Annotated in this window: 63 protein-coding genes and 1 tRNA gene; 38 read left to right on the forward strand and 26 right to left on the reverse strand. The window is 68.7% G+C overall.

Features of this window, described 5'->3' with window-relative positions:
* The 7 genes from ACIRON_RS24960 to ACIRON_RS24990 all read left to right on the forward strand — a co-directional run.
* Positions 1 to 1,560, forward strand: a 1,560-nt coding sequence (locus ACIRON_RS24960; RefSeq protein WP_402996529.1) for a hypothetical protein, incomplete at its 5' end; no start/stop codon positions are given.
* Positions 1,561 to 1,622: 62 nt separating this feature from the next.
* Entirely contained in the window at positions 1,623 to 2,090 is a 468-nt protein-coding gene (locus tag ACIRON_RS24965) for a hypothetical protein (protein ID WP_402996530.1), read from the forward strand.
* 5 nt (positions 2,091 to 2,095) lie between these two features.
* The gene (locus ACIRON_RS24970; protein ID WP_091043060.1) at positions 2,096 to 4,039 is read left to right on the forward strand and encodes a peptidoglycan DD-metalloendopeptidase family protein; all 1,944 of its coding nucleotides are present in this window, start codon (positions 2,096 to 2,098) and stop codon (positions 4,037 to 4,039) included.
* A gap of 184 nt (positions 4,040 to 4,223) precedes the next feature.
* Positions 4,224 to 5,264, forward strand: a complete 1,041-nt coding sequence (locus ACIRON_RS24975) for an AMP-binding protein (RefSeq protein ID WP_402996532.1) — start codon at positions 4,224 to 4,226, stop codon at positions 5,262 to 5,264.
* Complete coding sequence (locus tag ACIRON_RS24980; protein ID WP_402996533.1) at positions 5,261 to 6,226, forward strand: o-succinylbenzoate synthase; 966 nt, start codon at positions 5,261 to 5,263, stop codon at positions 6,224 to 6,226. The genes ACIRON_RS24975 and ACIRON_RS24980 overlap by 4 nt, the downstream gene beginning before the upstream one ends.
* Before the next feature lie 9 nt (positions 6,227 to 6,235).
* Positions 6,236 to 7,840 carry a 2-succinyl-5-enolpyruvyl-6-hydroxy-3-cyclohexene-1-carboxylic-acid synthase gene (gene menD / locus ACIRON_RS24985; RefSeq protein ID WP_402996535.1) on the forward strand — a complete coding sequence of 535 codons (1,605 nt, stop codon included), beginning with the start codon at positions 6,236 to 6,238 and terminating at the stop codon, positions 7,838 to 7,840.
* A gap of 23 nt (positions 7,841 to 7,863) precedes the next feature.
* Positions 7,864 to 8,229 carry a hypothetical protein gene (locus ACIRON_RS24990; protein ID WP_402996537.1) on the forward strand — a complete coding sequence of 122 codons (366 nt, stop codon included), beginning with the start codon at positions 7,864 to 7,866 and terminating at the stop codon, positions 8,227 to 8,229.
* A gap of 151 nt (positions 8,230 to 8,380) precedes the next feature.
* On the opposite strand, the gene ACIRON_RS24995 is transcribed toward ACIRON_RS24990, so the two are convergent.
* The 3 genes from ACIRON_RS24995 to ACIRON_RS25005 are packed head-to-tail and all read right to left on the reverse strand — an operon-like array spanning position 8,381 to position 9,788.
* Positions 8,381 to 8,950: a TIGR03086 family metal-binding protein gene (locus ACIRON_RS24995; RefSeq protein ID WP_402996539.1), complete on the reverse strand. Its 570-nt coding sequence runs from the start codon at positions 8,948 to 8,950 to the stop codon at positions 8,381 to 8,383.
* Entirely contained in the window at positions 8,947 to 9,432 is a 486-nt protein-coding gene (locus tag ACIRON_RS25000; protein ID WP_402996541.1) for an SRPBCC family protein, read from the reverse strand. The genes ACIRON_RS24995 and ACIRON_RS25000 overlap by 4 nt, the downstream gene beginning before the upstream one ends.
* Positions 9,429 to 9,788, reverse strand: coding sequence for a helix-turn-helix transcriptional regulator (locus ACIRON_RS25005; protein WP_091043045.1), 360 nt, complete (start codon positions 9,786 to 9,788; stop codon positions 9,429 to 9,431). Before ACIRON_RS25005 ends, ACIRON_RS25000 begins: the two co-directional genes overlap by 4 nt.
* 207 nt (positions 9,789 to 9,995) lie before the next feature.
* Between ACIRON_RS25005 and ACIRON_RS25010 the strand changes: the two genes are divergently transcribed.
* Entirely contained in the window at positions 9,996 to 10,832 is an 837-nt protein-coding gene (locus ACIRON_RS25010) for a GH25 family lysozyme (RefSeq protein WP_402996543.1), read from the forward strand.
* Positions 10,833 to 10,850: 18 nt separating this feature from the next.
* Here the strand turns inward: ACIRON_RS25010 and ACIRON_RS25015 are convergent, their stop codons facing one another.
* From ACIRON_RS25015 to ACIRON_RS25030, 4 genes are read right to left on the reverse strand one after another with little or no spacing between them, the layout of a single operon-like run.
* On the reverse strand, positions 10,851 to 11,129 hold the full coding sequence (locus ACIRON_RS25015; protein ID WP_402996545.1) for a YciI family protein: 279 nt from the start codon (positions 11,127 to 11,129) through the stop codon (positions 10,851 to 10,853).
* Positions 11,129 to 11,761 (reverse strand): MBL fold metallo-hydrolase, encoded by a 633-nt coding sequence (locus ACIRON_RS25020; RefSeq protein ID WP_402996547.1) that lies wholly within the window; start codon positions 11,759 to 11,761, stop codon positions 11,129 to 11,131. The genes ACIRON_RS25015 and ACIRON_RS25020 overlap by 1 nt, the downstream gene beginning before the upstream one ends.
* Before the next feature lie 24 nt (positions 11,762 to 11,785).
* Positions 11,786 to 12,277 (reverse strand): hypothetical protein, encoded by a 492-nt coding sequence (locus ACIRON_RS25025; protein ID WP_402996549.1) that lies wholly within the window; start codon positions 12,275 to 12,277, stop codon positions 11,786 to 11,788.
* A 9-nt stretch (positions 12,278 to 12,286) separates the two neighbouring features.
* Positions 12,287 to 13,537, reverse strand: coding sequence for an isochorismate synthase MenF (locus ACIRON_RS25030; protein WP_402996551.1), 1,251 nt, complete (start codon positions 13,535 to 13,537; stop codon positions 12,287 to 12,289).
* 103 nt (positions 13,538 to 13,640) lie between these two features.
* On the opposite strand from ACIRON_RS25030, the gene ACIRON_RS25035 reads away from it, so the two are divergent.
* From ACIRON_RS25035 to ACIRON_RS25165, 27 genes are all read left to right on the forward strand, one after another.
* Complete coding sequence (locus ACIRON_RS25035; RefSeq protein WP_402996553.1) at positions 13,641 to 14,222, forward strand: hypothetical protein; 582 nt, start codon at positions 13,641 to 13,643, stop codon at positions 14,220 to 14,222.
* Positions 14,223 to 14,260: 38 nt separating this feature from the next.
* Positions 14,261 to 14,950 (forward strand): demethylmenaquinone methyltransferase, encoded by a 690-nt coding sequence (locus tag ACIRON_RS25040; protein WP_402996555.1) that lies wholly within the window; start codon positions 14,261 to 14,263, stop codon positions 14,948 to 14,950.
* Positions 14,951 to 14,969: 19 nt separating this feature from the next.
* Positions 14,970 to 15,650: a hypothetical protein gene (locus ACIRON_RS25045; RefSeq protein WP_402996557.1), complete on the forward strand. Its 681-nt coding sequence runs from the start codon at positions 14,970 to 14,972 to the stop codon at positions 15,648 to 15,650.
* 44 nt (positions 15,651 to 15,694) lie between these two features.
* Positions 15,695 to 16,654, forward strand: a complete 960-nt coding sequence (locus ACIRON_RS25050) for a hypothetical protein (protein WP_402996559.1) — start codon at positions 15,695 to 15,697, stop codon at positions 16,652 to 16,654.
* Positions 16,647 to 17,297, forward strand: coding sequence for an HD family hydrolase (locus tag ACIRON_RS25055; RefSeq protein ID WP_402996561.1), 651 nt, complete (start codon positions 16,647 to 16,649; stop codon positions 17,295 to 17,297). The genes ACIRON_RS25050 and ACIRON_RS25055 overlap by 8 nt, the downstream gene beginning before the upstream one ends.
* Before the next feature lie 178 nt (positions 17,298 to 17,475).
* Entirely contained in the window at positions 17,476 to 18,543 is a 1,068-nt protein-coding gene (locus ACIRON_RS25060) for a hypothetical protein (RefSeq protein ID WP_402996563.1), read from the forward strand.
* A gap of 161 nt (positions 18,544 to 18,704) precedes the next feature.
* Positions 18,705 to 19,769, forward strand: a complete 1,065-nt coding sequence (locus ACIRON_RS25065) for a hypothetical protein (protein ID WP_402996565.1) — start codon at positions 18,705 to 18,707, stop codon at positions 19,767 to 19,769.
* Between the two features lie 209 nt (positions 19,770 to 19,978).
* Positions 19,979 to 20,335, forward strand: a complete 357-nt coding sequence (locus tag ACIRON_RS25070) for an NADH-quinone oxidoreductase subunit A (protein ID WP_091043014.1) — start codon at positions 19,979 to 19,981, stop codon at positions 20,333 to 20,335.
* A 1-nt stretch (position 20,336) separates the two neighbouring features.
* Entirely contained in the window at positions 20,337 to 20,891 is a 555-nt protein-coding gene (locus tag ACIRON_RS25075) for an NADH-quinone oxidoreductase subunit B family protein (protein ID WP_091043013.1), read from the forward strand.
* Complete coding sequence (locus tag ACIRON_RS25080) at positions 20,888 to 21,526, forward strand: NADH-quinone oxidoreductase subunit C (RefSeq protein WP_402996568.1); 639 nt, start codon at positions 20,888 to 20,890, stop codon at positions 21,524 to 21,526. Before ACIRON_RS25075 ends, ACIRON_RS25080 begins: the two co-directional genes overlap by 4 nt.
* On the forward strand, positions 21,523 to 22,836 hold the full coding sequence (locus ACIRON_RS25085) for an NADH-quinone oxidoreductase subunit D (RefSeq protein ID WP_402996570.1): 1,314 nt from the start codon (positions 21,523 to 21,525) through the stop codon (positions 22,834 to 22,836). Before ACIRON_RS25080 ends, ACIRON_RS25085 begins: the two co-directional genes overlap by 4 nt.
* Positions 22,833 to 23,579, forward strand: coding sequence for an NADH-quinone oxidoreductase subunit NuoE (gene nuoE / locus ACIRON_RS25090; RefSeq protein WP_402996572.1), 747 nt, complete (start codon positions 22,833 to 22,835; stop codon positions 23,577 to 23,579). The genes ACIRON_RS25085 and nuoE overlap by 4 nt, the downstream gene beginning before the upstream one ends.
* On the forward strand, positions 23,572 to 24,885 hold the full coding sequence (nuoF, locus tag ACIRON_RS25095; RefSeq protein WP_402996574.1) for an NADH-quinone oxidoreductase subunit NuoF: 1,314 nt from the start codon (positions 23,572 to 23,574) through the stop codon (positions 24,883 to 24,885). Before nuoE ends, nuoF begins: the two co-directional genes overlap by 8 nt.
* A 76-nt stretch (positions 24,886 to 24,961) precedes the next feature.
* Positions 24,962 to 27,157 (forward strand): NADH-quinone oxidoreductase subunit G, encoded by a 2,196-nt coding sequence (locus tag ACIRON_RS25100; RefSeq protein ID WP_402996576.1) that lies wholly within the window; start codon positions 24,962 to 24,964, stop codon positions 27,155 to 27,157.
* Positions 27,154 to 28,449: an NADH-quinone oxidoreductase subunit NuoH gene (gene nuoH / locus ACIRON_RS25105; protein WP_402996578.1), complete on the forward strand. Its 1,296-nt coding sequence runs from the start codon at positions 27,154 to 27,156 to the stop codon at positions 28,447 to 28,449. The genes ACIRON_RS25100 and nuoH overlap by 4 nt, the downstream gene beginning before the upstream one ends.
* Positions 28,446 to 28,985, forward strand: a complete 540-nt coding sequence (gene nuoI / locus ACIRON_RS25110) for an NADH-quinone oxidoreductase subunit NuoI (protein ID WP_402996580.1) — start codon at positions 28,446 to 28,448, stop codon at positions 28,983 to 28,985. The genes nuoH and nuoI overlap by 4 nt, the downstream gene beginning before the upstream one ends.
* Positions 28,982 to 29,698, forward strand: a complete 717-nt coding sequence (locus ACIRON_RS25115; protein ID WP_402996582.1) for an NADH-quinone oxidoreductase subunit J — start codon at positions 28,982 to 28,984, stop codon at positions 29,696 to 29,698. Before nuoI ends, ACIRON_RS25115 begins: the two co-directional genes overlap by 4 nt.
* Positions 29,695 to 30,000: an NADH-quinone oxidoreductase subunit NuoK gene (nuoK, locus tag ACIRON_RS25120; protein WP_008356449.1), complete on the forward strand. Its 306-nt coding sequence runs from the start codon at positions 29,695 to 29,697 to the stop codon at positions 29,998 to 30,000. Before ACIRON_RS25115 ends, nuoK begins: the two co-directional genes overlap by 4 nt.
* Complete coding sequence (nuoL, locus tag ACIRON_RS25125; RefSeq protein WP_402996585.1) at positions 29,994 to 31,859, forward strand: NADH-quinone oxidoreductase subunit L; 1,866 nt, start codon at positions 29,994 to 29,996, stop codon at positions 31,857 to 31,859. Before nuoK ends, nuoL begins: the two co-directional genes overlap by 7 nt.
* Position 31,860: 1 nt before the next feature.
* Complete coding sequence (locus tag ACIRON_RS25130; RefSeq protein ID WP_402996587.1) at positions 31,861 to 33,282, forward strand: NuoM family protein; 1,422 nt, start codon at positions 31,861 to 31,863, stop codon at positions 33,280 to 33,282.
* 4 nt (positions 33,283 to 33,286) lie between these two features.
* Positions 33,287 to 34,831: an NADH-quinone oxidoreductase subunit NuoN gene (gene nuoN, locus ACIRON_RS25135; RefSeq protein WP_402996766.1), complete on the forward strand. Its 1,545-nt coding sequence runs from the start codon at positions 33,287 to 33,289 to the stop codon at positions 34,829 to 34,831.
* Positions 34,828 to 35,841: a polyprenyl synthetase family protein gene (locus ACIRON_RS25140; protein WP_402996589.1), complete on the forward strand. Its 1,014-nt coding sequence runs from the start codon at positions 34,828 to 34,830 to the stop codon at positions 35,839 to 35,841. The genes nuoN and ACIRON_RS25140 overlap by 4 nt, the downstream gene beginning before the upstream one ends.
* A gap of 181 nt (positions 35,842 to 36,022) precedes the next feature.
* Positions 36,023 to 36,940, forward strand: a complete 918-nt coding sequence (rarD, locus tag ACIRON_RS25145) for an EamA family transporter RarD (protein ID WP_402996591.1) — start codon at positions 36,023 to 36,025, stop codon at positions 36,938 to 36,940.
* 155 nt (positions 36,941 to 37,095) lie between these two features.
* Positions 37,096 to 38,172: a sulfate ABC transporter substrate-binding protein gene (locus ACIRON_RS25150; RefSeq protein ID WP_402996593.1), complete on the forward strand. Its 1,077-nt coding sequence runs from the start codon at positions 37,096 to 37,098 to the stop codon at positions 38,170 to 38,172.
* 7 nt (positions 38,173 to 38,179) lie between these two features.
* Positions 38,180 to 39,031: a sulfate ABC transporter permease subunit CysT gene (cysT, locus tag ACIRON_RS25155; RefSeq protein WP_402996595.1), complete on the forward strand. Its 852-nt coding sequence runs from the start codon at positions 38,180 to 38,182 to the stop codon at positions 39,029 to 39,031.
* A complete protein-coding gene (locus tag ACIRON_RS25160; protein ID WP_402996597.1) occupies positions 39,024 to 39,866 on the forward strand; it encodes a sulfate ABC transporter permease in 843 nt (280 codons plus the stop codon). Before cysT ends, ACIRON_RS25160 begins: the two co-directional genes overlap by 8 nt.
* Positions 39,867 to 39,879: 13 nt before the next feature.
* Positions 39,880 to 40,857, forward strand: a complete 978-nt coding sequence (locus tag ACIRON_RS25165) for a sulfate/molybdate ABC transporter ATP-binding protein (protein ID WP_402996599.1) — start codon at positions 39,880 to 39,882, stop codon at positions 40,855 to 40,857.
* Between the two features lie 106 nt (positions 40,858 to 40,963).
* Here ACIRON_RS25165 and ACIRON_RS25170 read toward each other — a convergent pair whose 3' ends face one another.
* The 3 genes from ACIRON_RS25170 to ACIRON_RS25180 are packed head-to-tail and all read right to left on the reverse strand — an operon-like array spanning position 40,964 to position 42,452.
* Entirely contained in the window at positions 40,964 to 41,422 is a 459-nt protein-coding gene (locus tag ACIRON_RS25170; RefSeq protein ID WP_091044275.1) for an Rrf2 family transcriptional regulator, read from the reverse strand.
* Positions 41,423 to 41,461: 39 nt separating this feature from the next.
* A complete protein-coding gene (locus ACIRON_RS25175; protein WP_402996602.1) occupies positions 41,462 to 41,956 on the reverse strand; it encodes an SRPBCC domain-containing protein in 495 nt (164 codons plus the stop codon).
* A 4-nt stretch (positions 41,957 to 41,960) separates the two neighbouring features.
* On the reverse strand, positions 41,961 to 42,452 hold the full coding sequence (locus ACIRON_RS25180; protein ID WP_091042969.1) for a YajQ family cyclic di-GMP-binding protein: 492 nt from the start codon (positions 42,450 to 42,452) through the stop codon (positions 41,961 to 41,963).
* A 136-nt stretch (positions 42,453 to 42,588) separates the two neighbouring features.
* Between ACIRON_RS25180 and ACIRON_RS25185 the strand changes: the two genes are divergently transcribed.
* Positions 42,589 to 42,670, forward strand: a tRNA-Tyr gene (locus ACIRON_RS25185).
* 128 nt (positions 42,671 to 42,798) lie between these two features.
* Here the strand turns inward: ACIRON_RS25185 and ACIRON_RS25190 are convergent.
* The 15 genes from ACIRON_RS25190 to ACIRON_RS25260 form a co-directional block, all read right to left on the reverse strand.
* Positions 42,799 to 44,217: a tyrosine-type recombinase/integrase gene (locus tag ACIRON_RS25190; RefSeq protein ID WP_402996604.1), complete on the reverse strand. Its 1,419-nt coding sequence runs from the start codon at positions 44,215 to 44,217 to the stop codon at positions 42,799 to 42,801.
* Positions 44,214 to 44,408 carry a helix-turn-helix transcriptional regulator gene (locus ACIRON_RS25195; protein WP_402996606.1) on the reverse strand — a complete coding sequence of 65 codons (195 nt, stop codon included), beginning with the start codon at positions 44,406 to 44,408 and terminating at the stop codon, positions 44,214 to 44,216. The genes ACIRON_RS25190 and ACIRON_RS25195 overlap by 4 nt, the downstream gene beginning before the upstream one ends.
* Before the next feature lie 295 nt (positions 44,409 to 44,703).
* Positions 44,704 to 45,909, reverse strand: a complete 1,206-nt coding sequence (locus tag ACIRON_RS25200; RefSeq protein WP_402996607.1) for a DUF3631 domain-containing protein — start codon at positions 45,907 to 45,909, stop codon at positions 44,704 to 44,706.
* A gap of 56 nt (positions 45,910 to 45,965) precedes the next feature.
* Positions 45,966 to 46,979: a bifunctional DNA primase/polymerase gene (locus tag ACIRON_RS25205; RefSeq protein ID WP_402996609.1), complete on the reverse strand. Its 1,014-nt coding sequence runs from the start codon at positions 46,977 to 46,979 to the stop codon at positions 45,966 to 45,968.
* Positions 46,963 to 47,250 carry a hypothetical protein gene (locus ACIRON_RS25210; RefSeq protein WP_402996611.1) on the reverse strand — a complete coding sequence of 96 codons (288 nt, stop codon included), beginning with the start codon at positions 47,248 to 47,250 and terminating at the stop codon, positions 46,963 to 46,965. Before ACIRON_RS25210 ends, ACIRON_RS25205 begins: the two co-directional genes overlap by 17 nt.
* A complete protein-coding gene (locus ACIRON_RS25215; RefSeq protein WP_402996613.1) occupies positions 47,250 to 48,251 on the reverse strand; it encodes a hypothetical protein in 1,002 nt (333 codons plus the stop codon). Before ACIRON_RS25215 ends, ACIRON_RS25210 begins: the two co-directional genes overlap by 1 nt.
* An 87-nt stretch (positions 48,252 to 48,338) precedes the next feature.
* Entirely contained in the window at positions 48,339 to 48,647 is a 309-nt protein-coding gene (locus tag ACIRON_RS25220) for a hypothetical protein (RefSeq protein ID WP_402996615.1), read from the reverse strand.
* Between the two features lie 149 nt (positions 48,648 to 48,796).
* The gene (locus tag ACIRON_RS25225; protein WP_402996617.1) at positions 48,797 to 50,986 is read right to left on the reverse strand and encodes a hypothetical protein; all 2,190 of its coding nucleotides are present in this window, start codon (positions 50,984 to 50,986) and stop codon (positions 48,797 to 48,799) included.
* A complete protein-coding gene (locus ACIRON_RS25230) occupies positions 50,983 to 51,201 on the reverse strand; it encodes a hypothetical protein (RefSeq protein WP_402996619.1) in 219 nt (72 codons plus the stop codon). The genes ACIRON_RS25225 and ACIRON_RS25230 overlap by 4 nt, the downstream gene beginning before the upstream one ends.
* Positions 51,202 to 51,252: 51 nt before the next feature.
* A complete protein-coding gene (locus tag ACIRON_RS25235) occupies positions 51,253 to 51,459 on the reverse strand; it encodes a hypothetical protein (RefSeq protein WP_402996621.1) in 207 nt (68 codons plus the stop codon).
* Positions 51,459 to 51,644 carry a hypothetical protein gene (locus tag ACIRON_RS25240; protein WP_402996623.1) on the reverse strand — a complete coding sequence of 62 codons (186 nt, stop codon included), beginning with the start codon at positions 51,642 to 51,644 and terminating at the stop codon, positions 51,459 to 51,461. The genes ACIRON_RS25235 and ACIRON_RS25240 overlap by 1 nt, the downstream gene beginning before the upstream one ends.
* A gap of 32 nt (positions 51,645 to 51,676) precedes the next feature.
* The gene (locus ACIRON_RS25245; RefSeq protein ID WP_402996625.1) at positions 51,677 to 51,892 is read right to left on the reverse strand and encodes a hypothetical protein; all 216 of its coding nucleotides are present in this window, start codon (positions 51,890 to 51,892) and stop codon (positions 51,677 to 51,679) included.
* A gap of 109 nt (positions 51,893 to 52,001) precedes the next feature.
* Positions 52,002 to 52,262, reverse strand: coding sequence for a hypothetical protein (locus tag ACIRON_RS25250; protein WP_402996627.1), 261 nt, complete (start codon positions 52,260 to 52,262; stop codon positions 52,002 to 52,004).
* A gap of 106 nt (positions 52,263 to 52,368) precedes the next feature.
* Entirely contained in the window at positions 52,369 to 52,581 is a 213-nt protein-coding gene (locus ACIRON_RS25255; RefSeq protein WP_402996629.1) for a hypothetical protein, read from the reverse strand.
* 18 nt (positions 52,582 to 52,599) lie between these two features.
* Positions 52,600 to 52,869 (reverse strand): DUF6284 family protein, encoded by a 270-nt coding sequence (locus ACIRON_RS25260; protein WP_402996631.1) that lies wholly within the window; start codon positions 52,867 to 52,869, stop codon positions 52,600 to 52,602.
* A gap of 178 nt (positions 52,870 to 53,047) precedes the next feature.
* On the opposite strand from ACIRON_RS25260, the gene ACIRON_RS25265 reads away from it, so the two are divergent.
* Positions 53,048 to 53,824, forward strand: a complete 777-nt coding sequence (locus tag ACIRON_RS25265; RefSeq protein ID WP_402996633.1) for a GntR family transcriptional regulator — start codon at positions 53,048 to 53,050, stop codon at positions 53,822 to 53,824.
* Positions 53,821 to 54,339: a GNAT family N-acetyltransferase gene (locus ACIRON_RS25270; protein WP_402996635.1), complete on the forward strand. Its 519-nt coding sequence runs from the start codon at positions 53,821 to 53,823 to the stop codon at positions 54,337 to 54,339. Before ACIRON_RS25265 ends, ACIRON_RS25270 begins: the two co-directional genes overlap by 4 nt.
* A 77-nt stretch (positions 54,340 to 54,416) precedes the next feature.
* Here the strand turns inward: ACIRON_RS25270 and ACIRON_RS25275 are convergent, their stop codons facing one another.
* Positions 54,417 to 54,605, reverse strand: a complete 189-nt coding sequence (locus ACIRON_RS25275) for a hypothetical protein (protein WP_402996637.1) — start codon at positions 54,603 to 54,605, stop codon at positions 54,417 to 54,419.
* Positions 54,606 to 54,759 lie beyond the last annotated feature (154 nt).

Below are 54,759 nucleotides of genomic sequence, written 5' to 3' on the forward strand. Positions count from 1 at the left end.
GTGTGGGCGCCGTGGGTGAGCGTGGTGTTGTTGCTGGTGGCGGCGACGGTGATGATCCGGGCGCGGGACGGCCGGTTCGCGCGGGCGGTCACGGCGGCGGGTTGGGCGCTGGGTGTGCTGGTGGTGACCTCGTGGCTGATCCAGTATCCGGTGGAGTCGACCAAGCTGGTCGATGACGGGGTGCGGTCGGCGACCGGGATGATCGCGACCGGGTTCAACGACGGCAAGACGGTCCCGGGTGTCGGTGATGACGAGTTCGGTGAGACCGATGCGGTCAAGGCCGTGGATGCTCAGATGGACGAGGTGGTGCGTTCGACGCAGTACCGCACCTGGCTGGCAGGCGCGTTCGGTGATCCGGACTCGGCCACCGCGAAGAAGTACGGGCCGCGGGTGTTCCGGTCCACGCACTTCTCCTGGCAGGAGTACGACACCTACCGCAAGGACCCCAACGGCGAGGGCAAGAAGGTCCTGGAGGCCAAGCAGGACGCGTTCAAGGAGCATGCCGAGGCGGTCAAGAAGTCCGACCCGGTGGCGTATGAGTACTTCAAGGGTGAGCACTGGTCCCAGCGGGCGACCACGGCGTTGGTGAACCTTGTGGTGGTCGTGGTGGTGTGCGGGTTCTTGCTGGTCGCGGGGTTGGCGATCCTGCTGTCGTTCGCGCTGATCCGGTTGATCGTGCCGTTCGCGCCGGCGGCCGGGGTGTTGTTCATGCTGGACCACACCCGAGACGCTGCGGTGGCGATGCTGAAGCGGGTGGTGGGGCCGTTGGTGATGGGCCCGATCTACTTCCTGGTCGCGTTGTTGCTGCTGCGGTTGGACTCGGCGATCTTGACCTCGAAGATGTGGTTCGTGCTCCAGCTGGGGCTGATCGGGGTGCTGACCGTGCTGGCCTGGCGCCTCACCCGCCCCGCCGCCTACGGGATCCCGCTGCCGGGCATGGGCCGGCTGACCTCGATGCTCTCCTCGTACGTCGGCACCCGGACGGGCGCCGAGGCCGGGGTCCGCGACGCGAACGCCGACCGGCCGCCCGTCCCGGGCGGTGGCCAGGCGGGCAGCGGATCGGTCTCGAGCCCCGGCGGCGTCTACATGCCCGGACACGAGCTGACTGGAAGCCGGCCGACGATGGTCGCCGAGCAGGTGCCCAACCAGGCTCCGGCGGCGGCCGCCGGAGCGCTGGGTGCCGGGGCGAGCGCGAGCAGCACACCGACGTACGCCCTGGGGTCCTCGATGAGCGGCGAGGAGGGCGAGCGGGTGGCCGGCCAGTGGTTCGACTCGCGCTCCGTCGAGCGCGACGAGCCGTCGTTCCGTGACGAGGCGCGTCCGGGGTTCGCCGCCGGGCAGGTGTACAACAACGACCGCCCGGAGACTCCGAGCCCGGTCGACTACACCGCGGGCGCCTACGCCGACCGCGAGCCGGAGCCGCCGCGCCAGTCCCCGGTGGCCGAAGCCAACGTCGACTACGACGCCGACGGCAACGCGGTCTTCGTCATCTACTCACCGAACGGGAACCGCTCGGTGCCCGTCGACAACAGTCCGAGGTCTGAAGGAGGAGCCCGGTAGTGCGGTCGACAACGACGCGTGGTGTGCTGTGGGAGGTCATCGCGCCGGTGCTGAGGTGGCCCATGAGGTCGCCGTTCCGGTTCTTCTCGGTGGTGGTCGGCATCATCTTCGTCATCTGGCTCATCGCCCAGGTGAGCGACGCCCCCGACGCCGAGCCGGCCGCGCAGCCCGATCGAGGATCCGCGTCGGCGCAGCAGAGCGCCTCGGCGAGCGGATCGCCGGCGCCCGTCCCGGACCCGACACCCCTGGCGACCAAGTTCGTCGTCGCCTGGGCTCGTCCCGACCTGACCACCGACGAGTGGTGGGCCGGGATCAACGCCGCCCGCCCGGACGAGTCGCTGGCCCAGGCCCTGGGCAGCACCGACCCGGCGACCGTACCGGCGACCAAGGTGGTCGGCGCCGCGAAGGTCCTCGAGCAGAACGACGGGGAGGCACGCGTCGAGGTCGCCACCGATGGTCCCAAGGTCATCGTCTACCTGACCCTGGTCGACAACGTCTGGTACGTCTCGAACATTCTTCCGGGGGGATGAGACCGATGTGGATCTTCAAGGCGCGTCTGATCTGGGGCATCGTGGCCGGAGCGGCCACTCTCGTCCTGGTGGTCACGGGTGCCCTGGTGATCCTCATCGGCGGTCTGGCGAGCACCGAGCAGAGCAACCAGGACCAGGCCGAGTCGGGCTGTGTCGGCGGGACCAACGCGATCCAGGCCGGCAACCTGGGGCCGGACGGTGAGATCCCCGAGGGCAGCATCGCCGGGTTCGACACCGAGCAGATCCAGAACGCCCGCACGATCGTGGCGGTCGGAAAGCAGTCCGGCGTGCCCGCCTACGGGTGGGTGATCGCGCTCGCGACCGCGATGCAGGAGAGCACCCTGCGCAACCTCAACTACGGCGACCGCGACTCGCAGGGTCTCTTCCAGCAGCGCCCGGTCTCCGGCTGGGGTTCGGTCGCCGACATCACGAACCCGGTCAAGTCGGCCCAGGCGTTCTACGGCGTGGCCACCCACACCGGCAACACCGGCCTCCTCGACATCCCGGGCTGGCGCAAGATGCAGGTCACCGCGGCGGCGCAGGCGGTGCAGCGCTCGGCGTTCCCGCTGGCGTACGCCCAGCACGAGGACGAGGCGCGGGCTCTCGTCGCAGCGCTCGCAGACGGGGTCTCGGCCGCCGACCTGACGGCCACCGCGACCGACGTGTCCTGCACGATCGGCATGGCCGGAATCAGCACCAGCGTCGTACGTCCCATCCAGGCCGGGCTCGCGGTCGACCAGGGCAACTACGGCAACTCCGGTTCCAACTGGGCCAACATGCACACCGGCAACGACTACTCCTCGCCGTGCGGCACGCCCGTGCAGGCGGCCCACGGCGGCACCGTCGTCCTCGAGTCGGGCGGCAGCTGGGGCTGGTCGGGACGCTGGCTGGTGAAGGTGCAGACGGCGCCCGGCAACCTGACCACCTGGTACGGCCACATGCAGTCGCTCTCGGTGGCCGCAGGGCAGACGGTGAAGGCCGGGCAGGTCATCGGGCAGGTCGGCAGCGAGGGCAACTCGACCGGCTGCCACCTCCACTTCGAGGTGCACCCGCACGGCGGCGGCTACCTGCAGGACCAGGTGGACCCGGCGGCCTGGCTGGACAAGAACATCGGCAAGACCCTCGAGGCGACCAAGCAGGTCAGCGGGCTCCCCGGCGAAGGACAGGTCGGCGCCTCCCCAGCCGCCGTCTCCGGCCCGCAGGTCCGCCTGGCGCAGGCCAACATCAAGGTCTCCATGTCCCGCTCGAGATACCGCTCCGACCTCGCCGAGGTCATGAAGCACGGACCCGACTTCGTCTCCCTGAACGAGGCCCAGTCACGTACGGTCTCCGACATCTCGGTGCGGGGATACGGCACCTACCGCGCCTCGGCGGACGAGTACGGCAACCGCAGCCAGGCCCTCAGCCCGGTCGTCATGTGGCGCACCGACCGCTGGGTGGCGGTCGACAAGGGCACCGTCCAGCTCACCAAGCCGGTCACCGGAGTCAAGAACGACAACAGGTACGCCACCTGGGTGGTCCTCGCCAGCAGCGACGGCTCCGGGCGCATCTCGGTGATCTCCACCCACACCATGACCTCGCCCGCCAAGAGCGCACAGGCGCGTAAGGACGAGGCCCAGCGCGGCTTCGCGAAGCTCGCCGGGCTGGCGCAGGGGCTGCAGAAGTACGGCCCGGTCCTCGTCGCCGGCGACCTCAACTCGCCCTACCCGCGCAACGGTGGCGACGGCGATCCGTGGGGCCCGAAGCCGTTGATGGCCAAGGCCGGGATGACCTCCTCCTTCGAGACCCTCGGCGCGCCCGCGCAGGGCTGGGCCACCCACGACGGCGGCGGCACCATCGACTGGCTCCTCGGCTCGAGCTCCACCGCCACCCCCACCCGCCACGCCACGTTCAAGCTGGAGTCCGACCACCACGGCCTGGTCGCGGACTTCGACATCCGCGGCCAGTAGTCGCCGAGCGACTGTGTTGGTCTCGACACGCTCGCTGGCGCGAGGGTCTGAACGAAGTGGCCCTCGACCGACGGAAGCAACCGTTGGTTGAGCCGCCGGAGCCGCTAGGCGAAGGCGTGTCGAAACCAACACAGTCGTAAGCCCGGCGATGGGTGGCGCGCGGTGGAGGGCTAGCGTTTGCTCCATGAACGACGCGGTGGAACGGGCTGAGAGCACCGTCGCCGCGATGGCCGAGTGGCTTGCCGGGGGTGGGCCGGAGCACTGGGTCGTGGAGACCTCGGGATCGACCGGCACACCCAAGCGGGTGATGCTGTCGCGCGAGGCGATGAAGGCGTCGGCAGCGGCGTCGGCGCGACGGGTCGGGGCGAGCGGGCAGTGGCTGCTGACGCTGCCGGAGTCGTACGTCGCCGGGGCCAACGTGATCGCGCGCTCGCTGCTGGCCGGGTTCGAGCCGGTGATCGCCGCCGCCCACGGGTCCTTCGCCGAGGCGGCGGGGACGATGAACGACGGGCCGCGGTTCGTCTCGATGGTGCCGACCCAGCTGCACCGGATCATCGAGTCGGGCGGTGACGACCTCGTCGCCCTGGCCGGGTTCCACACGCTGCTGCTCGGAGGTGGCCCGATCGACCCGTCGCTGCGGGCCCGCGCCGAAGCGGCCGGGATCGACGTCGTCGCCACCTACGGCTCGGCCGAGACCTGTGGCGGGTGCGTCTACGACGCGATGCCGCTGGACGGCGTCGGGATCGCGATCGGCACCGACGGCCGGGTCCGGATCAGCGGCCCGACGCTCTTCGACGGCTATCAGGACGACCCAGAGCAGACCGCGACCGCCCTGGTCGACGGCTGGTTCCTCACCTCCGACGCCGGCACCCTCGACGAGGACGGCCGGCTCCGGATCCTCGGACGGGTCGACGACATGGTGATCACCGGCGGCGTGAAGGTGCCGGCGGCGCTCGTCGCCAGAAGGCTCCGCGAACACCCGGCCGTCGTGGCCGCGGAGGCTCTCGGCACCCCCGACGAGGAGTGGGGCCAGCGGCTGGTCGCCTTCGTCGTCGGCGACATCGACGCGGACGCCGCCCGCGACTGGGTCGCGGTGGAGCACCCCCGCTCCTGGGCGCCGCGTCAGCTCGTCGCGCTCGACGAGATCCCGCTCCTCGGCAACGGCAAGCCCGACCGGCAGGCCCTCCTCGCGATCGCCACGACGACCGAGGTGGAGACCCGATGACCGGCCAGCTGCACGTCTTCGCCCTTCCGATGACCACCCGCTTCCGCGGGATCACCGAGCGCGAGGGCCTCGTCTTCGAGGGGGCCGGCGGGTGGGGCGAGTGGTCGCCGTTCCTCGACTACGACACCCCCGAGATCGAGCCCTGGCTGCGCTGCGCCGAGGAGGCGGCCGCGGGGGACTGGCCGACCCCCGTACGCGAGACCGTGCCCGTCAACGCCACCGTCCCGGCGGTCGGCCCGGAGCGCGCCCACGAGATCGTGACCCGCTCGGGATGCGCGACTGCCAAGGTCAAGGTCGCCGACCCGGGCCAGAGCCTGGCCGACGACATCGCTCGCGTCGAGGCGGTGCGGGACGCCCTGGGCCCCTCCGGCAAGGTGCGGATCGACGTCAACGGGCTCTGGACCGTCGAGGAGGCACTCGCCGCGATCGGAGTGCTGGACCGGGCCGCTGGCGGGCTCGAGTACGTCGAGCAGCCCTGCGCCACGGTCGAGGAGCTCGCCGACGTACGCCGCAAGGTGGAGGTCCCGATCGCCGCGGACGAGTCGATCCGCCGGGCCGCGGACCCCTATCGCGTACGCGATCTCCAGGCCGCCGACGTGGCCGTGCTCAAGGTGCAGCCGCTGGGCGGCGTACGCGCCTGCCTGCGGATCGCGGAGGACATCGGGCTGCCGTGCGTGGTCTCCTCGGCACTGGAGACATCGGTCGGGATGGCCGCCGGGATCGCGCTCGCGGCGGCGCTGCCCGAGCTGCCCTATGCCTGTGGGCTCGGCACGGTCTCGATGTTCACCGAGGACATCGCCACCGTCCCGCTCCTGCCGTCCGGCGGCGTCCTGCCGGTGCTACCTTCCTCGCCCGCCCCGGAGCGCCTGGTCGCCGACCCGTCGCTGCGGGCCACCCCGGAGCGTACGGAGTTCTGGCGCAGGCGGCTCGCTGACGTGATCGCGTACCGGGAAACGCTCTGAGGAGGATGGATGCCCACTGCTACTGAGCTCGCCCGGGCGGTCGTCACCGCGCTCGTCGAGGCGCGGGTCACCGACATCGTCATCGCGCCCGGATCACGCAACGCGCCGCTGTCGTTCGCCGTCCTCGACGCCGCGCGAGCGGGCCTGCTGCGGCTGCACACCCGGATCGACGAGCGCTCGGCCGGCTTCTTCGCGCTCGGCCTGACCAAGGTCGGTTCACGCGCGGCGGTGATGTGCACCTCCGGCACCGCGGTCGCCAACCTGCACCCGTCCGTGCTGGAGGCCGCTCACGCCGGAGTGCCGTTGGCCGTCGTCACGGCCGACCGTCCGGCGCGACTTCGGGAGACCGGTGCCAACCAGGTCACCGACCAGGTCGGCATCTTCGGCCGGCTGGTGGAGACCCGCGACCTGGCCGAGGCTCCCGACGAGAACGACATCGTCGCGCTCGACACCGCACGCGGCCCCGTTCATTGGAACCTCCAGCTCGACGACCCGCTCACCCCGCCCGACCGGTGGCGGCCGGAGAAGATCGAGGCCCGTCCGGTACCGCAACGCCCCGAGCTGATGATCCACGAGTCGATCCCGACCGGCCCGGGCACGCCGCGCACGGTCGTCGTCGCCGGTGACGACGCCGGCCCGCCCTCCCGGATCCTCGCCCAGGACGGCGGCTGGCCGCTGTTCGCCGAGCCCTCCTCGGGCGCGCGCACCGGCGACAACGCCCTGCGCTCCTATCGGCTGCTGCTCGAGTCGCCGCTCGCCGAACGGATCGAGCGGGTCGTCGTCTACGGCCACCCGACCCTCTCCCGGCCGGTCACCAACCTGCTGGCTCGCGCCGACATCGAGGTCATCGCGGCTCCGGTCGACGGTGTCTGGCCTGCGCGCCCGTTCCGGGTCGACCGCACGATCCGCACCCGGCTCCACGTCGAGGGCGAGCCCGATCCGGCGTGGCTGGAGGAGTGGCGGTCGGCCGATCGCACGATCGGCCGCCAGGTGGACCGGCTGCTCCACGAGCAGCAGGAGATGACGGCGTACGACGTCGCCGGCTGTGTCGCCCGCGCCTTGCCCGACGGCGGGCTGCTGATGCTCGGTCCCTCCAATCCCGTACGCGACCTGGACCTGATGATGCGGCCCAACCGCGTCGGCGGGCGGCGGAAGGTGCTGGCCAACCGCGGCCTGGCCGGCATCGACGGCATCGTCTCCACCGCGATCGGCGCCGCCGCCGGCCGCACCTCGTCGACGCGCGCGCTGGCGCTGATGGGCGACGTGACCTTCCTGCACGACGCCGGTGGGCTGCTGCTCGGTCCCGAGGAGGTCCGCCCCGACCTCACGATCGTCGTCGCGAACGACGACGGCGGCTCGATCTTCGCCTCCCTCGAGCAGGGTGCTGACGACTACGCCGACAGCTTCGAGCGCCTCTTCGGCACCCCGCACGGGACCTCGCTCGAGGCGCTCTGCGCAGCCCACCGCATCCCACACCTCGCGGTCACCTCCGTACCCGAGCTCGATGCCGCCCTCGCCTCGCCCAACGGCGGCATCGAGGTCGTCGAGGCGGTCGTCTCCCGACACGACCGCCGCGCCCTCGACGCCGCCATCCGCGCCCTCGCCGATTCCTGAACGGGCCATGGCACAGTGTGCCCGTGACCGAGCAGCAGCAGTGGCCGACCGTGGTGCCGTACGTAGAGTTCTACTCCGGTGCGACCCGGGTGATGACGGTCGAGATGGCATCCACGGCCAAGGAGAGGTTCATCGCCACGATGCCGCCGATCGTGACGATCGACGGCCGTGACTACTGGGTCTATTGGGGCCAGGTCAGCTTCGAGATCCCCGCGGAGCGGGCGTGCCATGTCAGCGTTCGCTGCGAGGGCGGTCAGAGCGGCGGGCAGTACTCGCAGGATCTTGGATTCCGTGTCGCCTCGACGCTGCTCGCGCCCGGCGCGGGGCCGGTGCGGTTGCAGTACCTGTGCCACTTCGCCTCCGGCGTCGGATCCATCACCACGTCCTGATCAGCGGCCGTCGATCTGGAGCAGGTCGCGGGGCTGAGCGCCGAGAACCGGATCGCCGGTGAGCCTCCGACCTTGCCTACGTCAGTTGGCGGCAGTTCGTGAATTCTTCACAAGATGCCGCCAACTGACGTAGGCGGGCCAGGCGGGAGCCTCACGGTCGCCAGTAGGGATCCCGGCCGATGAAGCCGAGGAGCTGCTCCTGCGGGGTGGCGTCGGCGGGGACCTCGACCCTGGGGCCGAACTGGCCGGAGGCACGCATCGCGTCCTCCATGGCCGCGGCGCCGGCGAGCGTGGCCGCGGCGCGGTCGGCGCCGAGGTCGAAGTCGCGCCCGAGGGCGCGGGACAGGTCCCAGGAGTGCATCCAGATGTCGGGCGTGTAGATCTCCGAGAGCGCCTCGTCGAGCGGCTTGTCGCCCATGTGCGGGTTGGAGATCATCCGGCCGGCGGGTTCGTCGAAGAGGCCCTGGATGTCGGCGGTGTGGGTCTTCCAGGCGGCGGCCGGGTCCGCAGCGACGTCGAGCGGTGCCAGATGCATACCGGCGGATCCCGCCAGGAAGCCCCGCGACCATTCGACCAGGTGGGTGACGACATCGAGGGCGGTCCAGGCCGCCACCGGGCTGGGGCGAGCCCAGTCCTCGGCGGCGGCGGAGCCGACGATCTCGGAGAACCGGGCAGCGTCGTACGCGTGCTGCTCGCTCCTGCTCAGATCTGCGGCGTTCACGAGAGGTCCGCCAGGAGCTCGTCGAGCTGCTCGTAGCCCTGGACGACGCCCTGGTCCATGCCGCTGGCCATGATCGCGGCCTGGGTCTCGAAGGACTCGACAACGCTGAGGCCGGTCAGCCGGGTGCGGCCGCCGGGGAGCGGCTCGAGGGTGAGGTACTCGAGCGAGGCCCCGTCGGGGGCACCGCGCCAGGTGAAGGTCTGCACGATGCGCTCGTTCTCGCGCACCTCGTGGAAGCTGCCGAAGAACTGGAACTCGTCGTCGTCCCGCTCACCGGTGTAGGCCCAGGAGCCGCCGGTGCGGAAGTCCCACGTGGTGATGTTCATGCCGACGTCGCGGGGCCCGAGCCACTTGGCGTACAGCTCCTTCTCGGCGTGGGCGCGGAAGACGAGCTCCGGCGGAGCGTCGAACTCGCGGACGATGGTGATCGTCGGGGCGTCCTTGGAGGCCTCGATCGTGGTCTCGTGCTTCGTGGTGGTCATGATGCGTCCTCTTCTCTGGCTGGTTCTCTGGTTGGTCGGTCTTCCTGCATCTCGGCGAGCAGTGCGTCCAGGCGCTGGTAGCGCTCCTCGGCCTGCTGCTGATATCTCTCGATCCACTTGGTCATGAGGTCGAACACCTCCGCTTCGAGGCGTACGGGTGCGCGCCGTGACTCCCGGCTCACCAGGCCGGCGTCCTCGAGCACCTTGAGGTGCTTGGAGACCGCCTGGAGGCTGACCTCGTACGGCGCTGCCAGCTCGCCGACGGTCGCGTCGGCAGACGAGAGCCGGGCGACCAGGTCGCGCCGGGTCGGGTCCGCCAGTGCCGCAAAGACTCGGGAGAGCCTGTCCTCGCTCATCTCGTACTCCTCAACCAATCGGTTGACAACGAGGCTAGATCGCCCCGCAGCCGGTTGTCAACCATTTGGTTGAGTAACTTGCTTACCGGAAAACATTCCACGGGGGACATCGGTTGCGGCACCATGTTTCCCAGCCACGATGTCTCTCAGTGCAAGTTTCCTCCTCGGGAAAGGCCTAGCCCCATGAGTCCTTCGCGCCGCAGATCCATGAGAGTGACCGCGATAACCGCCGGTCTCCTCCTCGCCATCTCCCTCTCCCCGACCCAGTCCGCCGGCGCCGCCGAGAAGGACGAGCGCCATCTCACCCAGAAGGCGAAGTCCCACGGCGTGACCCTCGAGCACGGGGCGTACGTCGGCTGGTCGACGCCCGGCTCGGACGCCACGGGCGGCACCAGGAACGCCCCGCCGATCAGCGCCCAGGCGACCGTGAGCGGCATCGACGTCTCCGGCCATCAGGGCAACGTCGACTGGGCCTACTGGTGGGGCCAGGGGAAGCGGTTCGCCTACATCAAGGCGACCGAGGGCACCTACTACAAGAACAGCACCTACTTCCCGCAGCAGTACAACGGCTCGTACAACCAGGGCTTCATCCGCGGCGCCTACCACTTCGCCAACCCGTCCGACTCCGGCGGCGCGGCGCAGGCCGACTACTTCGTCAACAGCGGCGGGGGCTGGTCGGGCGACGGGAAGACGCTCCCGGGGGTGCTCGACATCGAGTACAACCCCTACTCCGGCGGCACCTGCTACGGCCTCTCCCAGGCCTCGATGCGCTCGTGGATCGCGGCGTTCCTGGACCGCTACCGCGCCCGCACCGGCCGGGACGCGGTCATCTACACGACCACCGACTGGTGGACGACGTGCACCGGCAACACCTCGCAGTTCGCCAGCGCCCACCCGCTGTGGATCGCGCGCTACGCCAGCACGCCCGGCACCCTGCCGGCCGGCTGGGGTTACTACACCTTCTGGCAGTACACCTCCTCGCCGTTGGACCAGAACACGTTCAACGGCGCCTACGACCGCCTCCAGGCGCTCGCGCGGGGGTGACCTTCGAGACCCCGGTTCTCAGAGGCCCAGCTGGGCCTTCCAGGAACCGAGGACCGGGGTCCACTCGAAGATGCGACGCTCCTTGATCAGCCCGACCGCGAGGAACGGGTCGTCGTCCACGGCAGTCTCGACCGTGGCGATCTCGCCCTCGAAGACGAGCAGGCCGGAGCCGTCGGAGGTGGGACCGGAGAGGACCAGGTTCTCCTGGCTCGCCAGGAACCCGCGATGGGCGTCGAGGTGCTCGGCGCGTACGTCGGGGAGGTCGTTGTAGGCGTACAGAACCGCGACGAGGGCCATCAGAGGTCAGCCCCGTCCGCGAGACGTACGTAGCCACGCTCGGCGGGGATGAGCGCCGCCGCCTGGGTGTCGAAGACGCCGGAGCCGGCCTCGGAGTAGATCCGGTCGTGGATCGCGACCGTCCGCGAGGCCTCGACCGAGCGGGCGAAGTCGATCAGCTCGCTCGAGCGCGCCCATGGCGCGGAGACGGGCAGGAAGAGTACGTCCACGGCCTGGCCGGGGCCGTCGAGCGCGTCGCCCGGGTGGAAGAGCTTCTGCTCGCCCGCGGTGATCAGGTAGCCCGAGTTGTCGAAGTGCGGCAGGTCGGCGTGGATGACCGCGTGCTTCTCGTTGACCGCGGTGACCGGGAGCCCGGCGTCGAACGACTCGCCCGGCGTCACCACCGTGGTCCGCTCGTGGACCCCGGGGGCACTCTTCAGGATCTGCGCCGCGACCGCGCCGATGGTGTAGACCGGAGCGTCGTTGCCCTCCAGGAGAGCAGGGCTGTAGTGGTCGGGGTGCTCGTGGGTGATCAGCACCGCCGTCGCGCCGTCCAGCGCCTCGGGCTGGGTGAACACGCCCGGATCGACGACCACCACCGCCCCGTCGTGCTCGATCCGGACACAGGCATGGCCGAACTTCGTGATCCTCATGCCGCCGAATCTATCGCGCGGCGTCTAGACGTCGGAGCGGACCATGTTGGCGAGCCACAGGCCGAGGAAGACCGGAAGGAGTACGCCCCAGCCCATCTGCACCGCGGAGTCCTCGGGCAGCGCGACCACGCCGATCACGGCGATGGCGCTCGGCAGCGCCCCCGAGACGATCGCGATCCCGATCTCGGCGGCGGGATGGTTGCTCCGGGAGTAGGTGAAGTAGAGGCCCATCGCCGCGGCCGCCACGGCGAGGAGAAGCGTCAGCACCGCGGCGACGATCAGCAGCCGGTAGGCGCCAGGGGCATCGTCGGGGCGGTCGCCCAACCATGCGATTGCTGACCAGAAGCCATAGCTGTCGCCGTCCTCACCATCGTCGTGGACGATCCGGTACGCCGGCACCGAGATCATCGCGACGATCAGGAACGGAATCGTGAGCAGCTGCGTCCGCGCCAGCCGGTCGGCGTTCTCCTCTCCCTCGCGCAGGGCTGTGCGGATGAGGCCGTCCGAGTTCTCCATGAACGGAGGTTAAGACAACGCGTCTCGAATCGGGACGAACTTGGCCTGGGTCTCGGCCAACTCGGTCTCCGGGTCGGAGCTCGACACGATGCCGCAGCCGGCGAAGAGGCGGGCGGTGCGGTCGTCGATCATCTCGGCCGTACGCAGTGCGATGCCCCACTCGCCGTCGCCGGTGGCGTCCATCCAGCCGACCGGACCGGCGTAGCGGGCGCGCTCCATCGACTCGATCTCGGCGATGAGTGCGACGGCATCCTCGCGCGGGGTGCCGCCGACCGCCGCCGAGGGGTGCAGGGCGGCGGCCAGGTCGAGCGAGCTGACCCCGTCGCTGGCCACGCCGGTGATGTCGGTGGCCAGGTGCATCACGTTGGGGAGCTTCAGCACGAAAGGTGCCTCGGGCACGTTCATCGAGGAGCAGTGCGGCTCCAGCGCGTCGGCGACCGACCTGGCGGCGTACTCGTGCTCCTCGAGGTTCTTGGAGGACTCCGCCAGCGACGCGGCGAGAGCGTCGTCGAAGTTCTCCTCGCCGGTCGGCCAGATCGTGCCCGCGAGCACGCGGGAGGTGACCAGGCCGCGCTCGCGGCGGACGAGCAGCTCGGGGGTCGCGCCGAAGAGGTCGTCGACGTGGAACGTCCAGCAGGTCGGGTACGCAGCCGCCAACCGCCGCAGCACGGCACGGATGTCGATCGGGGCGCTGGCCGCGGCCAGCAGGTCGCGGGCGAGGACGACCTTGTCCAGGTCTCCGTCCTGGAGCCGGGCAACGGCGTCGGCGACGATCCGCATCCAGTGCTCGCCGTCGACGTACGCATCGGCGAAGACGACGTCGCGCGGCGCCTCCGGCTCCGGCGTCGGAGTCAGCGGAGGCGGGGGCACCGCGGCCGGACCGACGGTGGTCACCCAGGCGACGTCGCCGCGCTTTCCGACGACGACCGCGGGCACCTTGAGCACGGAGAATCCCGGCAGGTCCGAGAAGGCGAAGGAGCCGAAGCCGACCAGGCCGGTGCCGGGCTCGCGCACCGGATCGGAGACCGTGGAGACCGCCGCCAGCTCCTCGAACCACTTGGTCGCGTGCGCGAACCGCTCCGGTCCGGACGTACGGATCTCGGCGGCGGTGCCCCAGCCGACCATGCCCTCACCGTGGCGGACCCAGGACAGAACGCGCCGGCGGGCGGGCAGCAGCGCGAGCAGGTCGTCGAGAGTCTCCGACCCGGCATCGAGTGCCACGGTGGTGGCTACCAGGGACTGCTGCTCAGACTCACTCACGCTCCCAGGGTATCGGCGTGGTGTCGGCGAGGACGAGTCGAAGTGAGGTATGGCACCGCCCCATTTGCCATACATCACCATGTGGGTTGTAGCGTGCGCTTGCGTGAGTACCAACAAAGAGCAGTCGTTCATCGCAGAGAACGGCATCACCCTCGGCATCATCGCCTTGGCCCTCTTCGTCGTGCTGGGCGTCGGCCTGCCGCGGTGGGTTGGCGACTCCGAATCCCACTCGGGGGTGAAGATCACGCTTCCGGAGACGCTGTCGGGCGGCTACAAGCCGGCGGACGTGAAGTCCTCCTACGACCTCGACGTGATCAAGAAGCAGGGTGCGTCCGAGGAGCAGCTGGACCTGTTCATCAAGCAGAACGCCGCCAGCTCGAAGACCGAGGACCGCAACGTGTCCGACGCGCTCGGGTTCTCGATGGCCACGCGCACCTACATCACCAAGGACATGAAGAAGTCCGTGATGGTCCGTGCCTTCGCCGGTGACGGCAGCGCCTACTACGGCGGTGGCGAGGTCTCCAAGGTGGGCGACAACGTCTGCTACTCCAGCGCCGACCAGTCGACCGGTCAGACCCAGGCGACCTGCTCGCACGCGTCCGACGACCTGACCGTCCAGGCGACCGCTGCCTCGAAGAAGGACGCGGCGAAGTACGCCGACGAGATCTTCGAGAAGCTCGCCTGAGTTCGGTCCCGGACACCGACCCGAGACAGAATCAGCCCGTGACCCGAGCAGATCTGGACAAGCAGCCCGGCGAGGTCCGTCGGATGTTCGACGCCGTGGCCAAGCGCTACGACGTGACCAACGACGTACTCTCGCTCGGCCAGGACCGCCGCTGGCGACGTGAGGTCATCAAGGCTGTCGCCCCGTTGCCGGGCGAGCTCGTGCTCGACCTCGCCGCCGGCACCGGCACCTCGTCCCAGCCGTTCCTGGACGCGGGCGCAGAGGTGGTCCCGACCGACTTCTCGATCGGGATGCTCCAGGTCGGCAAGGAGGCCAAGCCCCACCTGCCGTTCACGGCCGGCGACGGCACCCGGCTGCCCTACCGCGACGCGACCTTCGACGCCGTCACGATCTCGTTCGGCCTGCGCAACATCGTCGACCCGGCGGCCGGCCTGCGTGAGCTGCGCCGGGTCACCCGCCCCGGCGGCCGGATCGTGGTCTGCGAGTTCTCGCACCCGACCTGGAAGCCGTTCCGGACGCTCTACGTGGAGTACCTGATGAGGGCCCTCCCGCCGGTCGCGCGGGCGGTATCGTCCTCCCCGGACGCGTACGTCTATCTCGCTGAGTCCATCCGGGCATGGCCCGACCAGGCAGGTCTCGCCGACATGCTCTCCGCAGCGGGGTGGCAGTCGCCGACCTGGACGAATCTCTCGGGTGGAATCGTCGCACTCCATCACGCAATCGCCTGATCTCTGCGAAAGTTCAACTATGACCTCCACGTTGCCATGGGACGGGATCTTGATGCCTCGCGAGGCCTACGGCCCCGCCGCGGTCAAGGCCAGGGATTCGCTCACCGACGCGGCCGCACAGGGTGACTGGCGCCGCGCGCTCTCGCAGGTGCGCAACGACTACACGGTCGGCGTCAACACCTGGAAGATCGGCGGTGAGTCGATGTTCACGCCGCTCCACCACGCCGCCTACCTCGGTGCGCCGCGTGAGACCGTCCAGGAGCTGCTCTCGCTGGGTGGGGTCAGGTCGCTGCCCACCGCCCACGGTGAGACGCCCTACCAGCTCGCCAAGCGACGCGGGCACGATCACCTGCTCGACATGCTCGACCCCTACTTCCGCCCCGGCACCCCGCTCGGCGACAACCTCGAGGGCGTCAACCACCACGTGAACGCGACGCTCGCCGAGCTGACCGCCGAGTTCCGCGGCGAGCACCTGCTGCGTACGTTCGACGTCCGGCTCATCTCCGAGGAGGGCGGCCCCGACGAGGCCTGGTTCACCGCCCCGGGGATGTACGGCGGCATCCGGATCGGCATGTTCTGGGGTCGCGCCCACCTGGAGTACAACTCCCGTCTGGGCGACTCCTACGCCGTCGTCGGCCCGGAGGGATCGGCCTACGTGAGCCGCTCCAAGCGCGCCGTCCCCGCCCTCCCTGCCCGCTGACCCCGGGCCGCGCGGCCCGTGCCGCTACGGCATGATGCGGCGTCGTGACTGACACGATCGATGCCCCGGACGCCACCTGGACGGTGACCTCCGAGGAACGGCGAGAGTTCATGCGCGCGTATCGGCGGTGGTGGGTGCGGCAGCCTTCGATCTGGGTGGCGCTGTGCGTGGCGGTGGGGATCGTCACCGCCGCTGCGATGGTTCTTGACTGGCACCCGGTCCTGGCGATCGTCGCGCTGCTGGTCAGCGTGGTGGTGCTCGCCTGGATCTCGGTGCGGCAGGTGCGGCAGGTCTACCCCGTCGGCGCGACCTTCCGTTCCTGGGCGGGTGCGACGGCGTACCGGCTCGACGGCCCCGGTGTCGGCATGGAGATCCGCTGGGATCGCATCGCTGGTGCGGACGTCGGGCCGGTCGCCGTGCATCTGCGGACACGGAGGCCGAAGCAGAACCTCCTGATGGCTCGGCAGGTGCTGGGGGAGCAGACGCGGGCGCGCCTGGACCGCGGCGTCGATGATGGTGTCTCCGAGCCGGTCGCTCGCGAGGACGCCCCTGGCGAGCGCTCCGTGGTCATCGACCGCAACCTGCAGATCGCCCTGTGTGTAGCGACAGCGCGCCGTTTCGGCGTGGCCGGCTGGATCGTGGTCGTCGCAGCCGTGCTGCTGGTGCTCCTCGGGGTGGCCGACGCCGACCCCTGGCCGGCTCTGCGGACGGCAGGCGGGTTGGTGCTCGCCATGGGTGCCGTCGCCTTCGCCACCGCCGTTCCGACGATCGGCGCGTACCCGATCGGGTCGACGATCAGCGGTTCCCTGGGTGAGTATCTGGTTGTCCGCGGCCCCTGGGGACGTACGTCGATCCACCGGTCCAAGCTCAAGATCGTCGCCAGGACGAAGCATGCGATCGTCTTCAGGTCGGGTGCAGCGCGGGTGGTCGTGCCGCGGGCGATCCTCGGCGAGGAGTCGGTTTCTCCAGGCGTACGCGACATGCGAAAGTCAACGCATGGATGACTCCCCCGCTGACCTCATCACCGACCTGAACCCGCTCCCGGACGAGATCGGCGGGAGGCTGCGGGCGCAGCTGGAATTCATCGCCGAGGCAGACAAGCTCAAGACGATCCTGCGCGCCTCGCCGCTGGCGGCGGCCGACCGTCGCGAGAACGACGCCGAGCACTCCTGGCACCTGGCGTTGATGGTGCTGCTGCTCGCCGAGTACGCCGACGAGCCGATCGACGTCGGGCACGCGATCAAGCTCGTGATCATCCACGACATGATCGAGATCTACGCCGGCGACAGCCCGGTCTTCGACCCGGCCGCCGTCGTCGATCAGGTCGAGCGCGAGGTCGCCGCCGCCGAGCGGCTCTTCACGATGCTGCCGCCGGACCAGGCGGGCGAGATCCGTGCCCTGTGGGACGAGTTCGAGGCCGCCCAGACCCCCGAGGCACGCTTCTGCAAGGCGATGGACCGCCTCGAGCCGATGCTCCTCAACTGGCTCAACCGCGGTGGTACCTGGGGCATGCCTGGTGCCACCGAGTCCCGTGTCCGCGCCCGCGAGGCCGGCGTCGTCGCGGCGAGCACCACTCTCGGGGAGGCCACCGACGCCATCGTCCGGGCGGGGCTCGCCAAGGGCTGGATCCGCCCCGACCCCGACTGACCCTCGCCGAGTCGGCGCATCCTGACGCCAAATCACGCCGAGTCGGCTCGTCATAACGAGCCGACTCGGCGAGATTTCGGGTGAGGACGGGCCGGCTCGGCAGTACGGGTCATTCCCTCCCGGGGTATCCGCTACGCTGCGACGCACCTGTCGACCGGGACGCTGAGGGGAGCCGCTCGTGGATGTGGATGTGGTGCCGGGCTCGGTGACGGACTGGACGGTCACGATCGACGATCAGCGTCGGATCAAGCGGGCCCTGGTCAGGCTGCGCCTGCGGACGTGGGCGTACTGGGTCCTGGGCTTGGTTCTGCCGGTGCTGCTGACCGGCTTCTTCTGGTTCAGCATGCATGACCCCGGTCTCGGACTCTTCGGTCAGACCGTCGAGCTGTGGCTGACGGTAGCCATGGGCTTCGTATTCATGGCGCTGACGATGACGCTGCCCGTGACGACGTTGCCACGCCGGGTCGAGCGCGAATACCCCGTCGGTGCCACGCTGACGGCATGGGCGACCGAGACCGGCCTGGGCGTGCGCACGCCCACCCGACTCACCTTCTACCCGTGGTCTCGGCTGACGCAGGTCGAGGTGGGGCCGGTGTTCGTACGGTGCCGGCAGGAAGGCGCGAGGGCGTTGGCCGTCCCCATGCACCTTCCGGCCGGGCCGGACGAGGTGGCACGGTCGGTCGACTTCCCGGTTCAGCTCATCGGGCCCGACATCAGACGCGTGCTGGCCGTAGGGAGTGCCGGGGAGCCGATGGAGAACTCGAGGGCAGGGACCCCGATCCTCGTCGATCGGGCGCTGCGGTGGCGGCTGGTTCGAGCATGGCTGCGCTCGCAGTTCGGCGCCCTGACATGGGTGCTTCCGGTGCTCTTCAGTCTCAACATCGCACTCCAACTGGAAATCGGCTCCCACCGATCAGTGGCGTTCTGGGCTGTGCTGATCTTCCTCAACCCATTGGCCTGGGTTCTCGCTGGCGAGGGGCGGATGTCGGGGATGTACCCGGTCGGCGCGACCGTCGTCGGATCGATGGGTGAGTGGCTCGAGATCCAGGGACCGTGGGGAAGTGTCGCCTGGCACCGGGGGTGGCTCAAACAGCGGCAGATGACGGCGCACACCGTGACGTACGAAGAGGTGCAGGTGGGTGCCGACGGACGGCCGGCCCAGCTCACCAACGCCCAGAAGCGGATCGTCGTGATCCCCCGAGCCTTCCTAGACGCGCCGACGCCGGCAGTCGGCACCGAGGTCTGACCCGCAACATCCGCGCACATGTGGAGTTCTGGCACCACCTGGGGTCGGGGCGTACGAAACTTTCGCTCATATGTGGGGTTCTGACCGAGGTCTCCGGATCCCTCCGCAGATCTCCAGTACGTTGCCGCGGCCGAGCTGCGGCGATGTCGAGGAGGCCGTTGGTGGACATGGACGTGGTGCCGGGTTCGGTGACCGGGTGGACCGTCACGGCTGAGGATCAGCGTCGGCTGGGTCGGGCCTTCACCGGCCTGCGACTGCGAAGTATGGGGTTCTGGTTCGCCGCGCTGGTGCTGCCGCCGATGGTGGTGGGGACACTCTGGTTCGCGTGGCCATTCTCAGCGTGGAGCCCCGTCGGTGACCCCTTCCGGGTGGCGACGGCGGCGATCTGCGGAGGCACGATTCTCGTGGTTCAGCTGGTGGTTCCGCTGTGGACAGTGCGACGTGCTGTGCGGCGTGAGTTCCCGGTCGGGGCGGTGCTCACGGCATGGGCGACAGCGAGCGGTCTGGGCGTACGCACGTCCACTCGGATGACCTTCTACCCCTGGTCGCGGCTCACCCGCGCCGACGTCGGTCCGGTCTTGGTGAGGTGCCGGCAGCCGTTCCGGAGGTATCTGATCCCGTCCTGTCTCCCGGCCGGACCGGACGAACTGGCAGGATCGATCGACTTCCCGGCCGCTCTCGTCGGCCCGGTGATCCGACGCGAACTGGAGGCGGCGGGCACCCGAGGGCCTGCGAAGACGCCGCTGCTGGGAGTACGCATCGAAATCGACCGCGCCATGCGGAGGAGGCTGGTCCGAGCCTGGCTGCTGGCGCGGTTCGGACTCCTGTCCTGGTTGACGCCGGCAGTCTTCAGCCTCAACGTGGTGCTCTTCCTGGCCACAGGGTTCTATCGAGGTGCGATCTACTGGGCGGTGCTCATCGGGATGGGCCCGCTGATCCGGCTGTTCGGCGGCGAGGGGCGGATGACGGGGATGTACCCGCTCGGCGCCACGATCGTCGGTTCGGTGGGGGAGTCGCTCGAGATCCAGGGGCCGTGGGGAAGCGTCGCCTGGCACCACGGATGGCTGAAGCTGCGCCGGATGACCAAACACACGGTGACGTACGAAGTGACCCAGCTGAACGCCGACGGAAGTCCCGCCGAGTTGAGCAACGGCGAGAAGCGGATCGTCGTGATCCCTCGCGCCTTCCTCGACACGCCGACACCGGCAGTCGGCGCCGAAGTCTGACCCGCCACAACCCCGCCATGGCGTGATTCTGCAAACGTTTGCCGCCGGATGCGCCAGCACTTTCCTGCCATGGCGGGAAAGTGCCGCGCGCCATTTCACCAACCCACTTGCAATCCGTCACAGGAGTGGCAGGATGTGAGTTGGCCCACATTGTGATTCTATTCACAAAGTCTCAATCTGGGGTGGGCCGGCTCAGGGTAGGAGGCGAGATGGAGCTCTACGTGCCGGTGCTCGCGTTGGCGGGACTGGCGACGCTCTTCGCGGTCGGGTCGGTGGTCATGAGCTCGGTCGTGGGACCGAGTCGCGCCAACCAGGCCAAGGCGGATCCCTACGAGTGTGGGATCGAGGCCACGCCACAGGCGTTGGGCGGTCGCTTCCCGGTGAAGTACTACATCACCGCGATGCTCTTCATCATCTTCGACATCGAGATCATCTTTCTCTACCCGTGGGCCGTCAGGTTCGACGCGATGGGCTGGTTCGGCCTCGCGGAGATGGGCCTGTTCCTGCTGACGGTGTTCGTGGCGTACGCCTATGTGTGGCGCCGCGGCGGATTGGACTGGGACTGACATGGGTCTCGAAGAAAAGCTCCCGAGTGGGGTTCTGCTCACGACCGTCGAGGGCCTGGCGGGCTACTTCCGCAAGGCCAGCCTCTGGCCGGCGACGTTCGGACTGGCCTGCTGCGCCATCGAGATGATGACGAGCGGCGGCCCGAAGTACGACCTCGCCCGTTACGGCATGGAGGTCTTCCGGGCGAGCCCGCGGCAGGCCGACCTGATGATCGTGGCCGGCCGGGTGAGCCAGAAGATGGCGCCGGTGCTGCGCCAGATCTACGACCAGATGCCCGAGCCGAAGTGGGTGCTCGCGATGGGCGTCTGCGCCAGCAGCGGCGGGATGTTCAACAACTACGCGATCGTCCAGGGCGTCGACCACATCGTGCCCGTCGACATGTATCTCCCCGGCTGCCCGCCGCGTCCCGAGATGCTGATCGACGCGATCCTCAAGCTCCACGACAAGATTCAGGGCACCTCGCTGGGCGTCAACGCCGAGCACGAGGAGGTCGCCAACGAGACCGCGGCGCTGCGCCAGCTGCCGCTGATCGACCAGACGGGACTTCTGCGGTGAGCGACCAGAACAGCGGCCAGAACAGTGGCATGTTCGGGGTGGCGGACACCGGTGACACCAGCGGCTACGGCGGTCTGACCCGCCAGCACGCGATGCCGAGCCGTACCAGCGACGTCGGTGTGCAGCCCTACGGCGGCTGGTTCAAGGAGATCGCCGACGCTCTTGCCTTCACCGAGGCGGAGGCGGTCATCCACCGCGGCGAGCTGACCTTCCACGTACGCCGCGAGCGGCTGCTCGAGGCCCTGCAGCTGCTTCGCGACGAGCTGCGCTTCGAGCTCTGCTCGGGGGTCTCCGGGGTGCACTACGTCGATGACCAGGGCAAAGAGCTGCACGCGGTCTACCACCTGCTCTCGATGACGTACAACCGTCGGGTGCGGGTGGAGACCACGGCTCCCGACGAGGACCCGCACGTGCCGAGCGCGGTGGCCGTCTACCCGACGCTCGACTGGCACGAGCGCGAGACCTACGACATGTTCGGGATCGTCTTCGACGGCCACCCCGGACTGACCCGGATCCTGATGCCCGACGACTGGCCGGGCCACCCGCAGCGCAAGGACTACCCGCTCGGAGGGATCCCGGTGGAATACAAGGGCGCGACGATCCCGCCGCCGGACACCCGGAGGAGCTACTCATGACGACCACCGAAGATGAGGGACGTACGTTCACCGTCACCGGGCAGGACTGGGACGAGCTGACCGACGCCCTCAAGGACGTCAAGGACGAGCGGATCGTCGTCAACATGGGCCCGCAGCACCCCTCGACCCATGGGGTGCTCCGGCTGATCCTCGAGCTCGAGGGCGAGACGGTCACCGAGGCGCGTGCCGGGATCGGTTACCTGCACACGGGCATCGAGAAGAACATGGAATACCGGTCCTGGACGCAGGGGACCACGTTCGTCACCCGGATGGACTACCTGTCCCCGATCTTCAACGAGACGGCGTACGTCCTCGGGGTGGAGAAGCTGCTCGGCATCGGTGCCGAGGTGCCGGAGAAGGCCGAGGTCATCCGGGTCCTGCTGATGGAGCTCAACCGGATCTCCTCCCACCTGGTGGCGATCGCGACCGGCGGCATGGAGCTCGGCGCGCTGACCGTGATGACGATCGGGTTCCGCGAGCGTGAGCTGTGCCTGGACCTGTTCGAGTTCATCACCGGGCTGCGGATGAACCACGCCTACATCCGCCCCGGCGGCGTCGCCCAGGACGTGCCGGAGGGCACCGTCACGCGGGTGAGCGAGTTCATCGAGCTGATGAAGAAGCGCCTGACCGAGTACGCGGCGCTGTGCAACGCCAACCCGATCTTCAAGGGCCGCCTCGAGCAGGTCGGCTACCTCGACCTCGAGGGCTGCCTCGCGCTCGGGCTCACCGGCCCGATCCTGCGAAGCACCGGTTATCCGTGGGACCTGCGCAAGACCCAGCCCTACTGCGGCTATGAGGACTACGACTTCGAGGTCATCACCTGGGACACCTGTGACTCCTACGGGCGGTTCCGGGTGCGGCTGGCCGAGATGTGGGAGTCGCTGCGGATCATGGAGCAGGCGCTCAAGCGGCTCGCCGACCTCGACGGTGCGCCGGTCATGGTCGCCGACAAGAAGATCGCCTGGCCCTCGCAGCTCTCCGTCGGCCCCGACGGCCAGGGCAACTCCCTCGACCACATCCGCCACATCATGGGCGAGTCGATGGAGGCGCTGATCCACCACTTCAAGCTGGTGACCGAGGGCTTCCGGGTGCCGGCCGGCCAGGCGTACGCCGCGATCGAGTCGCCGCGCGGAGAGCTCGGCGCCCACGTGGTCAGCGACGGCGGCACCAAGCCCTACCGGGTCCACTTCCGGGACCCGTCGTTCACCAACCTTCAAGCCACGAGCGTGATGTCCGAGGGCGGCATGGTCGCCGACGTGATCGTGGCGATCGCGTCCATCGACCCGGTGATGGGAGGCGTCGACCGATGACGCTTGCTGCTGAGACCTACGACGAGCTGCGCGAGATCGCCGCTCGCTACCCCCAGGCCCGCTCCGGCCTGCTGCCGATGCTCCATCTGGTGCAGTCGGTCGAGGGTCGGGTCACTCCCGAAGGGATCCAGGCCTGCGCCTCGGTCCTGGGGCTGACTCCCGCCGAGGTGAGCGGGGTGGCGACCTTCTACACGATGTACAAGCGTCATCCCGTCGGCACCCACCACGTCGGCGTCTGCACCAACACGCTGTGCGCGGTGATGGGCGGCGACGAGATCTTCGCCTGCCTGCGCGAGAAGCTCGAGGTGGGCAACGACGAGACCACCGCCGATGGTGCGATCACGCTCGAGCACATCGAGTGCAACGCGGCCTGCGACTACGCGCCGGTGGTGATGGTCAACTGGGAGTTCTTCGACAACCAGACCCCGGAGTCGGCCTCGCAGCTGGTCGACGACCTGCGTGAGGGTCGCGAGGTCGTGGCCTCGCGCGGTGCGCGGATCACGAGCTGGCGCGAGGCCGAGCGGGTTCTCGCCGGCTTCGAGGACGGGCTCGTCGACGAGGGTCCCGCTGCCGGAGCGGCATCGCGTGTCGGGCTGGAGCTCGCCCGCGAGCGCGGCTGGGCAGCGCCCGGCGATGCCCATGGTTCCGCCGACGTACCGGAGGAGCTGCCCGCGGCCGTCGAGGTGGCCGACACCCATCGCGCCGAGTCGGAGACGATCGCCGAGGAGGCGTCCGATGACTGACACCCTGACCCCGGTGCTGACCGCCAACTGGGGCGACGAGCGGGCGTGGACGCTGCCCGCCTACGCCGAGCAGGGCGGCTACGACGCGCTCGATGTCGCTCTGGAGATGGCCCCCGAGGACGTACAGACGATGGTCAAGGACTCCGGGCTCCGCGGTCGCGGTGGCGCCGGGTTCCCGACCGGGGTGAAGTGGGGTTTCCTGCCGGCCCCCGACCCCGAGAACCCCAAGCCGCGTTACCTGGTGGTCAACGCCGACGAGTCCGAGCCGGGCACCTGCAAGGACATCCCGCTGATGATGGCCTCGCCCCACACCTTGGTCGAGGGCGTGATCATCTCCTCCTACGCCATCCGCGCGGAGCGTGCCTTCATCTACGTACGTGGCGAGGTGCTGCACGTGATCCGGCGGCTGCGCGCCGCGGTGCGCGAGGCCTACGAGGCCGGCCATCTCGGCACGAACATCCACGGCTCCGGCTACGACCTCGAGCTGGTCGTGCACGCCGGTGCCGGGGCCTACATCTGTGGCGAGGAGACCGCGCTGCTCGACTCCCTCGAGGGGCGCCGCGGTCAGCCGAGGCTGCGGCCGCCGTTCCCGGCCGTCGCCGGTCTCTACGCGAGCCCGACCGTGATCAACAACGCCGAGTCGATCGCCTCGGTGCCCGCGATCGTGAAGAACGGCGCCGACTGGTTTGCCGGCATGGGCACCGAGAAGTCGGCCGGCGTCGGGATCTTCTCGCTCTCCGGTCACGTCAAGAAGCCGGGGCAGTACGAGGCACCGCTCGGCATCACGCTGCGCAAGCTGATCGAGCTGGCCGGAGGCGTACGCGAAGGGCACGAGCTCAAGTTCTGGACCCCGGGTGGCTCCTCGACCCCGTTGTTCACCCAGGAGCACCTGGACGTGACGTTGGACTTCGAGGGGGTGCAGGCGGCCGGCTCGATGCTCGGCACCCGCGCGCTGCAGATCTTCGACGACACCGTCTGCGTAGTGCGCGCGGTGCTGCGGTGGACGGAGTTCTACAAGCACGAGTCGTGTGGCAAGTGCACCCCGTGCCGCGAGGGCACCTGGTGGCTGGTGCAGGTGCTGGAGCGGCTGGAGAAGGGCGACGGGAAGCCCGAGGACCTCGATCTGCTGCTCGACCAGTGCGACAACATCCTGGGCCGCTCGTTCTGCGCGCTCGGTGACGGCGCGACCAGCCCGATCACGAGCTCGATCCAGTACTTCCGGGACGAATACCTGGCCCATCTGGAGCAGGGTGGCTGTCCCTTCGACGCCAAGAAGTCGACGGCATGGGCGGAGGACGTTCAGTGAGCGAGCGTCAGCGAGCGACGGTAAGGCTCATGCCGCCGCTTCCGTATTCTTCGACTATCTCTACGGAGGCGGCGGCATGACCGATGTGACCGTCAAGATCGACGGACATGACGTGACCGTGCCCGAGGGCACGCTGGTGATCCGGGCGGCCGAGGAGGCCGGGATCGAGATCCCGCGCTTCTGCGACCATCCGCTGCTCGCGCCCGTCGGCGCCTGCCGGCAGTGCCTGGTCGACATCCCCGACGCCGGCAACGGCCGCGGCTTCCCGAAGCCGCAGGCCTCCTGCACGATCCCGGTCGCCGAGGGCATGGTGGTGGAGACGCAGAACTCCACGGCAGTGAAGGCCCAGCACGGGATCATGGAGTTTCTCCTGGTCAACCACCCGTTGGACTGCCCGGTCTGTGACAAGGGCGGCGAGTGTCCGCTGCAGAACCAGGCGATGTCCCACGGCCAGGGTGAGACCCGCTTCGAGGGGACCAAGCGGACCTTCCCGAAGCCCATCAACCTCTCGCCCAACGTGCTGCTCGACCGTGAGCGGTGCATCGTCTGCCAGCGCTGCACCCGCTTCGCCGCGGAGATCCCGGGCGACCCGGGGATCGCGCTGATCCAGCGCGGCGCGCAGCAGCAGATCGGCATCGCCGAGGACAAGCCGTTCTCGTCCTACTTCTCCGGCAACGTCATCCAGATCTGCCCGGTGGGCGCCCTGACCTCGGACGACTACCGGTTCCGGGCTCGGCCGTTCGACCTGGTCTCGACGCCGGGTGTCGCCGAGCACGACGCCTGCGGCGCCGCGATCCGCATCGACCACCGCCGTGGCAAGGTCATGCGCCGCCTGGCCGGCAACGACCCGGAGGTCAACGAGGAGTGGATCTCCGACAAGGACCGCTTCGGCTTCCGCTACGCCGTTCGTGACCGGCTCACCTCGCCGATGGTCCGTGAGGACGGCGAGCTCCGGCCGGCGTCCTGGCTGGAGGCCGTCGCCGTCGCCGCCGCCGGGCTGGCAGGTGCCGGCTCCGTCGGTGTGCTGCCCGGTGGTCGCCTGACGCTGGAGGACGCGAAGGCGTACGCCGCCTTCGCGCGCGACACCCTGCGCACTCCCCACATCGACTTCCGCTCGCGGCCGCTGTCGGAGGAGGAGACGGGCTTCCTGCGCTCACGGGTCGCGGGGACCTCGGTCACCTACGCCGACCTCGATGCTGCCGACCACGTCGTCCTGGCCGGCCTCGAACCCGAGGACGAGGCCGGGACGCTCTTCCTGCGGTTGCGCAAGGCGAACCGCAAGGGTCTGCGGATCACCACCCTCAGTCCGTACGCCTCGGAGGGCTCCCGCAAGCTCGGAGCCGAGGTCGTCCTGACCGCTCCCGGTGCCGAGAAGGATGCGTTGTCGCAGGTCAGCAGGGTCACCGAGGCTTCGGTGATCCTGGTCGGCGAGCGGCTGGCGACCAGCCCCGGCGCCTATTCCGCCGCTGCTGAGCTCGCCGACCGCACCGGCGCGAAGCTCGCCTGGGTGCCGCGCCGTGCCGGCGACCGGGGCGCGGTGGAGGCCGATCTGCTCCCGGGCGAGGGTGGTCTCGACGCCGACGCCATCGTCCGCGGCAACCTCGGCGCACTGCTGGTCGCGGGCGTCGACCCCGACGACACCGCCGACCCCGCCGCCTTCCTGGCCGCCCTCGACCAGGCCGGCTTCGTGGTCAGCCTCGAGCAGCGGGTCACCGCGGTGACCGAGCGCGCCGACGTCGTACTCCCTGTCGCCGCCGCCTCGGAGAAGGCCGGCACCTTCGTCACCTGGGAGGGCCGCCGCCGCCCGTTCGCCCAGGTCTTCGACAAGCCCGCGGCCTACTCCGACGCTGAGGTCCTCGGGCACATCACCGCCGAGTTCGCACTTGTGGACGCCGAGTCCGCAGAAGTGGCGGACGAAAGTGTCGAATCGTCACCCACAACTACCGATTCGGCTGCAACAACTACCGATTCGGCGGGGGTTCGGCTGGCGACCTGGCGCCTGATGCTCGACAACGGGACGCTGCAGAGCGGCGACAAGGCGCTGGCCGCGACCGCGCGACCGGCGTTCGTACGCATCCCTGCCGCGCTCCACGAGAAGCTCGGTGACGTCGTGACGATCATCGGGGACCGGGGGAGCTGGACGCTCCCGGCGATGGCGGCCGAACTGGCCGACAACACCGTGTGGGTGCCGACGAACAGCTTCGGGCGAGGCGTCTGGGCGGATCTGGCCTCACCGGGCTCGACCGTCACCATCGAGGGAGCGCAGCAGTGAACGGGCTGGAGCAGTTCGGCCAGGACCCCTGGTGGATCATCGCGATCAAGGTCCTGCTCGTCTTCGTGGTCTGCGTCGTGCTGACGCTGTTCAACATCTGGTGGGAGCGCAAGGTCGTGGCCCGGATGCAGCACCGCATCGGGCCCAACCGGCACGGACCGTTCGGTCTGCTCCAGTCTCTCGCCGACGGCGTGAAGCTGGCGCTGAAGGAGGACCTGACGCCGGAGAAGGCCGACAAGATCGTCTTCATCACCGCGCCGGTCCTGGCCTGTGTGCCCGCGTTCGTGACGTTCTCGGTGATCCCGTTCGGGCCGGAGGTCAACTTCTTCGGCGTACAGACGCCGTTGCAGCTGACCGACATGCCGGTCGCGGTGCTGTTCGTGATGGCGATCGCCAGCATCGGCATCTACGGGATCGTGCTGGGCGGCTGGGCCTCGGGCTCGACCTACAGCCTCCTCGGGGGACTGCGAAGCAGCGCCCAGATGATCTCCTACGAGGTCTCGATGGGGCTCGCCCTCGTCACCGTCTTCCTGATGGCCGGCAGCCTGTCCACGAGCCAGATCGTCGCGGCCCAGGAGGACTGGTGGTTCGGCGCCCTGCTGCTGCCGTCCTTCCTGATCTACTGCATCTCGATGGTCGGCGAGACCAACCGTGCGCCGTTCGACCTCCCCGAGGCCGAGGGTGAGCTGGTCGGTGGGTTCCACACCGAGTACTCCAGCCTGAAGTTCGCGCTCTTCTTCCTGGCCGAATACATCAACATGGCCACCGTCAGCGCGCTCGCCACCACGCTGTTCCTCGGCGGCTGGCGGGCCCCGCTCGGCCTCGGCACGGTCTGGGCCGGCGCCAACGAGGGCTACTGGCCGGTGCTGTGGTTCTTCCTGAAGATGTTCTTCTTCATCTGGATCTTCATCTGGCTGCGCGGCACGCTCCCGCGGCTGCGCTACGACCAGTTCATGTTCCTCGGCTGGAAGGTGCTGCTGCCGGCGAGCCTCGCCTGGATCGTCGTCGTCGCGGTGATCAAGATGGCCGCGATCGAGGGCGGCTTCAGCCCCAACTGGATCCTCTTCGGCTTCGGCCTGGCCGTCACGGTGGTCGTCGTGCTCGGCTTCCTCAACCGGCTTCCGGAGAAGGAGGCCCAGGTCACCACACCGACCGGCGGTTTCCCCACGCCCACCCTGCCGCAGGGCGGGGCCGTGCGGGGTGCCGCGCAGCCGCTGGTGTTCGGACCGCCGGCTGTGCCGACAGCCACCAACGGCGTACGCATTCTTCCCTCTCCTGAGGAGGCCAAGTGAGCAACGACGACCGCTCGTTCAAGGAGCGTTTCTGGGACCCGGTCAGCGGGTTCGCGGTGACGTTCGGGACGCAGTTCAAGAAGCCGGTCACCGAGCAGTACCCACAGCAGAAGGAGCCGACCGAGGAGCGGTTCCACGGTCGGCACCAGCTCAACCGGCACGCCGACGGGCTGGAGAAGTGCGTCGGGTGCGAGCTGTGCGCGTGGGCCTGCCCGGCCGACGCGATCTACGTCGAGGGTGCGCCCAACACCGAGGAGGAGCGCTACAGCCCCGGCGAGCGCTACGGCCGCGTCTACCAGATCAACTACCTGCGCTGCATCCTCTGCGGGCTGTGCATCGAGGCCTGCCCGACACGGGCGCTGACGATGACCAACGAGTACGAGCTCGCCGACACCTCTCGCGAGAGCCTGATCTACGAGAAGCAGGACCTGCTCGCGCCGCTCGAGGACGGGATGGAGGCGCCTCCGCACCCGATGTTCCTCGGCAACGACGACACCTCCTACTACGCACCGGAGCCCAAGGAGCGCGTCCAGTGAGCTTCGTGATCCTCGCCTCGGTCACGGTGATCGCGGCGGTGGGCCTCCTGTTCGCGCGCAAGCCGGTCCACGCCGCGCTGTCGCTGGCGGTCGTGATGATCGGCCTGGCGATGATCTACGCGACGCTGGAGGCGCCGTTCCTGTTCGCGGTGCAGATCGTGGTCTACACCGGCGCGATCCTGATGCTGTTCCTGTTCGTGATCATGCTGGTCGGCGTCGATACCTCCGACAGGCTCAAGGAGACGATCGCGGGGCAGAAGGTGCTCGCCGTCGTCCTCGGGGTCGCGCTGGGCGCGACGCTGATCGCGGGCATCGGCCAGGCGAGCATCGCCACGATGCGCGGGCTGGCCAGCGCCAACGAGGGCGGCAACGTACAACGCCTCGCCGACCTCCTCTTCTCGCGCTACGTGATCGCCTTCGAGGCGACCAGTGCGCTGCTGATCACCGCCGCGATCGGCGCGATGGTGCTGGCCCACCGCGAGCGGATCGACCCGAAGCAGAGCCAGACCGATCTGGCCCAGAAGCGGGTCGCCGACTACGCGAAGAGCGGCAAGCACCTCGGCCCGCTGCCCCCACCGGGCACGTTCGCGCGGCACAACAGCAACGACACCCCGGCGCTGCTGCCGGACGGGTCGCAGAGCACGAAGTCGGTCCCGGCGATCCTCGCCGGAGGCAACTCGAACGGATCGGCTGACGAGGGGCAGGGCGAATGACAGACAACACCACGGCGTACGTCATCTTGTCCGCCATCCTCTTCACGATCGGCACGATCGGCGTGCTGACCAGGCGAAACGCGATCGTCGTCTTCATGTGCGTCGAGCTGATGCTCAACGCGGCCAACCTGGCCCTGGTGGCGTTCAGCCGGATGCACGGCAACCTCGACGGGCAGGTGACCGCGTTCTTTGTGATGGTCGTCGCGGCCGCTGAGGTGGTCGTCGGGCTGGCGATCATCATGACCATCTTCCGCACCAGAAACACGGCTTCGGTCGACGAGCCAAGGATGCTCAAGTGGTAAATCCTGTCGAGGCCAGCGGCGTCTTCACGCTGATCTGGCTGGTCATCGCGCTGCCCCTCGCCGGTGCTGCCCTGATCCTGATCGGGCGGCCGCTGGCCCCGGCGCTCTTCGACCGGGTGGGGCACTGGCTCGCGGTCGGGCTCGCCGGAGCCTCCTTCGTGCTCAGCGTGGTCCTCTTCATCGCCGCCCTCGGCCGCGACGAGGAGAGCCGGCAGGTCGTCCAGCACCTCTACACCTGGTTCGACACCGGCTCCCTCGATGTGGGCTTCGACCTGCTCTACGACCAGCTCTCCAGCCTGTTCCTGCTGCTCATCACCGGTGTCGGCACGCTGATCCACATCTACTCGGTCGGCTACATGGCCGACGACGAGCGGCGCACCCGATTCTTCGGCTACCTCAACCTCTTCCTCGCCGCGATGCTGATGCTGGTGCTGGCGGAGAACTACGTCGGCCTCTTCCTCGGCTGGGAGGGCGTCGGCCTGGCGTCCTACCTGCTGATCGGCTTCTGGCAGTACAAGCCGTCCGCGGCCGCCGCCGCCAAGAAGGCCTTCGTGATGAACCGCGTCGGCGACATGGGCCTGAGCCTGGCGATCGCGCTCTGCTTCGTCACCTTCGGGTCGACGTCCTTCACCGCGATCGACATCAGCGACACCACCACGACCACCCTCAACTGGCTCGGCATCCTGCTGCTGATCGGAGCCTGCGGAAAGTCCGCCCAGGTGCCGCTGCAGGGCTGGCTGCTGGACGCGATGGAGGGCCCGACCCCGGTCTCGGCGCTGATCCACGCGGCGACGATGGTGACCGCGGGCGTCTACCTCATCGTCCGGAGCAGCGCGATCTTCGACGCCGCCGAGGCCGCCTCGACCGCCGTCGTGGTCGTCGCTCTGGTGACGATCATCTGGGGTGCCGCGGTCAGCTGTGTGAAGGACGACATCAAGAAGGTCTTGGCCGGCTCGACGATGAGCCAGATCGGCTACATGATGCTCGCCGCCGGGCTGGGCGGGCCGGGCTACGCCTTCGCGATCTTCCACCTGCTCACCCACGGCTTCTTCAAGGCCAACATGTTCCTGGGTGCCGGGTCGGTGATGCACGGCATGAACGACGACGTGAACCTCAAGCACTACGGCGCCCTGAGTCGGGCGATGCCGGTCACGTTCCTCACCTTCTCGATGGGCTACCTGGCCATCATCGGGTTCCCCGGGTTCGCCGGCTTCTGGTCCAAGGACAAGATCCTCGAGGTCGCCTTCGCCGACAGCTGGCTGGTCGGCACCATCGCCCTCCTGGCCGCCGGTGTGACCGCGTTCTACATGACCCGCCTGATGATGCTCGCCTTCTTCGGCCGCAAGCGCTGGCCCGAGGGCGTACATCCGCACGAGTCGCCGCGGATCATGACCGGTCCGCTCGTCGTCCTCGCGGCGCTGTCGGTCCTCGGTGGCGTCTTCGCGCTCGGCGGCTGGATCGAGCACTGGCTCGAGCCGGTGGTCGCGATGGGCCACGTCGAGCACCACGGCCCGCTCCCGGTCTGGGCGACCTCCGTCCTCGCGGTGCTGGTCGTCGCGATCGGGGTCGCGGCCGCCGGGTTCGTCTTCGGACGTCGCCCGGTCACGACCGCGCCGACTCCCTACCTGCCCGTCCCGCACGTCGAGGACGTCGTGGTGCCGCCCGGGATGGCGGTCGTCCGCGGCACTCTCGCGACCGACAAGTACGCCGTCGACGGCCTGATGAGCGGTGGCCCGATCGCCCTCGCGGCGATCGCCGGTGAGCTCCGCAAGGCACAGACCGGCTACGTACGTTCGTATGCCCTCTCCGTCCTCGGTGGCACGGTTCTCGTTGCCCTGGCCCTGATCGTGGTGAGCTGACTTGCTGACAATCCTCGTCCTCGTCCCGTTCGCGGGTGCGCTGATCACCGCGGTGATGCCGGCGCGGCCCAAGGCGTGGGCTTTCGGCTTCGCGCTCGCCACCCTGATCGCCGGCATCGTCACGATGTTCACGGCCCCCGACACCGATCTCGTCTGGATCGAGCCGCTCGGCGTCCACTGGGCGCTCGAGATGGACGGCTTCGGCAAGCTGATGGTGATGCTGACCGTCGTCCTGGTGCCGCTCGTGATGGTCGCGGCGGTCAAGGACCACGACAAGCGGTGGTACGCCTGGGCGCTGGCCCTGGAGGCCTTCGCGCTGCTCACCTTCACCGCCGGCGATCTCTTCCTCTTCTACATCGCCTTCGAGGCGACGCTGATCCCGGCGTACTTCATGATCGGCCAGCACGGTGGACCCAACCGGGCCCGGGCCGCGCTCAAGTTCCTGATGTTCCAGCTCGGCGGCGGGCTGGTGCTGCTCGGTGCGCTGATCGGCTTCTTCGTGGTCTCCTCGGAGGCCGGTTCGCCGTCCTACCTGATCAGCGACCTCGCCCAGCTCGACATCGGCACCAACGCCGAGCGCTGGATCTTCGTGGCGATGTTCATCGCGTTCGCGGTCAAGGCGCCGCTGTTCCCGGTGCACACCTGGCTGGCCGACACGACCGAGCAGGCGACCACGCCGACCTCGGTGCTCCTGGTGTGCGTCCTCGACAAGATCGGCACCTTCGGCATGATCCGGCTCTGCCTGGGTCTGGTGCCGGAGGCGTCCGCCTGGGCGACGCCGGTCGTGGTGGTGCTGGCGCTGATCTCGATCGTCTACGGCGCGGTGCTGGCGATCGGGCAGGACGACCTGCTCCGCCTGATCGGTCTGACCTCCCTGTCGCACTTCGGGCTGATCACCCTCGGCATCTTCGCGGCGACCCGCGAGGGCCTGGTCGGGGCGATGCTCTACATGGTCAACCACGGTGTCGCGACCGCGGCGATGTTCCTGATCGCCGGCTTCCTGATCGCCCGCAAGGGCACGGCCTCGATCTCGTCGATGCGGGGGCTGGAGAAGGCGACCCCGGTGCTCGCCGGCTCGTTCCTGATCGCCGGTCTGGCGACCGCCGGTCTGCCCGGCCTGAGCCAGTTCGTCTCCGAGATCCTGGTCCTGATCAGCGCCTTCGACTACCACTGGCTGGTCGGTGTCATCGCGGTCAGCGCGATCGTGCTCGCCGCGATCTACGTGCTGTGGGCCTACCAGCGGATCTTCACCGGACCCGCTCAGCTCTCCAGACCGGTCTCCGACCTCGACCGGCGGGAGATCGGCGTCGTCGCTCCTCTTCTCGTCGCCCTTCTCTTCTTCGGCTTCGTCCCCGGACCGCTGATCTCGGCGGCGTCGCCGGTCGTGGAGCCTCTCGTCAATGTGATCCAGGCAGGTGAGTGACGCGATGTTCGAGTCCCCCGGAATTTCGTACGCCACCCTCTGGCCGGTCCTGCTGGTGCTGGCCGTGGCGTGCGCCGGTGTCGTGGTCGAGGCCTTCGCGCCGCGCGCCGCGCGGTTCAACACCCAGGTCTCGCTGGCGTTGGCGGGTCTGGTCGCGGCGCTCGCCGGGACCGTCGCCGTCGGCGCCGGTTCCAGCCTCGGTGCCTCGACGGGTGAGGGTGCCCTCATCGTCGACGGTCCGGGGGTCTTCTCCCAGGGGCTGGTGCTGCTGGTCTCGCTCGGCGGCGTCGCGCTCTTCGCCGAGCGACGTCTCGACAACGGGGTGAGCGCCTTCGCCGGTCAGGCCGCGGCCCTGCCGGGCACACCGGCCGAGCGCACCGCCTCCCAGCGGGGACTGGAGCACACCGAGGTCTACCCGCTGATGATGTTCGCGGTCGGCGGGATGATGCTCTTCTGCATCTCCGGCGACCTGCTGATGCTCTTCGTGGCCCTCGAGGTGCTGTCCCTGCCGCTCTACCTGCTGACCGGCCTGGCGCGGCGTCGCCGGCTGCTCTCCCAGGAAGCGGCGCTGAAGTACTTCCTGCTCGGCGCGTTCTCCTCCGGCATCTTCCTCTACGGTCTCGCCCTGGTCTACGGCTTCGCCGGGTCGATGTCGCTGGCTTCCATCGGAGACGTGGCGGCCGAGGAAGGCTCCAGCCCGCTCCTGCTCCTCGGGATCGGCCTGATGGCCGTCGGCCTGCTCTTCAAGACCGGCGCGGTGCCGTTCCACTCCTGGACCCCCGACGTCTACCAGGGCGCCCCGACACCGGTCACCGCCTGGATGAGCGCGGCCACCAAGATCGCCGCGTTCGCCGCGATGCTCCGGCTCTTCTACGTCGCCTTCGGCGCGGAGGGCGACATCTGGCGTCCGGCGATCGGCGTCATCGCGGTGCTGACGATGCTGCTGGGCGCTTCCTTTGCGGTGGTCCAGACCGATGTGAAGCGGATGCTCGGCTACTCCGCCGTCGCTCACACCGGCTTCCTGCTGACCGGCCTCCTCGGTGTGCAGACCGACGCCTTCGGCTCCACCCAGGCGGTGCTCTTCTACCTGACCGCCTACGGGTTCGCGACCCTCGGCGCCTTCGCGATCGTCTCCCTGGTGCGAGGGCCCAACGGCGAGGTCGGCTCGCTGGAGCGCTGGGCCGGCCTGGGCCGGTCCAACCCGTGGGTCGCGGCGACCTTCGCCGTCTTCCTGCTGTCGATGGCCGGGCTGCCGCTGACCGCCGGATTCATCGGAAAGTGGGGCGTCTTCGCCGCCGCGCTGGGCGCCGGTCAGTGGCCGGTCGTCGCGGTCGCGATCGGCTCGAGCATCATCGCGATCTTCTTCTACGTCCGCATGATCATGGTCATGTTCTTCACCGACCCGCGTGAGGATGCGGCCGCGGTCGTGACCCCTTCGTACGCCACCACCGTCGTGATCGCACTGAGCGCTGTCGCCACCGTCTTGTTGGGTGTAATTCCGGGCCCTGTGCTCAGCCTGTTGGTGGATGCGGGAGGATTCATCGGGTGAGCACCAGCGCACCCACCGACCGAGCCCCTGAACTCGCCCTCCCGATCACCGATCCCGAGCTCGAGCAGCGGCTGCGCGCTCGGATGGCGATCGTGGAGGAGAAGCTGGCGGGTTACGCCCGCAGCAGCTCCCCGTTCGTCACGGAAGCGGCGTCGCATCTGTTGGAGGCCGGCGGCAAGCGGTTCCGGCCGCTGCTGGTGCTGCTGGCCGCCGAGTGTGGCCCGGACACGCTCTCCGACGAGGTCATCACCGCCGCCTGCGTCGTCGAGCTCACCCACCAGGCCTCGCTCTACCACGACGACGTCATGGACGAGGCCCTCCTGCGCCGCGGTGAGGACACCGCCAACGCCCGCTTCGACAACCACGTCGCCATCCTGACCGGCGACTTCCTCTTCGCCCGCTCCTCGTCGCTGACGGCCGAGCTGGGCCCGGAGGCCGTACGCATCCAGGCGGCCACCTTCGCGAAGCTGGTCGAGGGCCAGATCCTCGAGGGTGTCGCGCCCGCCGAGGGTGTCGACCCGGTCGACCACCACCTCGAGGTGCTGGCCGGGAAGACCGGCGTCCTGATCGCCACCTCGGCGCTCTACGGTGCGCTCTTCGCCGGGGCCGACAAGTCGATCCAGGACGCGCTGATCGCCTACGGCGACATCGTCGGTGTCGCCTTCCAGCTCTCCGACGACATCCTCGACATCGCCTCGGACGAGTCCGGCAAGACCCCGGGCACCGATCTACGCGAAGGTGTCCCCACGCTCCCTGTCCTGCTGGCCCGCCGTTCCACCGACACTGGCGACGCTCGGCTCCTGGAACTGCTCGACAGCGACCTCACCGACGACGCGGCTCTGGCCGAGTGCGTCACCCTCCTCCGCGCCCACCCGGCGCTGGCCGAGGCTCGCGACTACGTCCAGGCCCGCGCCGAGGAGGCCAAGGCCGCCCTCGCGCCACTCCCCGAGGGCCCTGTCCGCAAGGCGCTCGAGGCCTTCGCCGACATCGTCGCCGTCCGCTCCGTCTGACCGGACCAGCCGAGGCGTCACCTACGTCGGCCGAGGCGTCACCTACGTCGGCCAAGTTGGCACGTACGCCGGCCGAGTTGGCGCCCACGTGCCAACTCGGCCGACGCGAGTGACGTCTCGGCAGGTCTCGACCTTCGGCCTCGGGTAAAGAAGTGCATACCCGGAGCGGTAACGTAAGGCTGTGAGTGAGCAGCGGCGTGGAGTGATGTTCGGCGCCGCGGCGTACGTCATGTGGGGTGCGTTCCCGCTCTACTTCCCGCTCCTGGAGCCGGCCGGAGCCTGGGAGATCCTGGGACACCGGATCCTGTGGTCGCTGGTGGTCGCGGCGGCGCTGGTGCTGATCGTGGGGCGCCGCAAGCAGGTGGCGGCGATCCTGTGCGACCGGCGCAAGCTCGTGCTGCTGACCGCGGCCGCCGCGGTGATCTCGATCAACTGGGTGACGTACATCTGGGGCGTCAACAACGGGCGGATCGTGGAGACGAGCCTGGGCTACTTCACCAACCCGCTGGTCACGATGCTGATGGGCGTGATCATCCTGCGCGAGCGGATGCGGAAGCTGCAGTGGGTGGCGCTCGGGATCGCGTTCGTGTCCGTCATCGTGCTCACCATCGACTACGGCCGGCTGCCGTGGGTCGCCCTGATCCTGGCGTTCTCGTTCGGCACCTACGGGCTGTTGAAGAAGAGCGCCGGGGTGGGTCCGTTCGAGTCGCTGGCCGTCGAGACCGCCGTGACCGCGCCGTTCGCGGTCGCCCTGATCGTCGCTCTCCAAGCCACCGGGAACGGCACGCTCGTCGGCCACGGCGTCGTGCACGTACTCCTCCTGATCAGCCTCGGCATCATCACCGTCGTGCCGCTGGCCTGCTTCGGTGCGGCCGCCATCCGGGTGCCGATGGTGACGATCGGGCTGCTCCAGTACCTCGCGCCGATCCTGCAGTTCGCCGTCGGCGTCTTCATCGCCCACGAGGCGATGCCTCCCGGCCGTTGGGCCGGTTTCGCGATCGTCTGGATCGCGCTGATCATCTTCAGCGCCGAGGCTGTTCACCACCGCCGCAAGGTCCTGCGCGCGAGCGTCGCCCCGCTGAGCACCACCGGCGCCTAGCCGAGACGTCACTCAGGTCGGTCGAGACGGGCGGGGTGTCGTCCAAGGATCGGACCGATCGTGTGTTTTCACATTCAGTCGGTTAATTCAAGTATTCTCCTCGACATTCGTAACCCGATCGACCTTGACTCGGCAGGGCAGAAGTGAGGAACCAGATGAAGAAGATCAAGGTTGCAGTGGCATTGGCCGCTGCGAGCATCCTGACCTTGACCGCGTGCGGTGGCTCCGGCGGCGACAGTGACGCGGAGTCGATCTCCATCGTCGGCTTCGCCGTCCCCGAGACGGCCAACAAGGCGATCGCCAAGGAGTTCAACAAGACCCCCGAGGGCGAGGGCGTCACCTTCGAGACCTCCTACGGCGCCTCGGGCGACCAGAGCCGTGCGGTCGAGTCGGGTCTGAAGGCCGACTACGTCCACCTGTCCGTCGGCACCGACGTACAGCGCCTGGAGAAGGCCGGCCTCGTCGACGCGTCCTGGGACGACGGCGACAACAAGGGCATCGTGTCGAGCTCGATCGTCGTGCTCGGTGTCCGTGAGGGCAACCCGAAGAACATCCAGGGCTGGGATGACCTGATCAAGCCCGGCGTCGGGGTGGTCACGGCCAACCCGGCCTCCTCCGGCGCCGCGCGCTGGAACGCGCTGGCCGCCTGGGGCTCGGTCGTGAAGAACGGCGGCACCGAGGAGGAGGGCAAGGCGTACCTCGACAAGCTCTTCAAGAACGTCGTCACCCTGACCAACTCGGGCCGCGACGCCACGACCGCCTTCCTCGGCGGCACCGGCGACGTGCTGCTCGCGTACGAGAACGAGGCGATCCTCGCGGCTCAGCAGGGCGAGGGCTTCGACTACATCATCCCGGACTCCACCGTTCTGATCGAGAACCCCGGCGCCATCCTCAAGGACTCCTCCAAGCCGTCCCAGGACTGGCTCGACTTCGTCCTCGACCCCCAGGGCGGTCAGAAGCAGTTCGCGCTGACCGGATTCCGCCCGGTCAACACCGCCGAGCCCGGCGTCGTCGACTGGGACGCGATCGGCCTGAAGCCCGAGGACATCAAGGGTGCCAAGGACCCGGCCGACCCGTTCCCGGCTCCGAAGCAGCTGCTCACCCTGGAGAACGACTTCGGCGGCCGCGACTGGTCGGGCGTCAAGGAGAAGCTCTTCGGCACCGGTGAGGACGGCGAGGAGCTCGGCATCGTGACCGACTCCATCGCCAAGTCCGGCAAGGCCTCGCAGTAGTCCGGTCATGACGACAACCATCCCTACGGCCGGGCCGGCTGCCCCACGTCCGACACGTCGCAGCCGGCCGGCCACCACTCTGACAAGGACCAGCGGCATCGGGCTCGGCATCACGATGCTCTGGTTCAGCCTGCTCGTCCTCATCCCGCTGGTGGCGGTGATCATCACCGCCTCCAGCGGCGGCTGGTCCGCCTTCGCCGACCAGCTCACCAACGAGCAGACCGCGTCGGCGATCCTGCTGACGATCCGTGCGGCGATCGTGGTCACCCTGATCAACGTCGTCATCGGCACGGTCATCGCCTGGGTCCTGGTCCGTGACAAGTTCTGGGGCAAGGGCCTGCTCGAGGTGATCATCGACATCCCGTTCGCACTGCCGACAATCGTCGCCGGCCTCGTGCTGCTCTCCCTCTACGGCGCCGAGTCACCCCTCGGCCTGCACTGGGCGAACACGTCGACGTCGGTCTACCTCGCCCTCGCGTTCGTGACGCTGCCCTTCGTCGTACGCATGGTGCAGCCCGTCCTCGAGGAGCTGGACGCCGACGTGGAAGAGGCCGCGGCCTCTCTGGGGGCCTCCCGGTTCACCACGTTCTGGCGGATCATCCTGCCCTCGCTGACCCCGGCCATCGCGGCGGGCGCGGCACTCTCCTTCGCGCGCGGGATGGGGGAGTACGGCTCCCTGGTCCTGCTCTCGGGCAACCTGCCGTTCAAGTCCGAGGTCGCCTCGGTGCGGATCCTGTCCGCGATCGAGAACGACAACCCGGAGGGCGCGGCCGCGATCGCGGCGATGCTGCTGGCAGTCTCGCTGGCCGTCATCGTCGTCCTCGACCTGGTCCAGAGGAGGATGGTCCGCCGTGGCTGAGACCCGTCGTGCTCCGCGCACCCCGTTGACGTACGTCCTCCGCATCATCGTCATCGCCTACCTCGGGCTGCTGGTGGCCTGGCCGGTCGTCCTGGTCGCCTGGAACGCCTTCCACGTGCCCGATGTCGGGTTCACGACCGAGGCGTTCACCGAGATCTTCAACGACCCGCAGATGATGCATGCGATCCAGTTGACCTGCGTGGCCGCGGTCGTCGCGACGCTGATCAACCTGCTCTTCGGGGTCTCGATCTCGCTGCTGCTGGTGCGTACCGAATTTCCCGGCAAGCGCGTCCTGAGCGCGATGATCGACCTGCCGCTCTCGGTCTCGCCGATCGTCGTGGGCCTCGCGCTCGTGCTGGTCTACGGCGGCCGCGACGGCTGGTTCGGGCCGACGCTCGAGTCGGCCGGGATCCAGGTCATCTTCTCGACGCCCGGCATCATCATGGCGACCGCGTTCGTGTCGCTGCCGCTGGTGATCCGCGAGGTCATCCCGGTGCTGGAGGAGATCGGCACCGAGCAGGAGCAGGCCGCCGCGTCGCTGGGCGCAGGCAGCTGGCAGACCTTCTGGCGGATCACCCTCCCGGGCATCAAATGGGCCGTCATCTACGGCGTCGTGCTCACCCTGGCCCGCTCGCTGGGCGAGTTCGGTGCGGTCAAGGTCGTCTCCGGCAACGTGCTCGGCCAGACCCGCACCGCCACCCTCGCGGTCGAGGAGAAGTACCTCAACTTCGACCAGCAGGGCGCGTACGCCGTCGCCTTCCTCCTGGCCAGCGTCTCGGTCATCTGCATCCTCATCGTCTTCGTGCTGCGCGCCCGCGGTGCGCGCGTACGGTGAAAGGACACATCCCATGAGCATCGAAGTAAGTGGTGTCAACAAGCGTTACGGCGACTTCGTGGCGCTGGAGGACATCAACCTGACCATCCCGACCGGGCAGCTGACGGCCCTGCTCGGGCCCTCCGGCGGCGGCAAGACCACGCTGCTGCGGGTCATCGCCGGGCTGGAGACCCCCGACACGGGCACGATCAGCATCGAGGGCGTCGAGGCGACCTCGCTGCCGGTCCAGAAGCGCAACGTCGGCTTCGTCTTCCAGCACTACGCCGCGTTCAAGCACCTCTCGGTGGCCAAGAACGTCGCCTTCGGGCTGGAGATCCGCAAGCGTCCCAAGGCCGAGGTCGCCAAGAAGGTCGGGGAGCTGCTCGAGCTCGTCCACCTCTCGCAGTTCGCCAACCGCCTGCCCTCGCAGCTCTCCGGCGGCCAGCGACAGCGGATGGCGTTGGCGCGAGCGCTCGCGATCGAGCCGTCCGTGCTGTTGCTCGACGAGCCGTTCGGGGCCCTGGACGCGAAGGTACGCAAGGAGCTGCGTGACTGGCTGCGACGGCTCCACGACGAGGTGCACGTGACCACCGTCTTCGTGACCCACGACCAGGAGGAGGCCCTCGAGGTCGCCGACGAGATCGTGGTCGTCAACCAGGGCGGCATCGAGCAGATCGGCACCCCCGAGCAGCTCTACGACCAGCCCGCCAACGACTTCGTGATGTCGTTCCTCGGCGACGTGACCACCCTGGGCGGTTCCTTGATCCGGCCCCATGACGTCGAGGTGACCCCGTCCCCGATCTCCGAGCACTCGCTCGAGGGCACCATCTCGCGCGTCCTGCGGATCGGGTTCGAGGTGCGCCTCACGGTTCTCACCGACGACGGTGAGGTCGTGACCGCCGAGCTGACGCGTACGCATGCCCGGGCTCTACGGCTCGAGGAGGGCGCCAACGTGTTCGTCACGCCGACGCCGGGGGCGTACACGATGCCGGCGCCTTCGCCGGCGGCGTAGGGGCTGTTCCTTCGTCGAGGTATGCAGGAAAAGGCTCACATCCCGTGCGGAGTTCCGCGGGGGATGTGAGCCTTTTGCTGCATACCGTTCCGGAGGAACCGACCGCTCAGTGAGGCAGCCAGGCCTCGTCGCGCGCGGTGCGCGTGGTGACCTCGTCGGGCAGCTCGCGGGAGGCGAGCTCGGCGATGGAGACCTTCTCGAAGACCTCGCGCAGCGAGTCGCGGGCGGCGATCCACACGTGCTGGAGGACGTCGGCGCGCTCGTTGTACGTGACGCCCTCGGGGCGCAGCCCGTAGACCGAGACCAGCGGACCGTCGACGGCGCGGATCACGTCGGCGACGGACACGTCCGACGCCTTGCGGGCCAGGCGCCAACCGCCGGACTGGCCGCGCTGTGAGATGACGACGCCGGCCTTGCGGAGGTCGGCGAGGATCGCCTGCAGGAACCCGTGCGGGATCTCCTGGGCGCGGCCGAGCTCCTCGGCGCTGACAGCTTTTCCGTCCTCGCGCGCGGCCATCTCGATGAGGGCGCGGAGGGCGTAGTCGGACTTGGCAGATACTCGCACGGCCACATTCTTGCAGATGAATGCAGAATTTCGCTCAATCTAGTGGTCAAGTCCACTTTCATTCACGAGCGTCTCGGCGCGCGTCTTGAGGGCCGCGGCATGCCGCCGGAACCCGTCGGCAACTCGCGCGGGCCCGGCCAGCCCGACCAGCGGCCCGGAGAACTCCTCGACCGTCTCGTAGCGCGTCGGCCCGCCGGGTCGCTGGGTCAGCCGCTGGTGACGTACGCCGCGGACCAGGCCGAGCCGCGCCGGCCAGCCCTCATAGACATAGGCCAGGTACGCAACCCCGACCCCGTCCTCGCCGACGACCGGAGCGTCGAGCGCCGAGATCCGCTCCGGCGAGCGGGCGCGGCCGCCGTTCGCCCAGGTCACGTGCAGCACGATCGGGTTGCCCACCGCAGCCGGCTGCGCAGTCTCGGCGCGGACGACGAACGGGTTCCAGGCGGCGTACGACTCGGTCTCGACCATCACCCGCCACACCGCCTCGATCGGGGCGTCGATCTCTGCGGTGGCCTTCGGGTGCTCGTAGGCCACGAGCTCAGCGGTAGTTGATGAACTGCACCGCGAAGTCGTAGTCCTGGCCCTTGACCAGCGAGATCACGGTCTGCAGGTCGTCGCGCTTCTTGGAGGAGACGCGGAGCTCGTCGCCCTGGATCTGCGCCTTGACGCCCTTGGGGCCCTCGTCGCGGATCAGCTTGGAGATCTTCTTGGCATCCTCGGAGGAGATGCCCTCCTTGAGCGCGACCGAGATCTTCGACTGCTGGCCGGACTGGCGCGGCTCGCTGGCGTCGAGGATCTTCAGCGACTGCTGGCGCTTGATCAGCTTGTCCTGGAAGACCGAGAGGACCGCGCTGGCGCGGTCGTCCGCGGAGGCGGAGATCTCGATCGCCTGATCGCCGCTCCACTCGATGGTCGCGTTGGTCCCCTTGAAGTCGAACCGCGTCGAGACCTCCCGCGCAGTCTGGCTCAGTGCGTTGTCGACCTCCTGGCGGTCGATCTTGCTCACGATGTCGAACGACGAGTCAGCCATGACTCTCTCCTCTAGCTTCTGTCCAGGTCTGTGGTGTCTCACCCTAGGACCTCGTCCCGTTTTCGTACGCCGCCAGGCCCTGCGCTATTGTCTATTGCTGTCGCGATCCCCTTCACGGGGGCGCGCGAACAACCCAGGCAGATTGCCCGAGCGGCCAATGGGAGCGGACTGTAAATCCGTCGGCTTTGCCTTCGAAGGTTCGAATCCTTCATCTGCCACGCCTGGGAGAACACCCCGGTGACCAGCGGAAACGCTGGCCACCGGGGTGTTTCGCTTGTCCGGCTATGTCCGGCAACGTCCGGCTGTCTACGGGCATCTGTGCCCCCGGTGTGCCCCCGGAACTCGCCTATGCGTCGGGGTCGGTCTTCATCGCCTGCTCGATGCGGGCCTTTGCCGCGTTCTCGGTGTCGTCCAGGCATGCGGCGTAGACCCGCAGCAGCACGGCGACGCTGTGTCCGGCCCACTTCGCTACCTGGGTGGCGTCGACCCCAGCGCTTAGCCAGGTCGAGACGCAGGCGTGCCGGAGGTCGTACGGCGTGCGAGCCAGCGCCGACGCGTACTGTCGCGGCTTCAACGCTTCGGCACGAGCGCTCTCCCAGGCGCGGTACACGGTCTTCTGGTTCACGGGGTTCTGGTAGGGCGGCGGCAGCGGGACACCTCCCTTGCCGCCGCGCCCGACGCGGGTCACGAACAGTCGTCCCTCGACCCCGGTCCCGTGCTCATCGAGGTGGCGACGCAGCGCCTTCACCAGGTCGGGGTGTGCGGGCACTGGTCGAGTCGTGTCCTCATCCCGGTGCTTGAGACCGCGCTCCTCTCCGCGCTTCCCGTCGTCGGTCCATGCTGAACCAGACTCCTGGTAACCCTTGCGGAGGATGATCTCGCCCCATCCCGCCTCAGGGAGTTTCAGGTCCCCCTCGCGGAGGTTTCGAGCCTCGGCGGGCCGTAGGCCGGCGTAGTAACTGGCCGCGAACAGTGCGTGCAACGTCGGGTCGATCGTCAGCACAGCATCGAGCAGTGCTCGGGCCTGGTCGGGGTTGACGACCACGCCCGGATCGATGGCGTCGGCGTTCGGGCGGCGTGGAGTGCGTACGTGGCTCATGAGGTTCTTCTCCAGGTAGTCGCGTTCGACTGCGAAGTTCAAGACTCCGGACAGTGCAGCTCGCTTGCGGGCGATCGTTGACTTGGCTGCTTTGCTTCCGTCGAGCTTCCGGGACAGGGCATCGATGGCGGCCTTCACGCCATCGAGTTCGTTGAGGTACGACACCGGGCGGGAGTTCTCGGAGATCCAGCGCACTGCCTCGCGGTGCTCGTCGGGCGGGTCGTCGGCGGTGGTCCGCGCTGCAGTGTTGAACTCCCAGTACTTCAGGGCCTGGCGGAGCGCGCGGTCGTCCGGTGGTGTCTTGCCTTCCTTGACCAGGGCACAGGTGAGCGTGACCAGTCCTTCGGCCGTGCTCTTGCGGTGGCGGGGTGCGAAGTCCTCCCAGCGGTCATCGATGAACTCCCGCGCGACCTCGACCCAGGTGCGCCCGGCGCGTGCTACGCCGAGCGACCTAGGAAGTCCGGACCTGGTATCGAACGCCTCGCCGCGACTCGCCGCTTGCTGGAGAGCGGAGCGGTACGACTCGGCCAGCTTCCTGGTTGCGAACGGCTCCCCGAACCGCTCGCCATTGACCGACCAGCGGGTGCGGTAGTTCGTCACCTTCGTTCGCTTGCGGGTCTCGATCTTGTAGATGCGTACGTCGTACGACAGTGCATCGTTCGTCATGCTGCGTCCTCCAGGCCTTCGAGCCAGCGGTCCAGGTCGGTCCGCCGAATCCGGATTTCGCCGTTCGGCAACTTGATGCAGCGTGGTGCCTTCTTGGCGGCGCGCCAGTCGTAGAAGGTCGAGCGAGCAACGCCGAGTTCGTCGCACAGGTCGGCGATGGTCAGGTGCTTGGTGTGGGTCGTCGTGGTCATCGTCCGGCCTCCATGTCGCGCGTCGCGTGAGAGTGAGTGGAGCGGGTTGGGAGGGGGTAAGCCGTACCAGCCGTACCAGCCGTACCAAACACGTGTTTAGGCTGGTCAGATGCTGTTTTGTGGTGGTACGGCTTTGGTACGGCTGGTACGGCTTGGGGATTTTGGTACGGCTTTGGTACGGGCCGATTTTTCAAGCCGTACCACCGGAAATCGCGGTCTGACCTGGGGAAACATCGTCTTGGTACGGCTGGTACGGCTGGTACGGCTTGGGCCCCCAAACCCGTGGTCGCGGTGCTCATCGGTTGGCCTCTTCCGGGTCGCAGGTTGGGTGGGTGTGGGTGCCGTCGTCGTGGGTCATCGGCAGGTGGCAGACCACGCACGTTGGGGTGCAGTAGCGAGCCCAGGCATCGGCGAACGTGGTGGTGCGGTAGCCCTTGGCCTGACTGCCCGCGAACCGGATGGTGTCGGAACGGATGTCGAAGTCACGGAGCAGGAATCCGAGCTTCATCGCGGTCAGGCCGTTGTTCTGGTAGGTCGCCCAGGGGGCCTCAGGGTCCGCGTGGAGCCGTTCGAGCAGAACGGTGGTGGGCAGTGCCTCGGCGTCGCCGAACGCGGCCCGGCAGTCGTTCAGCAGGCGCGTTTGGAGGGTGGTCTGTGCGTTGGCGTCGCGGGTCTCGGTTAGCGTGATGCAGGCGTCGCGGGCGAGGTCGGGCCACGGGCCTCCGGCGAGGTCGGCCAGGGCGATCAGCGGCTCCCAGGTGTCGGCCGCGCGGTCCTCGACCGGCATGTCCGGCATGGCGGTGCCGAGGTGATCGAGATGGGCCCTCACCCACTGGTTCAGCCGGGTGCGGAGGTTGTCGAGGGCTGGACCATCACGGCGGGTTCGGTACGGCGCGACCGACTCACCCGGGGCGCGGCGGCGCATCCGGATGACCACGGCGCGGTCCTCGATGGTGTCGGGCATGGCACCGATCCCGGCGAGGGCGGCCATGGAGAACGTTTCGAGCTTCTCGACGTAGCCAGCGGCGGCGTTGTAGCGGATCGAGGGCCGGTTGCGCTGGTGGCCAGCGTTGAGCAGCCCGCGCAGGTCCTCGTTGTCGCCAGCCTTGGGCCCGAAGACGGTGTCGGCCTCGTCCAGCAGGATCGTGGGCGGGTTGTTCTTCTTCATCCCGATCGAGCGGAACACCGCACTCGGGGAGGCGTTCACGGTGAGCAGCGGGTCATGGCACATCGCCTCGACCAGGTCGAGCAGCCGCGACTTCCCGCACCGCTTCTCCGGGGCGCGGATGACCAGCCGGGCGGCGTGCGCCCAGGCCGGGACCGCATGGGTTGCGGCGATCCAGAGCACGACCCCGGTCGCGGAGTGCTCGTCAGGGAGGATCACGTAGCGGGCCAGCGCTTCGCGGATCTCGGTGAGCAGCAGCTCTCCGGCGTCGGCGTCGAAGTCGGCCGCGGTGAGCGGGCCGTTCTGGTCCTGGTCGGTGCTGGTGTCGTTGCTCATGTTGGTCTCCTCCGGGTCGGGTGCGGCCTGGTCTGGTCCGTCTGGTTGGTCGGTGCTCATGCGGCGGTCCGGGTGGCGGCGCGGTGGAACCCGGAGCGGATGCTGTTCTCCGCGTCGTGGGGGCTGTAGGCGCCAGCGGCGATGTGTCCGGCGGCGGCGGTGAGCAGGGCGTCAAGGGCGGCGTGCTCGGTGATCAGGCCACGGCGGACCAACTTCCCGACGTTGGCGGCCGCGCACCACAGCGCGGTGTTGCGGCCGCCCTCGGGCGCGGCCTGCAGGGCGGCGATCTCCTCGGCGAGCACCTTGTCGACGTAGGCCGAGGCGTTGTGCACGGACTCTCCGGACCCAACCGGCCGGACGGGCTGGTTAGCGGGCTGCTGAGGGCCGTTCTGTGCCGTGCTGAGTGCCGGTCGCTGGTCGCGGGTGAGGAGGTCGAGCAGGAACATCGGCAGCTCGGCCGGCGGACGGTCATCGGTGATCTCGTAGGCGCTGGTGCCGATGGTCGTCGGCGGCGCGGCGACGTAGCCACCGTGGGCGCGGGTGTCGATCAGCCAGCCAATCTTTCCGGCGGTGTTGGTGAACCGGCGAGTGGTGTCCGGCGCGGCGTAGTAGAGGTGGGTTCCACCGGAGACGGTCCGCACGGTGTAGGTCGGGGTGATGGTGCCTCCGTGAACTCCGGCGAGGTGGTCGAGCACGTCCTCACCGGTCGTGATCTCGAAGCGGTGCCAGGGCTCGGGGATCTTGGAGCCGGGCTTGTGGGTGTCCAGGTCGACCACGACCAGGCGCGAGGGTCCACAGGCGATCCCGACGCCGTATGCGGGGTTGCTGGACCAGGCGGGGGTGATCCAGTCCGGCCGAGAGGTGGCGCGCTGCTCCCACCCGGTGTGACCGGTGCGGCACCAGGTGTCGGTGCCGGTGCAGTGGCGGGCCTTGTGGTTGGGGGTGGCGGGCTTCTTGGAACCGGGCAGGAGGGGGAAGACTCGCCAGCCACGGGCGGCGTAGTCCAGAGCGGTCGTGAGAGCGTCGGTGCCGGTCGGAGTCTCGGTGAGGGTGTCAGGCTGCTGTGTCATCGGTCTGTCCTTCCTCGATCATGTGTTCGGCGTCGTGCTGGTCGGGTGCGTGCCGGTCCGGGCGAGCGTGGGCGAGCATGAAGCCCTTCAAGGTGGGTCTGGGGTGCTCTGCGGCGTACTCCTCGAGTTCGGTCGCGTAGCCCAGGGATTCGGCCTCGGCGTCGAGTTCCCAGGCGTGGGTGGCGAGGTAGAAGTCGCTGGTGATCAGGTCGCGCCACCAGTGGGGGCGGCGCTGCACGTAGCGGCGACGTACGCGGCGTGGGCGGCTCATCAGGCACCTGCGGCCTTGGCATTGGTCCAGCGCTGGACGGTCCGGTTGGAGACGGCCATCAGCCCGGCGACCTCGGGCACGGGCCAGCCGTGCGCCCGCAGCTCGCTGGCGGCGCAAGCGGGGTGGACCTGGTCGCCGTCGTCCTCGCTCAGCGCCTCGTCACAGATCGCGCACAGGTCCGTGTTGTCGTCGTCGGTGTCAGGGATGACAGTCAGGGTCGGCGGGACGGTGACAGCCGGTGCCGGAGCGGCGATCGCGTGGGGCTGGTCGGCGGAGGTGGTGTCGGGGTCGGTGTCGCCCTCGCTGTCAGCCCCGTTGCCGGGGGTGACGGGCGACCGGCTACCCATCAGCTCGCGGTAGGCCACGGCCCCGGCAGCGTGTTTCTCGGCCGACTTGGTGAGCAGGGTCGCGGCGCGATTCTCGGCCTTCTCCACCGTCACCTTGACCTCGGCCAGGGCGTGGGTGCGGGCGGCGAGTCGGGCCGACTCGCGGTAGCCGGTGATGGTCTCCATGTGGGCCTCGTGACGGGCCTCGATCACCGCCAGCGCGCGCTGGTCGCGGATCTCAGCGGTACGGGCCCGGATGATCGCGGCCGTCCCCGGGGAGACGGTCACCTGGTCGCGGATCCCGTCTGCGACCAGCAGCAGGGCAGCAAGCGCGGGAATCGCGCTCCACGGGCCCATGTGACCGACAGCAGCCAGCAGGACCGTAGAGACAGCCACAGCAACCGCCGTAGCGCCTCCAAAGCCGTACGCGGCGGCGCGCTGGCCGGACTTGTAGGCGTGGATGGTGGTGTGGCCCAGAGCGGCCCACACAACATCGGCAGCCAGCGCGACGGCCACGCCGACAGCGGGAGCAGCGCCACCAGCAGCGGGGATCATCGCGGCGACCTGCGGGGCAATGGTCACGGCGACCTGGATGAGTCCGACGCCGGTCAGGCCGTAGCCGACAGCAGCGAGGCCAGAGGGGCGGCCGGAGCGGGGAGCGGAAGCGGTGTTCATGGCGTAATTCCTGTTCTGATCAGGTGTTTTGGGCATGGGACGGGTAGGGACCTGGGCCAGTAGGCCCGTGCGAGGGGTGGGAGGCGGTTACCAGCCGGGGCGGTGTGGCGGCTGCTGCGGGTCGCGCTGGGGCGGCAGGGTCGTGGTGGTGGCCTCGGTGTGGATCCGCTTGGCGTGGTTGTAGAGCGCACGCCCGGTCCTCAGGCGGGTGCCGGTGCCTCGGCAGGTGCGGCAGGCGCGGAGCTTGCGGAAGACGGTCCCGGTGGTGCGGGAGCCGGTGCCCTGGCAGCGACGGCAGGGCTTGAAGGGCAGTTCGCGGCACAGGGTGGCGTAGATCCCAGTGGCCACGGCGACGATCGCGACGGCGGCGAGGGTAGCGACGGTGAGCGGTGTCATGGAATCTGTCTCCTGGGCTGGGTTCTGGGTGGTCGGCCTGCGGGTCGCTACCCGCTACCTTCGAACGTCTGTGCTGGTCAGGCCGGGAATTGGTGGTAGCGGGGGTGGTAGCGGTCTCGCTACCGGGTGGTGGTCCGCTACCTCCGGCGCTACCCCTCCTTCTGGGCCTCGGTGTCGCGGTCGGCGCGGAGCTTGTTGAGGTCGGCGCGGCGGTAGCCCTTGCGGACGGTGCCGGAGATCTTGACGTCGACCGAGGTGAGTCCGGCGGTGCGTGCCATGTCGGACAGGGCGTCGGCGGAGAGGTGGGTGTAGGCGTCGGGCCAGGTCTCGGTCAGTGCCTCGGCGGCGCTGGACCAGTGCTGGCCGTTGGGGGCGGCGACCTCGGTCAGGTCGGCGAGCAGGTCTCGGGCCGGGGCGGTCTCGATCGGCGCACCCACCGCAACCCCACCGCGCAGCGAGGTAGCGCGGGCGACCATCGAGTCCCAGACCTCATCGGCGGGGAACTGGGAGCGGGCAGCGACCGGGGAGGCTCCACCGGTCATGCAGCCCCATCCGGCGTCGAACACGGGCCGGTAGACGGTCCCGGTCAGGCCACGCTTGTAGGCACCGGTTCCGAGGATCATGTCGTTCTCGACCTGACCCGCGACCGAGAGGCACCAGCGGTTGGTGACACAGCGGGTAATGCCCGGGGGCAGGGAGGCCTTGTCGGGGATCTGGGTGGCGAGGATGACGCAGATCCCGAGGGCCCGCAGGCGCTTGATCGCGCGCTCGAAGTCGCTAGCGGCGTCTGGGGAGTAGAGGAACAGTTCGTGGGCCTCATCGATGACCACGCACACCGGGTGCAGCCCAGAGCCGGGCTTAGCAGCTAGCTCGGGGGTGACCTTGCCCTGAGGGGCCTCGCCACGCTTGCGGGCGGCCAGGATCCGCTTGCCGCGCTTCTCGGCCTCGACTACCAGCCACCGGCCGATCGCCGCGCCCTGGTCCAGCGCTTCGTCATCGACACCCACGACGTAGGTCGAGCACAGGGGTTCGAGGTCGAGGAAGTCACCGGTTCCCTTGAACTCGGCGATCTTCAGCTCACAGGTCGGGTCGAGCATCGCGATAGCGATCAGCGCCCGGGCGGCATAGGACTTGCCCGAACCGGGCTGGCCACCGATCAGGTAGGAACGCTGGAACAGGGTGGTTTCGATCGGGCGGGAGCGCTCGTCGCTGCTGAACTCACCGGGCTCGAAGAACGAGGTACGGGCGTTCTCAGCAGCCAGCGACCACGTCGGCTGGCCCATCTCCGAGGCGGGCTGGTAGCCCACCCACAGGTCGAGCTGGCCGGGGTGGTCGGGCCCAGCCGAGGGCCACACCTGGTCGACCGGGATCCGCAGCGCGGACGCCAGGCCGTCACGGCGCTCTAGCACCTTCACCGAGGTGACACCCTCGGGCAGGTTCACCCGGGCCAGCCAGCCGGGGCCGTCACGGTGGATGCCGGGGTGACAGAACTCGATCTGCTCCGGGGCGGTGATGCCGCGCACGGCCAGCGAGACCAGCGAGTTGCGAACCAGGTCACCGGTCAGGCGGGTGAACCGGCGACCCGTGGCGACACGGCCCAGGATTGGCTTGTCGGCCGGTCGGCCGGCGCGGGCGGTGACCACGATCGTTGCGGCCAGGGCGGCCCACAGAACCGGTGCAAGGATGCCGGTCACGGCCAGGATCGCGACCACGATCAGGGTGGCGGCGGTGGCGAGCGCTAGACCCCACATGCGGCCCCGGGACTCACGCTCCCGGATCTTGTTCAGGGCCTGCCAGGTGTAGGCGTCGTTGGTCTCAGCGGCCTTCTGCCGCAGCTCGTAGTTGCCCTCCTCGGCACGCACCCACCGAGTGACCTTCCCGGACATCCGGCCACAACCCACCACCGAGTAGCCCAGCGCCTTCACGGTGTAGACCGGGGTCCGGATCGCGTGGAACGCGGTGTGGTAGCCAGCAGCAGAGAGGGCCTGGCGCACAGCGGCCTTGCGAGCCTCAGCAGAGTGCATCCACGGCGGGATGATCGGAGCACGCTCACCAGCGGCCCGGTCAGGTGCGGCCCAGGTCAGCGTGGAGGGCAGGTCGTCCGGTTCGCCCGACTCGGAGGACTCGGTCGACTCGGTGTCGTCGTCCTGGTCGCTCTGGGTGAAAGGCCGGGCGGTGTCGACGTGGTCGACCACGGCCAGAACCTCGCCCTCGAACACCTCGACCCGCTCGGCGTCGTAGGCGTCGTCCTGGTCGGGCTCAGCGAGCCCGATCCGGTTCTCGAACAGGGCGGCCGGGCTGTCCGGCGCGGTCCCGTTCGTGGGGTAGTAGTCCGTCATCGTCTGGTCCTTCCGTTGGTCTGGGTCATGAGGTGGGTGAGGCGGTGGTGCACGATCGCGAGCACGCGGCGCTTAGCCATGGACGGTTCGACCTGCTCTCTGTCGAGCAGAGCCAGCACGGCGGCCAGACCCCGGACCAGCAGCCCGGTGCGCTCCCGCTCCGCGTGCAGCTCGCGGTGAAGCTGTTCGCAGGACTGGCACGGCTCGTCCGTCATGGCGCGTCATGTCTCCTCGGATCTCGATCAGGCGGGGGTCGGAGGCAAGGGTCAGGCGTTCCTCATCAAGGCCTTGATCTGCCGTACGGAGTCGTGGCTGATGACCGTGTCCCCGTTCGTGAGGCTGATCGCAGACAGGCCCGAGTGCATCGGCTTCACGGCCTTGACCATCGCGGCGTGAACGAGGCGCGTGTTGCCGGTGCCCATCCCGGTGTACTCACGGACCTTGAAGGTTCGGTTGTCGTACTTGCCGCTCATCAGACCCTCCCGACGACACCGGCGTAGGAGAGCCAGTACATGCGCTCTTCCATGGTCTTGGCGCTGCTCGCGGCGCGGTCGATGCGAGCTACCTCGGCACGGTTGATGGTGCCGTGGTGGGCGAGGTAGGTCTTGCCGTCACGCCTGCCCGTCTGGGCGGCTTCCTTCGCGTTCTTGAATCGCATGAGGTGGTTCTCCTTTGTCGTGGTTTGGACTGTCACCAGATGGACTTGCTGACGGGGTTGGTGCGCTTGACCGGCTTCTTCTTCCGGTACGGATCGGACGCCTTGCCGTACTTGGTCTTCTTCGCGGCGAACGGGTCCGCGCGGCCGGGGAGCTTCTTGGCGACCTTGGCTCCGTTGGTCTTGGCGACGTGCTTGGCGGTGTCCTTCAACGTGCCGTGGCCGAACAGGCCGGTGTACTCGACAGCCATGACTCAGACCCCCGCCTTCTCAGACGCGGCCTGGTCCAGGACGGCCTTCGTGCGGATGGGCTTGGTGGCTCGGTTCTTGTTGCTCATGACGGGTCTCCTCAGATCTCGATCAGTGCTGGTTCGGGTTGGTCTTGCGGGTCTTGCTGAAGTGGTCCAGCGCGGCCACACAGGCCGCACACATCGGCGCGTACGGGCTCCGGACCCGGTCAGCGGGCTGACGGCTGGACAGGGCCCCGGCAGCGGCCGGGATCTCGAAGCCGCACAGGGTGATCACCCCGACCTCGGTGGCCTTGTCCTCGATGTGGACCAGGCCCGGCTGGCTCGTCCGGAGCCGCCACAGCGTCAGCTGGTCCTGGCGGTCCTCGGTCATGCCTGTTCCTCCTCGGTCAGGTCGTCGGCCTTGTCTCGCGTGAGGGCTGAATAGATCCACTCCGCGATCAGCACGACCACGCCGCCGACCACGAACGCGGTAGCCATCAGCGACCCGCCTTGACAGCGTCGGAGATGCCCGAGAACACGGCGTTCGAACCGGCCTCAAGGCCCTCGATCATCGGCGGCCCGACGAGCGTGGAAGCCAGCGCGATCCCGAACAAGATGTTCACGATCGTGCCCGCGATGGTCGAGGCAGAGCCCCGGGTCATGAAGAACGAGATGACGCCCAAGACGAGGGCGAGAGGTGCAGTAACCATGGGTGGAACCTCCGAGAATCAGGCAGCCTCGGCCGGGTAGGCCGGGCCAAAGTTGGTGAGCATGTAGACAGGCGCGGCCTTGCCCGCGTCGTGGTTGACCTGCTGGACCATCAGGTGCAGGAGCGCACTCACGGCCCGGCGGTGGGCCCGCTTGGCGAGCGCATCGTCCGGGTCGGCGAGCAGACGGCATTCGGCGTCGACCAGGTCGCGCTCAGCGGCGATCTGCGGCCACTCGGCCTCAATTGCGGCGAGGTCATCCCCGGTCGGCTCGTCTCGTGTGTAGGTCATTCCTCTTGCCCTTCGATAGCCCGGCGGACCGGGTGTGACTATTTCGTGATAGATCAAAGCCTGCATCACGATAGGGCCCCTTGGCAAGGACTATCACGAAATAGTTGAAGAGCTATTTCCTGATAGCATGAAGGGCATGACTACGCAACCACCCCGGGGACGTCAGCCAGCAGGGGGCATGGATGCCCGGCAGATCACCGAATGGCTTCGAGCCCAGATCGCCGATGGGGTCTGGGGCGTAGGTGATCCGCTCCCGACGAATGCGGACCTGATCCGTCAGACTGGCGCCAGCAATTCGACCGTGTCCAAGGCGATGAGCACCCTCAAAGCCGAAGGCCTGATCTATGGCCGGAAGGGCGGACGGCCACGGGTCGCTGACCTCCGAGTGTTGGACTACCGGCTCACCGACATGAGTCGGCCGACATGGCAGGAAGTTCGGGCTCCGGCCGACATGTTCAACACCACGGCTAAGGCGCGAGGCGGGACCTCGGAGACCCGGGGCGGGGCGGCTGTCCCGCCCCGAGAGGTCGCCGTGCGGCTCGGCCTGGCGGAAGGCGAATCGACCGCGCGGCGACGCGTTACGCAGACCATCGGGGATCGAGTGATCGCCACCGAAACCACGTTCTATGAGCCAGAGCTAGCGAAGGAGCTCGACCTCTACCGGGACGAAGACATCCCCGAAGGAACCAGTCGACTCGTTGGGAGCACCAAGGCCGCTGACACCGCTTGGATGACCGAGACGACGGTCCGACCTGCAACTGCCGAAGAACAGAAGCTCTTCGCCGTTACGCCGGGAGCATCGATGCTTGAGATCGTCACGACAGCCGCCAACAACTTCTACGTGACCTCGGTGGCGACGCGCGTTGTCCATCCTCAGGGCGTGCGCCTTGTCCACGAGATGGGGGACGAGACCGGCCTTGGCGGGATCCGAGCGAATCGGGAGAACCTCGCATGAAGATCCGGAACGCGACACCCTCCGAAGTTGAGCTGATCGCTCAGTGGCGCGCCGAGCGCGCGGCTTGGCTGTCGCGAAAGGGGCGGGATCAATGGGGCAGTGCGGGGCTCCACGACACCGCCTTCCTTGAGCGCGTCACGTCGAGCATCGAGGCTGGAGAAACGTGGATGCTTGTGAAGGACGGCGAGCCGGTCGGGACGATCGCGATCGACCAGTGGAGCGACCCGGGCCTATGGAGTTCCGATGAGATGAGCGACGCACTCTTTCTCCATCGGCTCATCTCGCCGGTATCAAGTAGCGGTCAGGACGTCGCCGGCCCCCTCGTGAGTCACGCTCTCGGCCTGGCGGCTCAGCAGCAGAAGCGCTGGCTCCGACTCGATGCGTGGAGTACGAATGCCGGGCTTCACCAGTTCTGGATCCGGCAGGGTTTCGAGGAAGTGCGAATCGTTCCTCGGGTCGCGAGTGGCGCTCTCTTTCAGCGCGCGGTTTACGGAGGCGGCTGCCTCGAGGTGTGACGTCGAGACCGGCCATAAACAGCAGCGCGAGAGCCCGCCTCGGAAGGATCCCGAGGCGGGCTCTCGCGCTGTGGTCTCTACTTGTCGGGCTGTTCGAGGTAGCGATCGATGCCGAGCAGCACCCAACCCTCGGGCACCTGATCCCGCAACTGCTCTAGGGCGGCTTCATACGTCTCAGCGGTGGCGATCAGTTCGCGAGGCTCGTGTTCGTTGAAGGCGGGATCAGTGATTCGCGGGCGTACGGCGGATCGCAAGACGTAGGACACAGTCAGATCGTATGTCGCCCGCGCAGCCCCCTGGTTCAGCCGGTTGCAGCGAGGCACCGCCTCAGTACGGCGGCTCCTGGTGCGGTGAACGGCGGGCCGCTTCACGAGACTCGGCAATGTCTCGGCGTGCCTGCTGTCGTCCGAACTCTTCCAA

Source organism: Nocardioides sp. NPDC101246 (genome assembly GCF_044767415.1).
In the GTDB taxonomy this organism is placed as follows: Bacteria; Actinomycetota; Actinomycetes; order Propionibacteriales; family Nocardioidaceae; genus Nocardioides.

Coding starts and splice junctions, on each gene's coding strand:
- ACIRON_RS25215 (WP_402996613.1), bottom strand. CDS start 48,251: ATGAACACCGCTTCCGCTCCCCGCTCCGGCCGCCCCTCTGGCCTCGCT.
- ACIRON_RS25100 (WP_402996576.1), top strand. CDS start 24,962: ATGACCGATGTGACCGTCAAGATCGACGGACATGACGTGACCGTGCCC.
- ACIRON_RS25025 (WP_402996549.1), bottom strand. CDS start 12,277: ATGGAGAACTCGGACGGCCTCATCCGCACAGCCCTGCGCGAGGGAGAG.
- nuoE (WP_402996572.1), top strand. CDS start 22,833: ATGACGCTTGCTGCTGAGACCTACGACGAGCTGCGCGAGATCGCCGCT.
- ACIRON_RS25255 (WP_402996629.1), bottom strand. CDS start 52,581: ATGGTTACTGCACCTCTCGCCCTCGTCTTGGGCGTCATCTCGTTCTTC.
- ACIRON_RS25005 (WP_091043045.1), bottom strand. CDS start 9,788: ATGAGCGAGGACAGGCTCTCCCGAGTCTTTGCGGCACTGGCGGACCCG.
- ACIRON_RS25165 (WP_402996599.1), top strand. CDS start 39,880: ATGAGCATCGAAGTAAGTGGTGTCAACAAGCGTTACGGCGACTTCGTG.
- ACIRON_RS25075 (WP_091043013.1), top strand. CDS start 20,337: ATGGGTCTCGAAGAAAAGCTCCCGAGTGGGGTTCTGCTCACGACCGTC.
- ACIRON_RS25270 (WP_402996635.1), top strand. CDS start 53,821: ATGAAGATCCGGAACGCGACACCCTCCGAAGTTGAGCTGATCGCTCAG.
- ACIRON_RS25085 (WP_402996570.1), top strand. CDS start 21,523: ATGACGACCACCGAAGATGAGGGACGTACGTTCACCGTCACCGGGCAG.
- ACIRON_RS25225 (WP_402996617.1), bottom strand. CDS start 50,986: ATGACGGACTACTACCCCACGAACGGGACCGCGCCGGACAGCCCGGCC.
- ACIRON_RS25190 (WP_402996604.1), bottom strand. CDS start 44,217: ATGACGAACGATGCACTGTCGTACGACGTACGCATCTACAAGATCGAG.
- ACIRON_RS25235 (WP_402996621.1), bottom strand. CDS start 51,459: ATGAGCGGCAAGTACGACAACCGAACCTTCAAGGTCCGTGAGTACACC.
- ACIRON_RS24970 (WP_091043060.1), top strand. CDS start 2,096: ATGTGGATCTTCAAGGCGCGTCTGATCTGGGGCATCGTGGCCGGAGCG.
- nuoN (WP_402996766.1), top strand. CDS start 33,287: ATGTTCGAGTCCCCCGGAATTTCGTACGCCACCCTCTGGCCGGTCCTG.
- ACIRON_RS25200 (WP_402996607.1), bottom strand. CDS start 45,909: ATGAGCAACGACACCAGCACCGACCAGGACCAGAACGGCCCGCTCACC.
- ACIRON_RS25015 (WP_402996545.1), bottom strand. CDS start 11,129: ATGGCCCTCGTCGCGGTTCTGTACGCCTACAACGACCTCCCCGACGTA.
- ACIRON_RS24965 (WP_402996530.1), top strand. CDS start 1,623: ATGAGGTCGCCGTTCCGGTTCTTCTCGGTGGTGGTCGGCATCATCTTC.
- ACIRON_RS25010 (WP_402996543.1), top strand. CDS start 9,996: ATGAGAGTGACCGCGATAACCGCCGGTCTCCTCCTCGCCATCTCCCTC.
- ACIRON_RS25250 (WP_402996627.1), bottom strand. CDS start 52,262: ATGACCGAGGACCGCCAGGACCAGCTGACGCTGTGGCGGCTCCGGACG.
- cysT (WP_402996595.1), top strand. CDS start 38,180: ATGACGACAACCATCCCTACGGCCGGGCCGGCTGCCCCACGTCCGACA.
- nuoK (WP_008356449.1), top strand. CDS start 29,695: ATGACAGACAACACCACGGCGTACGTCATCTTGTCCGCCATCCTCTTC.
- ACIRON_RS25070 (WP_091043014.1), top strand. CDS start 19,979: ATGGAGCTCTACGTGCCGGTGCTCGCGTTGGCGGGACTGGCGACGCTC.
- ACIRON_RS25245 (WP_402996625.1), bottom strand. CDS start 51,892: ATGGCTGTCGAGTACACCGGCCTGTTCGGCCACGGCACGTTGAAGGAC.
- ACIRON_RS25000 (WP_402996541.1), bottom strand. CDS start 9,432: ATGACCACCACGAAGCACGAGACCACGATCGAGGCCTCCAAGGACGCC.
- ACIRON_RS24980 (WP_402996533.1), top strand. CDS start 5,261: ATGACCGGCCAGCTGCACGTCTTCGCCCTTCCGATGACCACCCGCTTC.
- ACIRON_RS25220 (WP_402996615.1), bottom strand. CDS start 48,647: ATGACACCGCTCACCGTCGCTACCCTCGCCGCCGTCGCGATCGTCGCC.
- ACIRON_RS25195 (WP_402996606.1), bottom strand. CDS start 44,408: ATGACCACGACGACCCACACCAAGCACCTGACCATCGCCGACCTGTGC.
- menD (WP_402996535.1), top strand. CDS start 6,236: ATGCCCACTGCTACTGAGCTCGCCCGGGCGGTCGTCACCGCGCTCGTC.
- ACIRON_RS25055 (WP_402996561.1), top strand. CDS start 16,647: ATGGATGACTCCCCCGCTGACCTCATCACCGACCTGAACCCGCTCCCG.
- ACIRON_RS25020 (WP_402996547.1), bottom strand. CDS start 11,761: ATGAGGATCACGAAGTTCGGCCATGCCTGTGTCCGGATCGAGCACGAC.
- ACIRON_RS25180 (WP_091042969.1), bottom strand. CDS start 42,452: ATGGCTGACTCGTCGTTCGACATCGTGAGCAAGATCGACCGCCAGGAG.
- ACIRON_RS25150 (WP_402996593.1), top strand. CDS start 37,096: ATGAAGAAGATCAAGGTTGCAGTGGCATTGGCCGCTGCGAGCATCCTG.
- ACIRON_RS25205 (WP_402996609.1), bottom strand. CDS start 46,979: ATGACACAGCAGCCTGACACCCTCACCGAGACTCCGACCGGCACCGAC.
- ACIRON_RS25230 (WP_402996619.1), bottom strand. CDS start 51,201: ATGACGGACGAGCCGTGCCAGTCCTGCGAACAGCTTCACCGCGAGCTG.
- ACIRON_RS25265 (WP_402996633.1), top strand. CDS start 53,048: ATGGATGCCCGGCAGATCACCGAATGGCTTCGAGCCCAGATCGCCGAT.
- ACIRON_RS25045 (WP_402996557.1), top strand. CDS start 14,970: ATGACCTCCACGTTGCCATGGGACGGGATCTTGATGCCTCGCGAGGCC.
- ACIRON_RS25240 (WP_402996623.1), bottom strand. CDS start 51,644: ATGCGATTCAAGAACGCGAAGGAAGCCGCCCAGACGGGCAGGCGTGAC.
- ACIRON_RS24975 (WP_402996532.1), top strand. CDS start 4,224: ATGAACGACGCGGTGGAACGGGCTGAGAGCACCGTCGCCGCGATGGCC.
- nuoF (WP_402996574.1), top strand. CDS start 23,572: ATGACTGACACCCTGACCCCGGTGCTGACCGCCAACTGGGGCGACGAG.
- ACIRON_RS25210 (WP_402996611.1), bottom strand. CDS start 47,250: ATGAGCCGCCCACGCCGCGTACGTCGCCGCTACGTGCAGCGCCGCCCC.
- ACIRON_RS25260 (WP_402996631.1), bottom strand. CDS start 52,869: ATGACCTACACACGAGACGAGCCGACCGGGGATGACCTCGCCGCAATT.